The organism is Clostridium sardiniense, from assembly GCF_050584765.1.
Taxonomy (GTDB): Bacteria; Bacillota; Clostridia; order Clostridiales; family Clostridiaceae; genus Clostridium; species Clostridium sardiniense_A.
On the sequence record NZ_JBNOOR010000004.1, the window covers coordinates 1 to 57,671 of the forward strand.

The 57,671-nt window shown below is 29.8% G+C and carries 51 protein-coding genes, 3 tRNA genes, 1 riboswitch and 1 other annotated feature (1 of these 56 running past the window's edge); of the genes, 9 read left to right on the forward strand and 45 right to left on the reverse strand.

Annotated elements, in window-relative coordinates; translation table 11 throughout:
* Nucleotide 1 precedes the first annotated feature (1 nt).
* From ACQPUW_RS14840 to rph, 6 genes are all read right to left on the reverse strand, one after another.
* A tRNA-Arg gene (locus tag ACQPUW_RS14840) sits at nt 2-75 on the reverse strand.
* A gap of 77 nt (nt 76-152) precedes the next feature.
* A tRNA-Gly gene (locus ACQPUW_RS14845) sits at nt 153-226 on the reverse strand.
* A gap of 116 nt (nt 227-342) precedes the next feature.
* A tRNA-Pro gene (locus ACQPUW_RS14850) sits at nt 343-418 on the reverse strand.
* Between the two features lie 215 nt (nt 419-633).
* A complete protein-coding gene (locus ACQPUW_RS14855; protein WP_430838276.1) occupies nt 634-1,110 on the reverse strand; it encodes a YfcE family phosphodiesterase in 477 nt (158 codons plus the stop codon).
* A 12-nt stretch (nt 1,111-1,122) separates the two neighbouring features.
* Nucleotides 1,123-1,734: an XTP/dITP diphosphatase gene (locus ACQPUW_RS14860; protein ID WP_430838277.1), complete on the reverse strand. Its 612-nt coding sequence runs from the start codon at nt 1,732-1,734 to the stop codon at nt 1,123-1,125.
* Nucleotides 1,735-2,481, reverse strand: coding sequence for a ribonuclease PH (rph, locus tag ACQPUW_RS14865; protein WP_430838278.1), 747 nt, complete (start codon nt 2,479-2,481; stop codon nt 1,735-1,737).
* 164 nt (nt 2,482-2,645) lie between these two features.
* On the opposite strand from rph, the gene ACQPUW_RS14870 reads away from it, so the two are divergent.
* A complete protein-coding gene (locus tag ACQPUW_RS14870; RefSeq protein ID WP_430838279.1) occupies nt 2,646-4,262 on the forward strand; it encodes a hypothetical protein in 1,617 nt (538 codons plus the stop codon).
* 37 nt (nt 4,263-4,299) lie between these two features.
* Here the strand turns inward: ACQPUW_RS14870 and ACQPUW_RS14875 are convergent, their stop codons facing one another.
* Entirely contained in the window at nt 4,300-5,790 is a 1,491-nt protein-coding gene (locus tag ACQPUW_RS14875; protein ID WP_430838280.1) for an ABC transporter substrate-binding protein, read from the reverse strand.
* Between the two features lie 147 nt (nt 5,791-5,937).
* Here ACQPUW_RS14875 and ACQPUW_RS14880 point away from each other — a divergent pair, with 147 nt between their 5' ends.
* On the forward strand, nt 5,938-6,216 hold the full coding sequence (locus ACQPUW_RS14880) for a hypothetical protein (protein ID WP_430838281.1): 279 nt from the start codon (nt 5,938-5,940) through the stop codon (nt 6,214-6,216).
* Between the two features lie 47 nt (nt 6,217-6,263).
* Here ACQPUW_RS14880 and ACQPUW_RS14885 read toward each other — a convergent pair whose 3' ends face one another.
* From ACQPUW_RS14885 to pcrA, 3 genes are read right to left on the reverse strand one after another with little or no spacing between them, the layout of a single operon-like run.
* Complete coding sequence (locus ACQPUW_RS14885) at nt 6,264-6,536, reverse strand: hypothetical protein (protein ID WP_430838282.1); 273 nt, start codon at nt 6,534-6,536, stop codon at nt 6,264-6,266.
* 5 nt (nt 6,537-6,541) lie between these two features.
* Entirely contained in the window at nt 6,542-8,533 is a 1,992-nt protein-coding gene (gene ligA, locus ACQPUW_RS14890; RefSeq protein WP_430838283.1) for an NAD-dependent DNA ligase LigA, read from the reverse strand.
* A gap of 22 nt (nt 8,534-8,555) precedes the next feature.
* A complete protein-coding gene (gene pcrA, locus ACQPUW_RS14895) occupies nt 8,556-10,823 on the reverse strand; it encodes a DNA helicase PcrA (RefSeq protein ID WP_430838284.1) in 2,268 nt (755 codons plus the stop codon).
* 136 nt (nt 10,824-10,959) lie between these two features.
* On the opposite strand from pcrA, the gene ACQPUW_RS14900 reads away from it, so the two are divergent.
* Nucleotides 10,960-11,412: a hypothetical protein gene (locus tag ACQPUW_RS14900; RefSeq protein ID WP_430838285.1), complete on the forward strand. Its 453-nt coding sequence runs from the start codon at nt 10,960-10,962 to the stop codon at nt 11,410-11,412.
* A 116-nt stretch (nt 11,413-11,528) separates the two neighbouring features.
* On the opposite strand, the gene ACQPUW_RS14905 is transcribed toward ACQPUW_RS14900, so the two are convergent.
* From ACQPUW_RS14905 to ACQPUW_RS14920, 4 genes are all read right to left on the reverse strand, one after another.
* Entirely contained in the window at nt 11,529-12,014 is a 486-nt protein-coding gene (locus ACQPUW_RS14905) for an HdeD family acid-resistance protein (protein WP_430838286.1), read from the reverse strand.
* A 241-nt stretch (nt 12,015-12,255) separates the two neighbouring features.
* Complete coding sequence (locus ACQPUW_RS14910; protein ID WP_430838287.1) at nt 12,256-13,068, reverse strand: aminoglycoside N(3)-acetyltransferase; 813 nt, start codon at nt 13,066-13,068, stop codon at nt 12,256-12,258.
* A gap of 22 nt (nt 13,069-13,090) precedes the next feature.
* Nucleotides 13,091-13,672: a pentapeptide repeat-containing protein gene (locus tag ACQPUW_RS14915; RefSeq protein ID WP_430838288.1), complete on the reverse strand. Its 582-nt coding sequence runs from the start codon at nt 13,670-13,672 to the stop codon at nt 13,091-13,093.
* A 36-nt stretch (nt 13,673-13,708) separates the two neighbouring features.
* On the reverse strand, nt 13,709-15,601 hold the full coding sequence (locus ACQPUW_RS14920) for an endonuclease MutS2 (protein ID WP_430838289.1): 1,893 nt from the start codon (nt 15,599-15,601) through the stop codon (nt 13,709-13,711).
* A gap of 442 nt (nt 15,602-16,043) precedes the next feature.
* On the opposite strand from ACQPUW_RS14920, the gene ACQPUW_RS14925 reads away from it, so the two are divergent.
* Both ACQPUW_RS14925 and ACQPUW_RS14930 read left to right on the forward strand, forming a co-directional pair.
* Complete coding sequence (locus ACQPUW_RS14925) at nt 16,044-16,940, forward strand: radical SAM protein (protein WP_430838434.1); 897 nt, start codon at nt 16,044-16,046, stop codon at nt 16,938-16,940.
* A 126-nt stretch (nt 16,941-17,066) separates the two neighbouring features.
* On the forward strand, nt 17,067-17,684 hold the full coding sequence (locus tag ACQPUW_RS14930; protein WP_430838290.1) for a superoxide dismutase: 618 nt from the start codon (nt 17,067-17,069) through the stop codon (nt 17,682-17,684).
* Nucleotides 17,685-17,755: 71 nt separating this feature from the next.
* On the opposite strand, the gene ACQPUW_RS14935 is transcribed toward ACQPUW_RS14930, so the two are convergent.
* Nucleotides 17,756-18,637: a polysaccharide deacetylase family protein gene (locus ACQPUW_RS14935; protein ID WP_430838291.1), complete on the reverse strand. Its 882-nt coding sequence runs from the start codon at nt 18,635-18,637 to the stop codon at nt 17,756-17,758.
* A 204-nt stretch (nt 18,638-18,841) separates the two neighbouring features.
* Here ACQPUW_RS14935 and ACQPUW_RS14940 point away from each other — a divergent pair, with 204 nt between their 5' ends.
* Nucleotides 18,842-20,500, forward strand: coding sequence for a glutamine--tRNA ligase/YqeY domain fusion protein (locus tag ACQPUW_RS14940; RefSeq protein WP_430838292.1), 1,659 nt, complete (start codon nt 18,842-18,844; stop codon nt 20,498-20,500).
* Between the two features lie 66 nt (nt 20,501-20,566).
* Here ACQPUW_RS14940 and gltX read toward each other — a convergent pair whose 3' ends face one another.
* The 5 genes from gltX to ACQPUW_RS14965 form a co-directional block, all read right to left on the reverse strand.
* Complete coding sequence (gene gltX, locus ACQPUW_RS14945) at nt 20,567-22,225, reverse strand: glutamate--tRNA ligase (RefSeq protein ID WP_430838293.1); 1,659 nt, start codon at nt 22,223-22,225, stop codon at nt 20,567-20,569.
* Between the two features lie 52 nt (nt 22,226-22,277).
* Nucleotides 22,278-22,509, reverse strand: a binding site (T-box leader).
* A gap of 441 nt (nt 22,510-22,950) precedes the next feature.
* Entirely contained in the window at nt 22,951-23,667 is a 717-nt protein-coding gene (locus ACQPUW_RS14950; protein ID WP_430838294.1) for a pseudouridine synthase, read from the reverse strand.
* Nucleotides 23,668-23,861: 194 nt separating this feature from the next.
* On the reverse strand, nt 23,862-25,862 hold the full coding sequence (locus ACQPUW_RS14955) for a triple tyrosine motif-containing protein (RefSeq protein ID WP_430838295.1): 2,001 nt from the start codon (nt 25,860-25,862) through the stop codon (nt 23,862-23,864).
* 252 nt (nt 25,863-26,114) lie between these two features.
* A complete protein-coding gene (locus tag ACQPUW_RS14960; protein ID WP_430838296.1) occupies nt 26,115-26,558 on the reverse strand; it encodes a YaiI/YqxD family protein in 444 nt (147 codons plus the stop codon).
* 7 nt (nt 26,559-26,565) lie between these two features.
* The gene (locus tag ACQPUW_RS14965) at nt 26,566-27,918 is read right to left on the reverse strand and encodes a glucose-6-phosphate isomerase (protein ID WP_430838297.1); all 1,353 of its coding nucleotides are present in this window, start codon (nt 27,916-27,918) and stop codon (nt 26,566-26,568) included.
* 398 nt (nt 27,919-28,316) lie between these two features.
* Here ACQPUW_RS14965 and ACQPUW_RS14970 point away from each other — a divergent pair, with 398 nt between their 5' ends.
* On the forward strand, nt 28,317-29,180 hold the full coding sequence (locus tag ACQPUW_RS14970) for a 5'-nucleotidase, lipoprotein e(P4) family (protein ID WP_430838298.1): 864 nt from the start codon (nt 28,317-28,319) through the stop codon (nt 29,178-29,180).
* 110 nt (nt 29,181-29,290) lie between these two features.
* Here the strand turns inward: ACQPUW_RS14970 and ACQPUW_RS14975 are convergent, their stop codons facing one another.
* The 9 genes from ACQPUW_RS14975 to ACQPUW_RS15015 all read right to left on the reverse strand — a co-directional run bounded on the left by ACQPUW_RS14975 (nt 29,291) and on the right by ACQPUW_RS15015 (nt 40,344).
* A complete protein-coding gene (locus ACQPUW_RS14975) occupies nt 29,291-30,367 on the reverse strand; it encodes an NAD(P)H-dependent amine dehydrogenase family protein (RefSeq protein ID WP_430838299.1) in 1,077 nt (358 codons plus the stop codon).
* A 78-nt stretch (nt 30,368-30,445) separates the two neighbouring features.
* Nucleotides 30,446-31,279 carry a MerR family transcriptional regulator gene (locus ACQPUW_RS14980; protein WP_430838300.1) on the reverse strand — a complete coding sequence of 278 codons (834 nt, stop codon included), beginning with the start codon at nt 31,277-31,279 and terminating at the stop codon, nt 30,446-30,448.
* A 152-nt stretch (nt 31,280-31,431) separates the two neighbouring features.
* Nucleotides 31,432-32,964 (reverse strand): glutamine-hydrolyzing GMP synthase, encoded by a 1,533-nt coding sequence (gene guaA / locus ACQPUW_RS14985; protein ID WP_221859328.1) that lies wholly within the window; start codon nt 32,962-32,964, stop codon nt 31,432-31,434.
* 238 nt (nt 32,965-33,202) lie between these two features.
* Nucleotides 33,203-34,657 carry an IMP dehydrogenase gene (gene guaB / locus ACQPUW_RS14990; RefSeq protein ID WP_430838301.1) on the reverse strand — a complete coding sequence of 485 codons (1,455 nt, stop codon included), beginning with the start codon at nt 34,655-34,657 and terminating at the stop codon, nt 33,203-33,205.
* Nucleotides 34,658-34,819: 162 nt separating this feature from the next.
* Nucleotides 34,820-34,917: riboswitch (purine riboswitch) on the reverse strand.
* A 323-nt stretch (nt 34,918-35,240) separates the two neighbouring features.
* Nucleotides 35,241-36,005 (reverse strand): prepilin peptidase, encoded by a 765-nt coding sequence (locus tag ACQPUW_RS14995; RefSeq protein WP_430838302.1) that lies wholly within the window; start codon nt 36,003-36,005, stop codon nt 35,241-35,243.
* Nucleotides 36,006-36,113: 108 nt separating this feature from the next.
* A complete protein-coding gene (locus tag ACQPUW_RS15000; protein WP_430838303.1) occupies nt 36,114-36,563 on the reverse strand; it encodes a type II secretion system protein in 450 nt (149 codons plus the stop codon).
* Nucleotides 36,564-36,707: 144 nt separating this feature from the next.
* Nucleotides 36,708-38,333 carry a chaperonin GroEL gene (gene groL, locus ACQPUW_RS15005; RefSeq protein WP_430838304.1) on the reverse strand — a complete coding sequence of 542 codons (1,626 nt, stop codon included), beginning with the start codon at nt 38,331-38,333 and terminating at the stop codon, nt 36,708-36,710.
* A 13-nt stretch (nt 38,334-38,346) separates the two neighbouring features.
* Entirely contained in the window at nt 38,347-38,631 is a 285-nt protein-coding gene (gene groES, locus ACQPUW_RS15010; protein ID WP_204595756.1) for a co-chaperone GroES, read from the reverse strand.
* Between the two features lie 219 nt (nt 38,632-38,850).
* Nucleotides 38,851-40,344: a 4Fe-4S dicluster domain-containing protein gene (locus ACQPUW_RS15015; protein ID WP_430838305.1), complete on the reverse strand. Its 1,494-nt coding sequence runs from the start codon at nt 40,342-40,344 to the stop codon at nt 38,851-38,853.
* Nucleotides 40,345-40,500: 156 nt separating this feature from the next.
* Between ACQPUW_RS15015 and ACQPUW_RS15020 the strand changes: the two genes are divergently transcribed.
* Nucleotides 40,501-40,797, forward strand: a complete 297-nt coding sequence (locus tag ACQPUW_RS15020; RefSeq protein ID WP_430838306.1) for an HNH endonuclease — start codon at nt 40,501-40,503, stop codon at nt 40,795-40,797.
* Between the two features lie 225 nt (nt 40,798-41,022).
* Here ACQPUW_RS15020 and ACQPUW_RS15025 read toward each other — a convergent pair whose 3' ends face one another.
* The 9 genes from ACQPUW_RS15025 to ACQPUW_RS15065 all read right to left on the reverse strand — a co-directional run bounded on the left by ACQPUW_RS15025 (nt 41,023) and on the right by ACQPUW_RS15065 (nt 49,575).
* A complete protein-coding gene (locus ACQPUW_RS15025) occupies nt 41,023-41,922 on the reverse strand; it encodes a DNA-3-methyladenine glycosylase family protein (protein WP_430838307.1) in 900 nt (299 codons plus the stop codon).
* A gap of 17 nt (nt 41,923-41,939) precedes the next feature.
* On the reverse strand, nt 41,940-42,353 hold the full coding sequence (locus ACQPUW_RS15030; RefSeq protein ID WP_430838308.1) for a C-GCAxxG-C-C family (seleno)protein: 414 nt from the start codon (nt 42,351-42,353) through the stop codon (nt 41,940-41,942).
* Between the two features lie 280 nt (nt 42,354-42,633).
* Nucleotides 42,634-43,827, reverse strand: coding sequence for a phospholipase C (locus ACQPUW_RS15035; protein ID WP_430838309.1), 1,194 nt, complete (start codon nt 43,825-43,827; stop codon nt 42,634-42,636).
* 147 nt (nt 43,828-43,974) lie between these two features.
* Complete coding sequence (locus tag ACQPUW_RS15040) at nt 43,975-44,823, reverse strand: 3-hydroxybutyryl-CoA dehydrogenase (RefSeq protein ID WP_430838310.1); 849 nt, start codon at nt 44,821-44,823, stop codon at nt 43,975-43,977.
* Between the two features lie 33 nt (nt 44,824-44,856).
* On the reverse strand, nt 44,857-45,855 hold the full coding sequence (locus ACQPUW_RS15045; protein ID WP_430838311.1) for an electron transfer flavoprotein subunit alpha/FixB family protein: 999 nt from the start codon (nt 45,853-45,855) through the stop codon (nt 44,857-44,859).
* A 19-nt stretch (nt 45,856-45,874) separates the two neighbouring features.
* Nucleotides 45,875-46,657: an electron transfer flavoprotein subunit beta/FixA family protein gene (locus ACQPUW_RS15050; protein WP_204595764.1), complete on the reverse strand. Its 783-nt coding sequence runs from the start codon at nt 46,655-46,657 to the stop codon at nt 45,875-45,877.
* Between the two features lie 16 nt (nt 46,658-46,673).
* The gene (locus ACQPUW_RS15055) at nt 46,674-47,813 is read right to left on the reverse strand and encodes an acyl-CoA dehydrogenase (RefSeq protein ID WP_204595765.1); all 1,140 of its coding nucleotides are present in this window, start codon (nt 47,811-47,813) and stop codon (nt 46,674-46,676) included.
* Nucleotides 47,814-47,877: 64 nt separating this feature from the next.
* Complete coding sequence (locus ACQPUW_RS15060; RefSeq protein WP_430838312.1) at nt 47,878-48,660, reverse strand: short-chain-enoyl-CoA hydratase; 783 nt, start codon at nt 48,658-48,660, stop codon at nt 47,878-47,880.
* A gap of 270 nt (nt 48,661-48,930) precedes the next feature.
* Nucleotides 48,931-49,575, reverse strand: a complete 645-nt coding sequence (locus ACQPUW_RS15065) for a redox-sensing transcriptional repressor Rex (RefSeq protein ID WP_430838313.1) — start codon at nt 49,573-49,575, stop codon at nt 48,931-48,933.
* Nucleotides 49,576-49,972: 397 nt separating this feature from the next.
* Here ACQPUW_RS15065 and ACQPUW_RS15070 point away from each other — a divergent pair, with 397 nt between their 5' ends.
* On the forward strand, nt 49,973-50,818 hold the full coding sequence (locus ACQPUW_RS15070) for a phosphatase PAP2 family protein (RefSeq protein ID WP_430838314.1): 846 nt from the start codon (nt 49,973-49,975) through the stop codon (nt 50,816-50,818).
* Nucleotides 50,819-50,903: 85 nt separating this feature from the next.
* Here the strand turns inward: ACQPUW_RS15070 and ACQPUW_RS15075 are convergent, their stop codons facing one another.
* The 7 genes from ACQPUW_RS15075 to ACQPUW_RS15105 form a co-directional block, all read right to left on the reverse strand.
* A complete protein-coding gene (locus ACQPUW_RS15075; protein ID WP_430838315.1) occupies nt 50,904-53,117 on the reverse strand; it encodes a heavy metal translocating P-type ATPase in 2,214 nt (737 codons plus the stop codon).
* Between the two features lie 15 nt (nt 53,118-53,132).
* Entirely contained in the window at nt 53,133-53,492 is a 360-nt protein-coding gene (locus ACQPUW_RS15080) for an ArsR/SmtB family transcription factor (RefSeq protein ID WP_430838316.1), read from the reverse strand.
* 114 nt (nt 53,493-53,606) lie between these two features.
* The gene (locus ACQPUW_RS15085; RefSeq protein WP_430838317.1) at nt 53,607-53,786 is read right to left on the reverse strand and encodes a hypothetical protein; all 180 of its coding nucleotides are present in this window, start codon (nt 53,784-53,786) and stop codon (nt 53,607-53,609) included.
* A 173-nt stretch (nt 53,787-53,959) separates the two neighbouring features.
* On the reverse strand, nt 53,960-54,520 hold the full coding sequence (locus tag ACQPUW_RS15090) for a zinc dependent phospholipase C family protein (protein WP_430838318.1): 561 nt from the start codon (nt 54,518-54,520) through the stop codon (nt 53,960-53,962).
* 428 nt (nt 54,521-54,948) lie between these two features.
* A complete protein-coding gene (locus ACQPUW_RS15095; RefSeq protein WP_430838319.1) occupies nt 54,949-55,689 on the reverse strand; it encodes a M15 family metallopeptidase in 741 nt (246 codons plus the stop codon).
* Between the two features lie 223 nt (nt 55,690-55,912).
* Nucleotides 55,913-56,980 carry a mannose-1-phosphate guanylyltransferase gene (locus tag ACQPUW_RS15100; protein ID WP_430838320.1) on the reverse strand — a complete coding sequence of 356 codons (1,068 nt, stop codon included), beginning with the start codon at nt 56,978-56,980 and terminating at the stop codon, nt 55,913-55,915.
* 482 nt (nt 56,981-57,462) lie between these two features.
* Nucleotides 57,463-57,671, reverse strand: partial view of a D-serine ammonia-lyase gene (locus ACQPUW_RS15105; RefSeq protein ID WP_430838321.1) — the end only. 1,117 nt of this gene lie beyond the right edge of the window; only the last 209 of its 1,326 coding nucleotides appear in the window; the start codon falls outside the window, past its right edge; the stop codon is at nt 57,463-57,465.

Consider the following 57,671-nt stretch of genomic DNA (forward strand, 5'->3'; position numbering starts at 1 on the left):
GTGCGTCTTAAGAGATTCGAACTCCTGGCCCACGCCTTAGAAGGGCGTTGCTCTATCCAGCTGAGCTAAAGACGCATTTCAGAACGTTTATTATTGTAAACCATTCCGTTTATTTTGTCAAGAACTTTTTTTGAAGAAGTTCTTTGTCAAAGTGGAGCGGGTGAAGGGAATCGAACCCTCGTGGCTAGCTTGGAAGGCTAGAGCTTTACCATTAAGCAACACCCGCATGTTATACTTGTTACTTGTGTCTCTCGGACTTAGTAAGTTGAACAAGCAACCTGCCTTATTAGTTATACAGGTTTTTGAGAATTTTGTCAAGCTTTAATTTGACAAAATTTTAAGTGGTCGGGGTGACAGGTCTCGAACCTGCGACCTCATGGTCCCAAACCATGCGCGCTACCATCTGCGCCACACCCCGAAGAGTCATATATCGTCTTTCGAGAACATTTCGCTCACCGCGTTGTCTCTCAACGACAATGACTATTCTACATGATGATTACTAATCCGTCAATACTTTTTTTAAAGAATATATTATAAAATTCAATACTTTTTAATTTAAAAGCAAAATGCTTGTTTCATAAACATTTTATTAACGCTTTTAAGCTTTCATTAGCAATTTATCATCATATCTATCTATTCTATACGTTCTAAATATACACTTGGTTCTTCTTCAGCCTTAATTTCTATAAATCCAATATACCTACCCTTTCCTCTTGGTAGTGAAACGCTCCCTGGATTCATAATCGTAATTCCATTCTCTCTTATAATTAACTCTTGATGGGTATGCCCAAATAAAGCTATATTAGCTCCAACTTCTTGTGCTCTATAATATAAATTATGCAATCCACACTTAACATTATATGCGTGTCCATGAGTTGCTAGTATCTTAACTCCATCTAATTCTATTATTCTTTCTATAGGATATTCCTTGGAGTAATCACAATTACCAGCTACAGCGTATACTTCCCCCTCAAAACCATCTGAAAGCTCTTCTACATCATCTACGTTGTCTCCTAAATGTATAAGAACATCAGCGTCTATAATTCTCTCTCTAACAGCTTCTATATATCTTTGCATTCTATGAGTATCACTTACTACTGCTATTAACATACTGACCGCCTCCTATAGAACCTTATAAATTTTTTCTTTTAATTCTTTTAACGCTACCCCTCTATGACTAATACTATTTTTTTCTTCAGGTGTAGCTTCTCCAAATGTCTTATTAAATTCTTCATAATAGAATAAAGGATCGTAACCAAATCCACCTTCTCCGTTTAGCTTCTCTATTATCCTACCCTTAACTTCTCCTCTTATATCTAATGATTTGCCTTCATAATTTATAAGAGTTAGATGACAAACAAATTTAGCTCCTCTTTTTTCAGCTTTAACACCTTGTAAGTTTTTTAGTAATTTTTCATTGTTTTTGGCATCATCACCATGTTCACCTGCATACCTAGCTGAATATACTCCTGGCTCTCCATTTAAATACTCAACTTCTAATCCTGAATCATCAGCCATAACAAGGAAATTTTCTTCTCCTCTGTTTATTAAATAGTCTCTTATTTCTCTTGCCTTTTTATTGGCATTCTCCATAAAAGTTATTCCATCTTCAACTACATCAATATCTATATTTTCATCTTTTAAAGATCTAACTTCCAAATCCATATCTTCTAGAATATGTTTTATCTCTTTAATCTTCTTCTGATTATTGCTAGCTAATATAAGTTTTCTCATCTATTTTCCTCCTGTTCCAATCCATAAAGCATCCATCTTTAATGAATTCTTTTGAATTGATACCATTTGTTTTAATCCCTTTTCACCTAAATCTAATAATTCATTAAGTTCACTTCTTGTCATTGGAGATTCTTCCCCCGTACCTTGGACCTCAACAAATTCTCCTTCTTCTGTTCCAATTATATTCATATCAACTTTAGCATTTGAATCCTCTTCGTAACATAAGTCTATTACTTTCTCACCATTTACTATCCCTACACTTGTCGCAGCAACAAAACTTCTTATTGGATACACTTTAAATGGCTTTTCTTTATGAAGTTTATTCACTGCATCAACCATCGCTATAAATGCTCCTGTTATTGATGTGGTTCTAGTCCCTCCATCTGCTTGAATAACATCACAATCTATCCATAATGTTTTTTCACCTAAAGCTTTTAAATCAACAACAGATCTTAATGCTCTTCCTATTAACCTTTGGATTTCCATAGTTCTTCCATCTATTTTTAATCTGGCTATATCTCTAATCTTTCTAGTACCTGTTGATCTAGGTAGCATATTATATTCTGCTGTTATCCACCCTTCTCCACTTCCTTTTAAAAATGGTGGCACCTTATCTTCTATTGATACATTACAAAGTACTTTTGTATCTCCTACCTCTATATAAACTGATCCTTCAGCATATTTTGTATAGTTTCTAGTTACCTTTGTTTGTCTAACTTGATCATTTTTTCTTCCGTCACACCTCATATTAGTCGCCTCCTTCATTAATAATCTATTATTTCTAATTTTTATATACTAATTTAAATGTTTTTTTAGTTTTTTGCACTATTTTAAAAATTTACTCATATTAATTATTATAAGAATTATATATGAGGTGAAATATTTTGAGATATATTGGGCCATTTTTTCGTATGAATAGCTTATCACAGGATGAAGTATGTGGTCAGCTTTTTCATCTATCAAAAGAAGCCGTTAAAATACTTACTTTAAACTCTAAGTGCGGATGTACCTTCTCTTCAAGGAATTCCAAAAAAAATACATCTACAAAAGATATTAGCATATTAAGTAAATTTTCACCAGTATTGTGCTTATATAAAAAATCATCGCCAATATTTATGCACAATAAGACTTCTCATGGGTTTGACTCATCATCCTTTAAAAGAGAAGTAAACCCATCAACTAATGCTTTAATGACTATGTCGTTATTAGAGCTTAGTGACTACTACTCTCATTTTAATAAGAAGGCTTCTAAGGATTCACTTAAAGATGCTTATAGATACCTTGCACATGAACAACTTGATTTTTATTATGAGAATCTTAGAAATTCAGAAGGTATATTTATTACTAAAAAGAGTTTATTTGAAAGTGAATCTAAAGATGGTAATTTAATTGAGAAGGACAGAAAGTTTATATTTAGTGATCAAGCCTTTATGATGAATGCTTACTATCTATACTCTATTTATGCAAAAGATGAAGAAGCTAAGGAAGAGTATAAAGAATTCTCATCACAAATTCTTCAGATGTTCCTAGATTATAAAGAAGCTTTATATAATCTCTCCTTCGATGAAGGGCTTAAAACATTATTAGCTTTTAACATCTATTATGAATATTCTAATGATAATGAAATAGTGAGCCTTATAACCGATCTAAGTGAGTTTTTAATTAATAAATTTGATGAAAAAGATTATTATATAGAATCGTTAGACTTATGTGCTCTTTTTGCTATAAATTTGATGTACTCATATGAACATACTGGTTTAATTACCTTCAAGGAAAAATATACTGAAACAATGGAGAGATTATTATCCTTATATGATGAAGATAATAATATAATTCAAAAGCTTACTGATAAAAAAGAAATTAAGTATACTTCTTTTGATCTTTGTTTTTATTTGATTTCAGTTATAATGTTTGCTAATAAATCAGATTTATTAAGAGAATATACTCCAATGATATCTAAAATATATAAAAAATACTTCTTAAACTCAAATTTAATTACAAGTTGGCCTGATGCACCAGATTTAGATAATGTAGAAAGGTATAAGCACTTTAGTATGTTATCTAAAGATATGCTAGATGAAACATTCTTTAGAATGCCAAGTTTACCTACATTAACTAGCACAGGGTTATCACCAATATTTTTAAAAAATATAACTTACTCAAGAAAGAAAGATATATTTACTACTTCATCTAGCAAATCATTTGATAGTTATAAAAACATGTTTATATTCTTTATGTTTATCCATGTATTTAAGGATAATTTCTTTGAAAAATTAGAACTTAAAGAACCAAACTTTGAATTTAGAAATTCATCATCAAATGAAACTACGAGTACTAACGTGGATATTGTAACTAATACTGTTGATGATACTGCGGCTAATATTAGTGATGATATTACAATTAATAAAAATGATGAATCTCAAGCTTCTGTAGAACCCTCAGTAAATGAGAGAGAAGTTAAAGATGAAACCACTATTGATGGTACCTCTGAAAATACAGATGTGATTTCTAAAACTTATGATAATTAAGTTTTATTATTAAAATAAGGTTGCATAAACAGCAACCTTATTTTAATGTTTTGAAATTTATGTTTCCATACCAGTCAAATTCTATATTTTTTACATCTTTAGATACAGCAACATTTTTCTTTTCAAATAATAACGGAAGTATACTATAACTATTAAATAAAGTGTCTTCTAATCCATTAAAGTTTTTATTTGTTGTTTTAATTATTTCTTCATACATAGATAGCTCTTTTTCAGTATAGTAGCTTTTTAACTTTAAATAAAACTCTTCTTTATTATTTGAATTCGCAGTTTCATCTATTATTACAGCATCATATCTATTTCTTAATTCTAGATTTTTAAACTCCTCTTCCGTTACAAGAGTATATCTAACTGTACTCTCCGTATTATCCTTAAACCAACTTTGTATATGCTTTAAAATAGCTCTGTTCTCATTATTATCCTTAGCCATAATAGTTATAACTTCTGGAATTTTCCCGCTCTGTTGAGTAGTCATAACTTTTCTTGATTGAAGTTTATCTAAATTTTCTTTATCATCTCTAAAATAACTACTTTCAGCAAGTTCTAAGTAATTATTATTCTCTTCCTGATAAGAGGCCATTGCTAAATTTATATTAAAGTACAGCGTCTTTCTTACTGATAACGGTAAACTTTCATCTTCTGAGTTTAACGAAATATACTTTCCATTATCTGATGGAAATGTCTTAAGTCTTCCCTCACTTTGCAATCTGTTTAACTGCGTATTAGGTGGATTAACCACTACGTCTCTTTGACCTATCTCAAAGGCGGCCATTGCTAATTCTTCATTATCATCTTCAACTATATTTATAGTTTCTACTGATACATCCTTGCTACTATTACTATTCTTTTTAAGTTCAATACCTTCATCAGTTACCTTGCTGATGTAATATTCTCCAGAATAAACTATAGTTTTATAATTATTTTCTATATCATCCCACATCATTAGATATTTTCTAACTCTATATTGAGTCTTAGTTAACTCTTCTAAGAATTTATCATTCTTTTTGTTTAAACGAATAGTAAGAACTTCTTCCTTTGAATTTATAGCTACTCCATTCTCAAAAGTTACATTACCTTTTCTAAATTCCCTTGCTCCATATACATCTAAGAAAGGTTCTATATTTTCATCTTTCTCTTCTTTTAATAATTCTTTAAAAAAGTTAGCTATGTCTTCTGCAGTGATTCTATTACCATCACTCCAGTATGCATCCTCTCTTATCTTAAATTCATACTCTATCCCATCTTCTTTTACATTAACTTCTGTTGCTAATGATGGAACTATCTTACCTTCACTATCCTTCTCAACAAGCCCCTTACTTGTGGCACAAATTATATCCTCTTCTCTTACTGTAAGCTTACTTACATCTTTTAGTTCATTAGGTATAGTATTAACGGCATATAAAAGTGATTCAGTTCCGTTAGAATCATCTAACTTTTCTATCTCTATAAAGCTTAGAGTAAATACTAGCAATAGGGCTATAAAAATACATGGTATTAAAAATTTCTTCATACCTATACCTCTCCTTTTCATTAACCTATCATAATTATTGTCAATGTCCATTTATTCTAAACAATTTGAGCGAATATTTTTTTCTACTTTGGTTAACTTTATAAAATAATATGCTATAATTAACCTATATTTTGAGGAGGCGTTAAGATGGCATTTTTAGTTGTTTTAGTATCCGTTATAGGCATACTTTTTATGTTAACTTTTATGTTTATTGGCATTTGGCTTTTCATTATAGCCTTAAAAGCTTATAACCAACTTCGTTATAAAAATTACATTCTTGAAAAAATGAGTCAGAAGTTAGATACTCTCTGTATAAATAATCAAGGATATTCTTATGAAGACTTTTTAAATGATGAAACTCCGGATGGGTTTAACATTTCAGACTTGGATAATGTTAAAGATTTCGAAAAAAGAGATCATAAATAAAAAATACTTCTATGTACATCATAGAAGTATTTTTTATTTATATTTTATTATCTTACAGTTACAAAAATAAAGAAAATTAATGAAACTGCTATCGCTAAGCTAACAAATGTATGCAATAATCTTTTTCTTCCATATTCATTCATCCAAAACCTTACAGCCCATAATAACATAGTTATTGCTACAGTAACTTGAACTGCTAAATATGAATCAAACATCTGTCCTAAATAAACAAACTGATAAGAAGTTATAAAAGTACAAATTATAACTACACAGGCTATAATACTAGAAGCAATGCTTAACATATTTATTGCTTTTTTCAAAATACCTAACCTCCTATCATTTGTTCAAAGTCATCTTCTGTAATAACCTTGACCCCTAATTCCTCCGCTTTAGTAAGCTTTGAACCAGCTTCCGCTCCAGCTATAACATAATCTGTCTTTTTACTTACGCTACCAGAAACCTTAGCTCCAAGAGTTTCTAGCTTTTCTTTTATATCCTTTCTTGAGTATTTTTCCATAGTTCCTGTTACAACTACAGTTTTTCCTTCAAATACGCTCTCTAAAATTTCTTTTTTTTCGAATACTGGATTAACTCCAAGTTCTAAAAGCTCATTTATTGTCTCTATTACCTTTTCTTCATCAAAGAATTCAACAATACAGTTAGCAACTATATCTCCTACATCAGGAACTTCCACTAATTCTTCAAATGTAGCCTTTTTAAGTCCTTCAATAGATTTAAATCTATTTACTATATCTTTTGCAGTCTTTGCACCTACATTTTTAATTCCTAATGCATAAATAAATGCTTCAAGCTTACAGTTCTTACTATTTTCTATTGAATCTAATAGGTTTTGAGCCTTCTTAGGTCCAAACTTTTCTAGCTTTTCTAAGTCTTCTTTATTTAGTTTATATAAATCTCCAATTGATTTTATATTTAATTTCTCAAATAATTGTTCTGCTGTTCTTTCTGAGAATCCTGTTATATTCATAGCTTCTCTTGATCCATAATGGACTATAGTTTTAACAAGCTGTGGTTTACATGAAAGAGTATTTTCACAGAATATATGAGCTCCTTCTTCAACTAAGTGACTACCACAAGCTGGACATATAGTTGGTGGTATTATGTCTTCTGAACCCTCTAAACTTTCAGGTACAACTCCCATAATTTCAGGAATAACATCGTTACTTCTTCTTACAAAGACTTCTGCTCCAATCTTTACTCCTTTTCTTTTTATATCATCCATATTATTTAAGGTAGCTCTCTTTACTGTAACTCCAGCAAGTTCAACTGGTTCTAGAATAGCAGTTGGTGATACTCTACCACTTCTACCTACATTCCACTCAATCTCTAAGAGTTTAGTTGTAGCTTCTTGTGCTTCAAATTTATATGCAATGGCCCATTTAGGGAATTTTACTGTATATCCTAGAAGTTCTCTAGTTCTCATATCATCAATTGCAAGTACAAGTCCATCAATGTCATAGTTTAAATCAAATCTTATATCTCTGATATAATCTATTTCTTTTTGAATATCTTCTATTGTATGACATTCCTTTATGTAATCATCTACTGGGAATCCCATATTTTTTATAAAATTCATCATTTCAGTGTAAGTTTTAAAAGGCTTGCCTTCCTTATACCCTACATCATAGAAAAATGCTGAAAGATTTCTTCTAGCTGTTTCACGTACATTTAAATTTCTAAGTGCACCTGCTGCTCCATTTCTTAAATTCTTTAGTGGAACATCCGCTTCTGAATTATACTTTTCAAATGCCTCTGTAGTCATTATTGCTTCTCCATGAACTTCAAATACATCACTGCAATCAACTTTAAGAGGTATGCTCTTTATAGTTTTTACTTGTGCCGTTACATCTTCTCCAACTGTTCCTGTACCTCTAGTTGCACCAACCACAAGAACCCCATTTTCATCATATGTTAAGTTTACTGTTAATCCATCAAACTTTTTAGTTGCTATATATTTAAGAGGTGGCAATTCTTCTCCTCTTTCATTCATTTCATTTACAAATTTAACATTTCTATTATGCCATTCAATTATTTCTTCAATACTTTGAGCTTTTCCTAAACTCCAAAGTCTACCTTTATGAGTATATTTCTTAAAACCTTCAAGAACCACATCACCAACTCTAACCGTTGGTGAATATGGTAACACTTCATTAAGTTCTTTTTCTAAAGCTACAAGCTCATCATATTTCTTATCATAATCCTTATCACTAACTGAAGGATTATCTAAAGCGTAATATTCATATGCATATCTATTTAACTCCTCAACAAGAGTCTTCATTCTTTCTCTTTTATCCATAAGCTTACACTTCCTCCTGGTATTATAAAAGTTGTAAATTAGCCATTGATAATAGTAGTACCTTTACTCCCTGCTTATCAAATGCTATTGTAAGTTTCTTATCATTTCCCACTGGCATAACTGATACTACTGTACCTTCTCCAAACTTATCATGTTTTACTTTTCTTCCAAGACTAATTTCTGCTGGACTTGCAGATGCTTTAGCGCTACTTGGTGAAGTATGTGATACTCCAGCTGGAGATACAGCTCTATTTTGAGTATTTGATCCCATAGAATTTCTTAAACTATGTGGATTATTAAAGTTTGGCTTTCCAGGTGTAGTAACCATTCCTTCTCTAGCTGCACCATTAGTACTTCTTTCATTTACATACTCCTTTAGATCGCTTCTTACCTCTCCAATGAAATCTGATTGGCTATAAGACACTGTTCTACCAAAGACTCTTCTAACTTCAGCTGAAGTCATATGAAGTGTCTCTTTAGCTCTTGTTATACCAACATAACAAAGTCTTCTTGCTTCTTCCATCTGATCTTCTTTATCAAAATCACTCATACTTGGGAAAAGACCATTTTCCATTCCAACCATAAATACATGAGGGAATTCTAACCCCTTAGCACTATGAAGTGTCATTAATACTACAGCATTATCCTCTTCACCTTCTGCATCTTCAACATCTTGAACTAGTGATACTTTTTCTAAGTAAGCAATTAAGCTTTTATCTTCACTACTCTTTTCAAACTCAACAGCATCAGATACTAATTCTTGTAAGTTTTCAATTCTACTCTTATCTTCTATTTCATTAGATTTCTTAAGCTCTTCTAAGTATCCAGTATCTTTTAATATAGCCTCAATAAGCATAGAAACTGGCATAGTTTCTGCCATTATAATAAAGTTATCCATAAGCTCTGTGAACTTTTCAAGTGAAGCACAATTTCTTGGAGTAAGAGTTGGTATAGTTCTTACTTCTTGAAGTGCATCCCAAAGATTTAATTCATACATATCTGCAAATTCTTGTACTTTATTAACAGTTGCATCCCCTATACTTCTTTTTGGGACATTTATAATTCTCTTTATACTTATATCATCTTGAGGATTTATAAGAACTTTAAGATAAGCTAACATATCTTTAATTTCTTTTCTATCATAGAACTTTGTTCCACCTACTATTTTATAAGCAATACCTCTTCTTCTGAATGTTTCTTCGAAAATACGTGACTGTGCATTTGTTCTGTAAAGAACTGCAAAATCTTTATTTTCACATCCCTCTTTAGCTTTTGTATCAAGTATTTGTCTTGCTACAAAGTCTCCCTCTTCTTTATCAGAGTACGCTCTATATACTTTTATTTTACTTCCAGGCTCTTGCTCTGTTCTAAGTGCCTTACTCTTTCTTCTTGAGTTATTTACTATAACAACATTTGCAGCATCTAATATATTACCCTTTGATCTATAGTTTTGCTCAAGTTTTATAACCTTACAATTTGGATAATCTTTTTCAAAATCAAGAATATTAGTTACATCTGCACCTCTCCATGCATATATACATTGGTCATCATCACCAACAACACATATATTCTTGTATTTCATAGCTAAAAGCTTAACAAATTCATATTGAGCACCATTAGTATCTTGATACTCATCTACCATTATATATTTAAACTTATTTTGATAAAATTCTAAAACATCATCATTTGATCTAAATAATTCTACTGTTTTAAATATAAGATCATCAAAGTCTAAAGCATTATTTTCTTTAAGTCTTTTTTGATACATTTCATAAACATCTGCGATCTTCTTTTCTCTAAAGTTATCTTCAAATTCTCTCATGAAGCTTGCAGGACTTTGCATATTATCCTTAGCTCTTCCTATCTTACCCATAATTTCTTGAATAGTAATATCTTTATCATTTATATTTAAAGTTTTCATGCATTCTTTTAAAAGTGTCTTTTGATCTGAAGTATCATATATAGTAAAGCTTGATTTATAACCAAGTTTTTCAATTTCTCTTCTAAGTATTCTTACACAAGTTGAGTGGAAAGTAGATATCCACATTTCATTAGCTTTTTCACCAACAAGTGATTCAACTCTTTCTCTCATCTCTTTTGCAGCTTTGTTAGTGAACGTTATTGCAAGTATGCTCCATGGTTTAATTCCTAGATCTTCTATCATATGAGCCATTCTATATGTTAGAACTCTTGTCTTACCTGAACCTGCACCTGCTAATATTAGGACTTGACCGTCAACAGTAACTGCACCTTCATACTGTTCTTTATTTAATAATGATTTTAAATCCAAATCATCATCCTCCCTTCCTAGTATTAAAATATTATATCATACATCATGTTTTTATTGTTGCCCTAAAGTCCGATTATTAGTAAAACTGTGGTATAATTTTCTTAATGTTTTTTACTTTTAAAATGGAGGTTTTTATATGAAGCTTAAAAAGTTTCTACTAGTTATACTAGGAACTATTTTTACTATATCTTTAGTGGCTTGTTCATCAAATTATGATGCATCTAATATAAGAGAATACTCAGATAATATAACAAAAAATATATTAATTTCAATGAGTGATTTAAATTATGACGACTTTAGGAAAGATTTTGATGAATCTATGGATGAAATGTTTCCTGATAAAGCCGCCTTTATTAAATTAGTTATGCCAATTCAAGAAGCTATTGGTACCTATGAAGAAGGATCCTTAGAATTTATACAAGCTAAAAAAGATAAAGATTCTGTAAGTCTACTTTATAAAAGCAAATTTACCAAAGAAGACAAGCCTGTAAATATATCAATATCCTTTAAAGAAGTTGATTCTAAATATAAAGTATGTGGATTATATTTCAGCTCACCTAAGATACAAGAACTATCTAAAAAAAGTTAAAATAACTAACTTTTATTAAGAAGTTTCATTATATAAGCAATAAAAAAGAGTCTATGTTATCATAGACTCTTTCAATTTATTATCTAATACATACTATTTTGTATTCTAACTAAATATTAAATCTCAAAACATAAATATATTTCAAATATAGCTATTAAAATTAAATATACTCCAATTATAACTGGTGTAAATGTTAATGCTATTATTGGATAAAGAATTACTAATATACTTAGTAAAATTATTAGTATTGTATATATTGTTCTTATATTAAATCCCGCTGTCTTATATTTAAATTCACCACATAATAGGGATATACCTCTTATTAATCCCCATACTCCAAAGAATATTACTAATACTTCTGATGAATATATTGGTGAAAACCAAAGTGTTAAACCAAATAATATATCTATTATACCATTAAATATAAACATCCCTTTTCTATCTGCTTTAAATGCTTTTATTATTGATATAATACCTGCTACAAAAACAAATATTCCACAAATCATTGTAAGGTTTATTAATGCTTGCATTGGATAAATAAAGAATATTACACCTATAATAGCTAATAAAATTCCTTGTAATATAAATAACCATTTGCTCATTACAAATTCCTCCCTTTTGTATAAATCTTTTATAACTAAATTATACAAATAAAGGAGCTTTTGCTTTGAAGTTTTTTTCTTATATTTTATAATATTCATCTATATTTTTTTAAATTAACTATTGAGTCAATATTTATATGCTATTTTCTTTTATTTATCTTTAATATATCTAAATATCTCGATTTTGTTAAATATTGCAATTTCAAAACTGTAAATTTTTTTTATCAAATTTAAACACAAGCTAATATAAAGTACATTCCTTAAAATATTTAACTCCAAAGTCCACGCAATCTCTTTGGCTAAATAGCTTTACATCTGCATTACCTATCCTGTCTAAAATAATATTGTAATTTTCCTCAAAACCTTCTCCAGCAAACATAAATAACTCTGTTTTAAATTCTATATCTTCATAAGATTTAAATACTCTCTCTCCATTTTCTATAACTGGCGATGCGCTAATAGTAGTACTATAGTTTCCAGCTCTATACTCTGATAAGTGGAATGATGTGTTGCTATCATAGTCAACTCCAAGCAATAGGACTCTACCATCTAACTCATAAAATCTAGCTAATGGTGAATTTTCCCCAAGGGAATATTCTAAGCTGTGTTTTTTTGTAATAAACTCAGCATGTTTTCCAAATGCAGCGAAGGATACGGTAGGATGATAACTTCTTTTTACACCTTTTATATTTCTAAAGCACTCTACTATTCTTCCCATTCCAAATGTAGGCGTTACATCTGGATTAAAGGCAGGCATTTCATTTCTTATCTCTTCAAACCATTCATTCGGTACAGGTGGATTTCCCCAGAATATTGGATCTACATAATCACCACTATGAGTTGGCATAACTATTGTTCCATCTTCACCTACAACTTCAATAAGTGCTTCTACAACTGTAACTTCTCCACCGCATACAAATCCAAGTTTGCTTAATGAAGAATGTACCATTAAACAATCTCCTTCTTTTATTCCAATTCTTCTTAACTGATCTTTTAGATAACTTTTTGTTATTAACTTTTTAGTGTTATTTACTATACATTCTAAATCGCTCATACTTAACTCCTCTTAAAACTTACTATTTTATAACTATATCAAAATCTTCTAAAAGTCCTAATACATCTGGCATACTAAACTTAGCTTTCTTTATATTATTATTTTGAGGGTTTATTCTATATTTTATGGAATCTTTAAAGTTTGCTTTTGAAAGATTTGTATTTTCAAATATAGTATCTTCTAGACTTGACTTTGAGAAATTACATTCTATTAAATCTGCATCTATAAAATCGCTTGATGCTAAGTTACATTCTATAAATTTAGTCTTTGGGATTTTAAGCCCTGCAAAACTACAACTTTGTATAAGAGATTTATTAAATTCAAAATCCATAATAAATCTATCACATTTAGTAAAGTCTACTCCAACAATTTTACAATCAATAAACTTAACTCCTCTAATCTTTGAATGATAGAATTTAGTTAAAGATAAATTACATTCATTAAATGTACAATCTTCAAATGATGACTCTAGAAAGTTTACACCTGTAAAATCACATCTATTAAATGTACATCCATCAAAATTTTTATCTCTTATTTCAACATTCCTAATTTGAATTCTATCAAATACTTCCCCTTCATAATCCCACTCTAAAAATTCATCCATAATTTTAAATCTCTCCTTTAGCCTTTTAAAATTTATCTACTTCATTGACTTTTTAATTTCTCTAAGAGCCTTCTTAGATCCTCTTTCTATGTCATGTTCAAGCTTTCTTTCACAGTATTCTATAAAAATTGAATTTAAATCATATCCTTCTGGATAAAGTTCTTCTGCTGTTATACTAATCTTAATCCTTCTTTCATTAACCTTTATAAACTCATTTTTATAAAACACTTCTATATTATTAAACTCGTCTTTCTCTTTGTATATAATACCATAATCATTATAATCTAATAAAAGAACCTTATCTCCAATAGAGTAATTATATATATTCTTTATTTCTTCCTCTTCATTAATAATATCTTTAGAAATCTTACTTTCTTTAACTTTTTCAAGACTATAATTTTTATCTTCCATATATCTCTTAGCTTTATTTAATATTCTATCATCAATTCCCATCTTCTTTGATATCCAAAGTGCATTACTATCACCTGATTTCCCAATTTGAAGTCTATAAAGCGGCTCTAGAGTGTCTTTCTTAAACATCATGGCTGCATTTTCAAAGTCCTCATGTTTTTGTGAGAAATTCTTTATCTCTCCATAGTGAGTTGTAGCAATGGTTATGCATCCTTTAAGATATAACTCCTCTAATATAGCTATAGCAAGGGCCGCTCCTTCATTTGGTTCTGTACCACTTCCTATCTCATCAAATAATAGTAATGTTGATTTACCACTTTCTCTAATTATTGCTGATAAATTTTTTACGTGAGATGAAAATGTACTAAGTGCATTTTCAATACTTTGATTATCTCCAATATCTACATATATCTTATTAAATACTGAAATCTCACTTCCTTCTTTAGCACTTATATGAAGTCCAGATTGAACTGCTAAAGTCAAAAGACCTACAGTTTTTAATACTACAGTTTTTCCGCCTGCATTTGGTCCTGTAATTATTAAACTTCTATAATCTCTCCCAACTTCAAAGTTTAAAGGAACTATACTTCCTTCTAATAAAGGATGTTTTCCATTTTCTATTTTTATAAATCCACTTGTGTTTAATTTTGGCGATATACCATCTATTTCTCTACTATATTTACCCTTTGCAAATATAAAATCATATTCTCTTATTATATCTAGATTTATTTTTATCTCTCTTAAATTGATATATATAAGCTCTGTTAAATTAGAGAGAACTTTATATTCTTCAATAGCCTCTTCAGATTTTAACCCTACAAGTTCTACTGTAAATTTGCTTATAGTACTCGGCTCAATAAAAACTGTAGAACCCTTACTACTTACTTCAACTATACTTCCATTAACAACATTTTTATAAGCTGCTTTTATCGGTATAGTAAATCTGTCATTTCTTTTGCTTATAAAAAATTCTTGAATAAACTTTTTATTCTCAGTATTTTTAAGGAATTTATTTAGCTTTTCCTCTATCTTCCCTTCACATATATCAATTGCTTTTCTAATCTTTTTAAGCTCTTTTGTAGCATTTGAATCAACTCTATTTCCTTTTATTGAGTAATTTATGTCTTCCTCAATCCACAAAAATTCTCCTATATTACTTGAATATGAATTTAATATAGGTGCATATCCTTCTTTATCTTTCATATACTCTTTAACTTTTCTACAGCCTCTTAAAAAGTCTGATATTGTTATAAGCTCCTCACCTGTTAAAACAATACCTTTCTCTATACTATCAAGTAACATATTTACATTATGAATTCCTTGAAGAGGAACATATCCTGTTATATCTAAAAGCGTTCTTGCTTCTTTTGTTTCTTCAAGCCTTCTTTTTACTACTTTTATATTGCTTGATGGTTCTAATTTATCTATTAATTCTCTTCCAAGTCCACTTACACAGTAGCTTTTAAGCTTTTCTTTTAATTCATTATATTGTAATTTTTCAAATGTTTCTTTATTCATTTTTAATTCTCCTTTAAATATAAATTATTTAATGAAGATACAAAAAAGTCGTAGAGAAAGATACTCTACGACTTAAATATTACGCACTTATTTTAGGGCATAATTATTCCTCGTATAGATTTTAGTATCTTCAAAGATTTAAATAACTCCATGACAAATAAAGGGTAACTACCCATTCAAAATTTCTGGATTTATTTAATTAAAAATCTTATTTAGATACTCCTACACTCATAATTCACCTCTAAGTTATACTTTTCATTATATTTTTTAGTTAATATATATTTTATAGTTATCATATATCATTTGTCAATATTTATTATATATTGAAAATATTTAATATGTGTTACAACAAATAAGTTCTTAGTATAATTGATTAACTACCTTTGTAGTAATATAATCTTTATATATTATTTAAGAGGTGATTTTATTGGATTATACTGCTATGCTTAAAAACTGCAACCTTTGTGCAAGAAAATGTAATGTAGATAGATTAAACGGAAAACTTGGTGCTTGTAATTCATCAGATAAAATAAAGGCAGCTCGTGCAGAGCTTCACATGTGGGAAGAACCTCCGATATCATTAGATACTGGTTCTGGAACAGTATTTTTCTCTAACTGTAATTTTAGATGTGTATTTTGTCAAAACCATGAGATAAGTCAAGAGGATAAAGGCGCTTTTATAAGTATAGAAGAACTATCCAATATATTCTTAAGACTTCAAGATAAAGGAGCTAATAACATAAACTTAGTTACACCAACTCACTATGTTCCTCAAATAATTGAAGCTTTAAAGATTGCTAAAAATAATGGATTAACCCTTCCTATTCTTTATAACACAAATGGATATGACTCTTTAGACACAATTAAAGCACTAAATGGATATATTGATGTGTACCTTCCTGATTTTAAATATTTTGATGATAAATATGCTATTAAATATTCTAAAGCACCTGGATATAGGGATAATGTTATATCTATTTTAAAAGAAATGTATTCTCAAGTAGGTCCAAATAAGTTTGATGAAAAAGGACGAATGATTAAAGGATTGATAATAAGACACCTTATGCTTCCTACTCTACTATTTGATTCAAAGAAAGTAATAGATAAAATATATAACCTTTTTGGTGATAATGTATATATTAGTATAATGAATCAATATACTCCTATGTTTAATGCTTTTGATTATAAAGAGTTATCAAAACCATTAAACCCTAAGCTTTACGATAGTTTAATAAACTACGCAGCTGAAATTGGAGTTAAAAATGCATTCATACAAGAATGTGGAAGTAATACTACTGATTTTGTTCCATCATTTAACTTAGAAGGAATATTCACATAAATTCCATATCCTTACTTGTAATAATATTCTATAATCAAATTATATAAATATAATAAAGGTATTGATTAAGATTATTACGTATTTTTAAATACGCATATATAAATAATAATTTAGAGGTGATTTAATATGGAAAAAAGATTTACTTTAAAACCACTACCTTATTCATATGATGCTTTAGAGCCAGTTATAGATGAAAGAACTGTAATGATACATCATGATAAGCATCAACAAACATATGTTGATAATCTAAATAAGGCTATTGAAAAGTATCCAAAGTTTTTTAATTTTTCAGTAGAAGAAATACTTAAAAACCTTGATGAAATTCCTGAAGATATAAGACAAGCTGTTATAAACAATGCAGGTGGCGTGTATAATCATGAATTTTATTGGGATGGAATTGGTCCTAATAAAGGAGGAGTTCCTACTGGTGATTTAAAAATGGCTATCGATAAAACATTTGGTTCATATGCAAACTTTGTAGCTAAATTAAAGGCTGCTGCTTTGGGTCAATTTGGCTCAGGTTGGGCTTGGCTTGTACTAAACGAAAATAAAGAACTTGGAATAATATCAACTCCAAACCAAATCTGTCCAATATCAACAGATCAAACACCATTACTAACAATAGATGTTTGGGAACATGCTTATTACTTAAAATATCAAAATAGACGTGCTGATTACGCAACTAATTTCTTTGAACTTATAAATTGGGATGTAGTTAGTGATAGATTTAATAAAGCAAAATAATTATATATTGAAATAAGAGGGTGCTCTAAAATTAGCTGAATCAGTTAATTTTACAGCAGCCCTTTATTTTTTTAAATATAATCTTCTATCTTTTTAAATGAATATCCAGATTTCTTTAAGTTTTCTATTACAACTTTAACCCCTTCAAAGGTCTCTCCCTTAGGTTTGTTCATATGGTAGATTAATATAGAACCATTCTTTGCATTCTTTCCTTGCTTTATTATTTGTTCTTTTGAAAATGTTGCTCCTGCATCTCCTAAAACATCAAATCCTCCAATTTCATATCCTATATCCTTAGCTATCTTTACTGATATATCATCATAATATGCAGTTCCTGATCTAAATAATTTTGGTTTTTTACCTGTTAATTCTTTTATTTTAGCATCATTTCCACTAATTTCATCATAGACTTCCTTAATTGAATTAGTACCTTTTATATTATAAACTTCTCTTCCACTTACGCTTAGAGGCCTATGCAGTGTTCCATGATTTTGAATAGAAAAAAGATCGTTTTTAGCTAAATCATTAAATATATCCTTATTACTATCTATCCATCTACTATTTATAAATAATGTAGCCTCTATTCCTTCTTTTTTTAGATACTCTATAATCTCTTTATCATAGTCATTTCCATGCTTTCCTCCACAAGCATCAAATGTTAAAAACACTACCTTATCATTGGTATTTATATGATTTAGTACTCCAGTAGTCTTCTCCCCCCACTCTTTAGGAGCTCTCCCATTATACTTTTCTTCAATTTCTTTTAAAGTCATTACATCTTCTTTATCTCCCTTTTCTTCTTTATCTCCCTTTTCTTCTTTTACATTGTTATCCACATTCTCTTCTTTATTATCCACTTTAATATCAACATCTTTATTTTCAGTGCATCCTATTCCAATAACACTAATAGATATAATAATAAAAACTACTACTATACTCTTTGAAATCTTCATATTTACCCCCCTAGAATCATAATATAAGTAAATTCTACAACATTTATCCAGTATTATCTATTTTAAACTGGATAAATAAAGTTATACTTTATTTTTTTACTATATTAGATTAAAATTAAAGGTAAATGTATAATATATAGACATAGATTAGAGGTTGTTTTTAATAGCCCTATTTGAAATATAATTATAGGAGGGGTAATATTTATGTCAAACGATATGAATTCATCTAACTTCATAAGAAATATAATTATTGAAGACTTAGATAACGGAAAGCATGATAGCATAATAACTAGATTTCCACCAGAACCAAATGGATATCTACATATAGGTCATGCTAAATCAATTCTTTTAAATTTTGGTCTTGGTGCCGAATTTAAAGGAAGAACAAACTTAAGATTTGATGATACAAATCCAGTTAAGGAAGATACTGAATATGTTCAATCAATTGAAGAGGATGTAAAATGGCTTGGATGCCAGTGGAATGAACTTCACTTTGCATCAAACTATTTTGATGAAATGTATAATAGAGCAATCCTTTTAATAAAGAAGGGGTTAGCATATGTTTGTGATTTAACTCCAGATGAGGCGAAAGAGTTTAGAGGAACTCTAACTGAACCTGGAAAAGATAGTCCTTATAGAAATAGAACTATTGAAGAAAACCTAGATTTATTTGAAAAAATGAGAAAAGGTGAATTCAAAGATGGTGAGAAAGTTTTAAGAGCAAAAATAGATATGGCTTCTCCTAATATGAATATGAGAGATCCTATAATATACAGAATTGCTCATGCTACACATCACAATACTGGTGATAAGTGGTGCATATATCCTATGTATGACTTTGCTCATCCAATTGAAGATGCAATTGAAGGAATCACTCATTCAATTTGTACTTTAGAATTTGCAGATCACAGACCTTTATACGATTGGATCGTTAAAGAATGTGAAATGGAAAATGTACCAAGACAAATTGAATTTGCAAGACTTAACATGACTAATACTGTTATGAGTAAGAGAAAACTTAAACAATTAGTTGATGAAAAGATAGTTGATGGATGGGATGACCCTAGAATGCCAACTATCTCAGGTCTTAGAAGAAGAGGGTATACTCCTGAATCTATAAGAAACTTCTGCACAGCTATTGGTGTTGCGAAGAATAATTCAGTGGTTGACTCTCAAATGCTTGATTACTTCTTAAGAGAAGATCTTCAAACTAAGGCTCCTACTGCTATGGCTGTTATGAATCCACTTAAGGTTATCATAACAAACTATCCAGAAGGAAAAACTGAAATGTTACCAGTTTCTAATAATCCAAAGAATGAAGAACTTGGAACAAGAGAAGTTCCTTTCTCAAGAGAAATCTATGTTGAAAGAGATGACTTCATGGAAGTACCAGTTAAAAAGTACTTTAGATTATTCCCTGGCAACGAAGTTAGACTTATGGGAGCATACTTTATTAAGTGTAATGATGTAATAAAAGATCCTGAAGGAAATGTTATAGAGCTTCACTGTACTTATGACCCAGAAACTAAGAGTGGTTCTGGATTTACAGGAAGAAAAGTTAAAGGAACAATTCACTGGGTTGATGCAAAAAATGCTGTACCTGCTGAATTTAGATTATACGAACCTTTAATATTAGATGTTGAAGATGGAAATGTTGATAAGAATTTCTTAGAACAAATAAATCCAAACTCAATGCAAGTTCTTAACGGATTCATTGAACCAATTGCAATTAATGGAGCAAAATCATTAGATAAATTCCAAATGGTTAGAAACGGATTCTTCTCAGTGGATAATCACACTAAAGATGGTAAGTTAATCTTTAATAGAATAGTTCCACTTAAGAGCTCATTTAAATTAAAATAATATTTATACAAAATATAAAGGACATACTACTCAATGTAGTATGTCCTTCTATTTATAACTAATACTTTATAAGTTAATGAATTTATTAAATCTTTCTCTTACCTTTTCTTCACCCATAATTTGCATTATTGTATAAAGATCTGGTGTATTTGTTCTATGAGTAAGAGCTGCTCTTACTGCACCTGCAACATCTGAAACCATTCCTTTAAAGTTTTCTGGGTTCTTTTTGTATTCTTTTCTGTTTGTCGCATATCCAAGTTCTACAGCTAAAGCTTTAAGCTCTTCAAACCAAGTTTCTTGATCAGTATTAAAGTTGTATGCTTTAGCATAGCTTTCAATTACGCTCTTAGCATCTTCTAAATTTAAAGTCTTTGGAAGTTCTACATCTTCTGCTTTTTCTAAATCAAATAATTCATCAAAGAAGTAGAATATTTTTTCACGTACTTCATTCCATTTACCGAAGTCTTTTCTTGGCTTTGGACCTTCTTTGTCTATGTTGAATACTTCTTTCATCATAGCTTCATCTTTAGTTACAAATTCAAACATTTCTTTATCAAAATCTTTTGCCCAAGTTGTATAGTAATCATATACTACTTCAGGTTTCATTTTACATATAACATTCTTACTTACATCATGTAATTTAACTATATCAAATAAAGCACCTGATTTACTCATCTTATCTAAAGCTACAGGGAATTCATGATAATCTGCATCTGGATTTTCTGCTCTCCAATCTTCAAAGCTTGAGTTTATAATATTTAAAAGATATTCAATAACAGAAACTGCTGGATATCCTTCTTCTCTATAGTAACTTACAGCACTTTCTGGATCTTTTCTCTTTGAAAGTTTTCTCTTTGATCCATTTTCTGATTTCATTATTGTTGGAACGTGAGCATAGTTTGGTCTCTTAAATCCTAAAACATCAAATAATTGAAGATGTATTGGAAGTGATGATAACCATTCTTCTCCTCTTATTACATCTGTAGTGTGCATTAATGCATCATCTATAGCATGTGCAAAGTGATATGTTGGAAGTCCATCTGACTTAATTATAACTATATCTTGAACATTTTCTGGGAATGAAACATCTCCCTTTATTAAATCATGGCATTCTACTCTATTTTCTTCTTTTCCTGGTGATTTTAATCTTAAGATATATTCTTCACCATTTTCAATTTTCTTTATAGCTTCTTCTACTGGAAGATTTCTATAAACAGCATATTCTCCATAGTATCCTGGAGTAATTTTTTCTGCCATTTGCTTTTCTCTTATTTCATTTAATTCTTCTGGAGTACAGAAGCATGGATAAGCTAATCCTTTTTCAACTAATTGTTTAGCAAATGTATGGTATATTTCTTTTCTTTGACTTTGTCTGTATGGACCATACTCTCCTTTTGAAGTTTCTTCTCCTGTCATACCTTCGTCAAAATTCATTCCAAAGTTATGCATAGTAGCTATTGTATCTTCTATAGCACCTTCAACTTCTCTTTTTTGGTCTGTATCTTCAATTCTTAAATAGAAAATCCCTTCACTTTGATGTGCAAGTCTTTCATTTATAAGAGCTGCATAAACTCCTCCAATATGTTGGAATCCAGTTGGACTTGGTGCATATCTTACAACTCTAGCCCCTTCTTTTAAGTTTCTTTCAGGATATTTCTCTAAATAATATTCTGGAGTCTTTAATTCATTTTTAAATATTAAATTTGCTAATGTTTCTCTACTCATTACTTCATCACCTTTCTAAACTTCATATAAAAAAAGCCCTCTCCTCCTAAACACTTAGGACGAAAAGACTAAAACTTTACGCGGTACCACCTAAATTAGCCAAAAAATACATTTTTTTAAGCTCACTTAATTCTCTATAAGGGGAGAAATCCCAGTTATCTACTTTTAAATTTCGACACTATGCTCCAAAGCTTCTTTCTATGATTTTATTTACAAAGTTCTCACCAATACTTCGCTCTCTTTAAAATAAAGATTCATATACTCTTCTTCTTCACTGCATTACTTTTTTATTTATCTAACGTATTTAATTATACATTTATTAAATATCATTGTAAATATCTCTTTTAAATCATGCAAAATTATAGAATTTGATAGATTTTAATCTTTCATGACTTATTATGTATGAATTAAATATTTCATTTTTTGTAGTTTTTGATTTTTTTCATTCAAATTCTTCACTTAATTATTTCATATGTTTAGTATAACTCATCATCAATGTAAATATTTACAGAAATTATATTTTTGCACACGAAAAAACGCAACCCTTGGGGCCAGGTTGCGCTTTAGCAATAAGCAATAAATAAAAAGGGGGCTATTTATTCCTTTTATTTATCCTTGCAATAGTATTATATGTTAATGGATTATAAAATGCAAGTAATTTTAAAAACTTTATTCATTTTATGGAAATTAATGAATAATTCTCTTGCAAGTTTTCCCATCATTCGTTAAAAGCTTTTTAGATGCATTATTTCTTCTTCTGTTAATTCCCTATATTCGCCTTCTTCAAGCTCCTCATCTAAAGGCAATCCGCCAAACTCTATTCTTTGAAGATATACTACATTTTTTCCTACAGCTTCAAACATTCTCTTAACTTGATGGAACTTACCTTCTTGTATTGTTACATTAATTTCTGATCCCTCATCTGTTGCTTCTATAATTTCAAGAATTGCTTCTTTACAAACATATCCGTCATCTAAAGTAATTCCATTTTTGAATGCTTCAATATCTTCTTCAGTAACTTTTTTATCTATTTTGGCATAATAAACTTTATCTACTTTCCATTTAGGAGCTATTAATCTATGGTTTAACTCTCCATCATTAGTTAATAATAGTAATCCTACTGTATCTTTATCTAATCTTCCAACTGGAAATGGTTCAAATGCTTGATGATCTACTTCTAGAAGATCAACAACTGTTTCTTCTCTTGAATCAGATGTCGCTGATATTACTCCATCTGGTTTATTCATCATAAGATATATAAATTCTCTATAAAATATTTGCTCTCCGTTTATTTTTATAACTGATTTATCAGGATCTACAAGTTTACCACTATCTTTTTCTACTACTCCATCAACTTCTATAAATCCTTTTCTTGCTAATACCTTAATTTCTTTTCTACTTCCATATCCTAAATTTGAAATTATCTTATCTAATCTTTGCAATTTACTAAACACCTCTTATCTTTATTTTGTTATTTATCTAAATATTTTTATCTAACTTAAGTTTCATCTTATTGTATTATTAATCTCCCCAAAAATCAATTAATGAATCCTTGCTGTAAATATAAAATTATTGCTAAATTAAAAAAGCCCTTTCGGACTTTTTTAATCTACGCTACATAACTCTATAATAAATTTTATACAGTAAATTCTATCTCACAGTAATCCTCATAATTAACTCTTTTATAAAAACTCTTTGCAAGTACCATTACTCTATATTTACCTTTTGAAAATGGTATAAATGTATAATATCTTTTCTTGCTATAGCTTTGAGCTTTTACCCAGTTGCCTTTTTCCATTAAATAAAATTCATAACAAACATCTTTTCCTCCAACACTTTCAGCCCAGAAGTTTACTTCAGTGTTGATTTTAATTGGTTCTTTATCTATTTTTATTTTAGTTCCTGTAACTGGAATTGCCTCATGTACATATATATTTATATCTCTTTTTGTATCAAATTCCCCTTCACACTTTACGTTTTTTGCATAAACTTCGAAGGTGTATTTTCCTGCACATTTAGGTTTAACAACAATCTTCTTATTCTTCATAAATCCTGTTTCTTCAACTTCATGTCCATTTATTTTAGTTACAAAATTAATTAATATATTTTTTGTATTTTGAACTACAGCTTCTACTTCTATTTCATCACCAACTAAGAATAATTCTCTACAAGGTAATAGAATATAATCTATATTTCCCGGTAAATAGTCTTTTACCTTTAAAAACACACTTGAATCGACATCATAATCCTCTAGAGAGTATTTATCCTTAACTCTTATACTGATTTCATACTCTCCTTTTTCTTTTGGAGTATAGTTTAGCCAATTTGTTCTACTATAATCTATCCTATCGATTTCTTTTCCATCTCTAAAAATTATAAATGAATATAAAAGTATAGTTCCACCTTCAGCAATTGCTCTAACATTTATAGGTCTATTAACTAGAACTTCTTTTCTTTGATCTGAGATAACATCAACTATTCTAATTGGCTTATCCCCTTTTTTGTCTATATCAAATAATATTGTCTTCTTATCTTCATAATCTCCATTATAAGATATATCTTTTACATATAAAGTTATCTTATAAGATCCCCTCTCTCTAGGATTCCAATAAAATTCCTTACTTCTTGTATAGCATGAATCTTCTGCAATTGGACCATCTACAATATATCTATATACTAATTCTCTTCCGCCATAAGCATCTGCTTTAAATGTAATATCTGTTCCTGATACTTGTGGTGTCTTAACATCAGCCTTAAAGCTATTAATTCTTACAGCATTATATGGTCTAACTTCATATAACATAACAGCTCTATCATCGTACTCCTTATTTGAGAATATATCTTTCATAAGACATAGAAGTTTATATTCCCCTTCCTCATTCTCTTGGAAGCTTACAATTCTTCTTGATGAGAAATCCTGTATACATACTGATCTTCCGTACTTGTCCACTCTTACAAATTTAAATAGTAATGGACGTGCATCATCACAGGAAGCTTTAACTTTAAATACTAGTTCTTCATTTAATAACAATTCATCTGTTAAGCATTTAAAATCTGTTATTTCAACTTTATTTTTTTCTTTAACTTTGAATTTTACAGTCTTATATTCATCAACATTTTCTTTAGAATTTGTTTTTTTGCATTCTATTAGGACCTCTTCAGTTCCCTCACGTACAGCAGCATAGGATAATTTATTGTCAGTTGAATAATCCCTTACAGGTTCCCAACCATTATCTCCTCTTCTCCAAAATCTATATAATAGAACTTCTTTACTTGAAACGACTTCTATATTAACTTTTTCACCAGTAAAACACTCTTCTTTATCTAATAAAATTTCCTTAATCAATTTCTCTTCACCCAAGCTCTTTCCTATTATGTATTCTTCTTTTGCTAAAAATTCAAAAGGCTTCTTAGAGCCCTTCCTTTTCCCTTGTACCATTACTATGTATTCGCCCTCATTTTTTGGAGTCCAAACACATGATTTTTTATTATTAAAGTTTTTTATTGTGTTCCAAATCCCATCATTTCCGATTAAAACTTTAAAATCTATCTCTTCCTCAAATTCAACACCTATCTCTATATTCTCCTTAGGTTCTTGAGGACTCTTCTTCCCAAATAAAATATTCATATCACCCATATATTTCACCCCGTATTAACCATTGCTATTCTCTTATTATACTACAATCCCAATTATTGTAAATAAAATTCCATAATTCTCTTATTTTATTATACAACATTCTTCTTAATGTACAATGTACATTTCCTAATTGACACCTTAATGGTTACAAAAAATATCATAATAATGTATTGTTATAAATATATTGAGCCTATAGTACATATACACTCATAAAAAAAGAGCTATATAAAATACAGGTATTTTATATAGCTCTTAGCTTCTAATACTATGTTCAATTATAGATCTTAAATTGTTTATTAATCTCTCTTCATCTTCTGAGGTTCTCTTTTTAGGTCCTTTAAACCTTCCACCAGATTTTCTAATCTTTTGTGATATATGTCTTTGTTCTAATAATAAATCAATATTTTTTTCTGTGTATATACTTCCCTTAGGACTTATGACATTAACACCTCTAGGTAAACACATTGCTGCAACTCCATAATCTTGAGTAACTACTATATCTCCATTCTGAGAGTTATTTACTACATACATATCTACACTTTGAAAACCACTATCTACAATTACAACTTTTGAATAATCACTTTGAATAAAATGATGTATATCAACAAAAATATTTACTTCTATTGCATATTCTTTTGCTAAATTTTCAATTTTGGAGATGCTTGGACAAGCATCTCCATCAATAATAATTTTCATATATATCTTATTTTAATTTAGCTTCTAATTCAGCTTTTAAATCTTCAAATCCTGGTTTTCCAAGTAAAGCAAACATATTCTTTTTGTATGCTTCAACACCTGGTTGGTTGAATGGATTTACACCTAAAAGGTATCCACTGATTCCACATGCTTTTTCAAAGAAGTAAACTAATTGTCCAAAGTAGTATGGAGTTAATTCTGGTACATTAACTACCATGTTTGGAACTCCACCATCGTTATGTGCTAATAAAGTTCCTTGGAAAGCTTTTTGATTTACAAAGTTCATATCTTTTCCAGCTAGGAAGTTTAATCCATCTATATTATCTTCTGTAGCTTCTATTATAACTGATTCTTCAGCTTTCTCTACATTTATAACAGTTTCAAAAAGATCTCTTCTTCCTTCTTGGATGTATTGTCCCATTGAGTGAAGGTCAGTTGAGAAATCAACAGCTGCTGGGAATATTCCCTTATTGTCTTTTCCTTCTGATTCTCCGTATAATTGCTTCCACCATTCGTTGAAATAGTGAAGTGATGGTTCGTAGTTTACTAAGATTTCTATAGTCTTTCCTTTGTTATATAAAGCATTTCTTACTGCTGCATATTTGTAACAATCATTTTCTTTAACTGAAGGATTTGAGTAAGCTTCTCTTGCATCTGCTGCACCCTTCATCATTTCTTCTATATTAACTCCAGCTGCTGCTATTGGAAGTAATCCAACTGCTGTTAAAACTGAGAATCTTCCTCCAACATCATCAGGAATTACGTAAGTTTCGTATCCTTCTGCATCTGCTGATGTCTTAAGAGCTCCCTTTGAAGCATCAGTTGTTGCGTATATTCTCTTTTTAGCTTCTTCTTTTCCATATTTCTTTTCAAGAAGATCTTTAAATATTCTAAATGCTATTGCAGGTTCAGTTGTAGTACCTGATTTTGATATTACGTTAACTGAAATATCCTTTCCTTCTATAGCCTTTAATAATTGGTTCATATATGTTGCACTTATGTTATTACCTACGTAGAATATTTGTGGAGCTTTTCTATCTTCTTTTGATAATACATTATAGAAGTTATTTGTAAGCATTTCTATAGCTGCTCTAGCTCCTAAGTATGATCCACCTATTCCTATTACTATAAGAACATCTGAAGTTTCTTGGATTCTCTTTGCTGCTTCTTGGATTCTTGCAAACTCTACTTTATCATAATTTACAGGTAGGTCAATCCAACCTAAGAAGTCATTTCCTGCACCAGTTCCTTCATGTAATTTTTTATGTGCTGATTGTACTAAATCCCCCATAAAATCAATTTCATCCATGTTTAGATATGGAGCTACTTTAGATAAGTCTAATGATAGTCCTTTAGTCATAATCGCGTCCTCCTTAATTTTGTGTAATTATTCTTAACATAACTTTATATTATGCGCTACACACTATATTTATAACCGATAGCTCATTTTCATTAAAAAAATATCCAAACTTCATTAATGAAAATGATATCCTTCTTTATTTTACTACATATCGTTTTCTTATAAAAGCGGAATATTAACAATTTGTTTTATGAAAACCTTTAAATATTTTATATAATTTTAGTTAATATTATACTTATATTGAAGTTGTTTTATTATATATAACTCAATGCTTATATCATTCATTTAATTGTAAAATTTTGTTCATATCCTGTTAATTGATTTAATTACAAATAACAAATAAACTGTAATTGTTTGCAATAATATTTAATTACTTTACAAAAGAGAGGAAGTTTTACATGAATAGAACAAAAATACAAGGGATAATCCTATCATTAATCATTGGAATTGGTGTAGGTACTGGGGGGACTCTAATCTATGAAAACGAAAAACATTCTAATAAAATAGCACAAGTTGAAGCAAAGTACGAAAATAATGATACTAAAGCATTAGTTCAACAAAATGTTCTAGCTACTCTATGGCAACAAAACTCTGGAGAAGTAAAAGCACTAAGATACGAGGCTTATAATTCTGGCATGGACTATGTGGATAAATTAGTCAAAGAAAAGACTGATAAGCCTTATGCTGTTACTCTAGATATAGATGAAACTATTATAGATAATTCTCCTCATGCAGGATATGAAATAAAACATAATGAAGCATACTCAAAAGAAAATTTTGGTGAATGGGTCCAAAAGGCAGATGCAAAAGCTATTGATGGCGCAAAAGAATTTACTGACTACGCTAAAAGTAAAGGCTTTGAAGTATTCTACGTATCAAATAGAAGTGAAGAAAAGGAGCTTGATGCCACAATAAAGAATATGAAAGATTTAGGCTTTGTAAATTCTGATAAAGAACATATACTTCTAAAGACAGATACTAGCAATAAAGACGCTAGATGGAATAAAATCAAAGAAAAATATAATCTTGCAATATATTGTGGAGATAATTTAGGTGATTTCCCTAATGGATATGATAATAAAAGTAACGAAGAAAGACGTAACATAGTAGAAAAAGAAAAGAAATTCTTTGGAACTAAATACATAGTACTTCCAAATCCAACTTATGGTGACTTTGAAAATGCAGTATACAATTATGATTTTAAAATGTCTCCAAGTGATAAAATGGAAGCTAGATTAAAGACTATTAATTCATTTAAATAGTTAATATAAAATTTTATACCTTATAAAACTTAAAATTATTATCTATTATAATAAGCCTAAGAAAGCCACTTACAATATAAAATACTATAAGTGGCTTTTTTTAAACCTATTTATTTTACATATTCATTTAATGCTTTACTTCTATAGATTGCTCTTGGCATTTTTTCTGTAGTTGTAAATCCATAAGGTGCATTAATAACATCTGGTATTCTATTTACTATAGTTGCACAAGTTAATTCTACTGTACAAGGATTTTGGATAACCATCTTTGTATCTGGCTCTCCATAGATTGTCCATTCATTTGAATCAATATCTTCTTCTGAATATACCTTTCCTATGCATTCTGATTCTATTGTTATTCCCTCAACTGTCTCTGTGATTACTAAAGCTGACATACCTGTTGCATATCCTTCTTTTATATTCATATTAAGAGTTGTTGAATTTAAATCTTTATTACATGTTTGAGGTATGCATTTTTGAATTTGTTTTTTTACTGTTAATCCTAACTGAGAAGCAATCCAACCATTCATACTCCACATATATGATGGCATAAATTCACCTTTTTTTATTATTTCAAGTCTTTCTTCTTCAGTTATATTATCAGTTGCTGCAATTTCTTTTTCAAATTCTTCTAAGCTTAATCCAGCTCCATGCGCCTGTGCTAATGCAATTCCATAATCCTCGACATTATAGCTTGATTTTCCTTTTATTTTATTAATTTTATGAGTTGCTCCTGCAAGTGTAGTAATTAAATTACCCCAAAATACATCTTGATATCCTGAACCACAAATAGTACATTTATTTTTCTTAGCCTCTTCATGTATTTTTTCAGTAATTGTAATTGCTGAATTCCAAGGGTATATAGCCTCCTCACAAGTAGTTATGGCATTTATACCATTTTTAGCGCAAATCATAAGTATGTCTTCTAAGTCCTTCATTAAACTCATAGTAGTTATTATTACACAATCTGGCTTAACTTTAGCTAACACCTCTTCAGCACTTTTAGCATCTTGTATTAGTACACCTTTATTATCATTATTTAATATGTCTCCTACATCTTTTCCTATAATATTAGGGTTAACATCAAAAGCAGCTACAATTTCAGCTCCTTTTTCATAAACATATCTCATAGTATAAAGTGACATCTTACCACAACCATATTGTGCTATCCTTAATTTTCTCTCCATAAAAACCCTCCCTAATGCTAAATTAATAAATTAATTTATATCTTAATTTTATTCTTTATAGTTACTATAAAGTCAACATTATATTTTTATTGGTATTTGCAATTTTATAAACATATTTCTTTCATTGTTGTTTAGCATAGGGAGCTCTACAACTACTTCACATATATAATCTCCAATTATTTTATAATCTTTATCTTTAATTTCATACATAAGCTTTTTTAAATAATCTAGCTCTTTTGAAAAACTATCACAATATATAGTTAAATATGTGCTTGCTTGTATTTGCTCTATATTTTCATTATCATTAAATTCTTCACTATCTACAAATATAAATATTTCATTTGATACTAAATTTTTATTTAGTAAGTTTTCTTTCCTTATAAAAGATCCTACATTACAAAAATACAATAAAGGAATCTTTTTTGAATTTATATGCCTTTTAAAATTCCTAAGCATATATTCATAACACTCTATTCCATTATCATATATATTCATATTGCCCTTATAACGATATACAGTCCTTTTAGGTATATATTCTAATAGAACTATTCCCTCTTTAGGTGCTGAATTATATCTTTCGATATTTTCTATAGCTCTGTCTATTGCACTTTTAACTTCATTTAATTCCATAATTTTTTTATCTATAGTATTTCTTTTTTTATTCAATATATCTTTTATTGTTGAAAGATCATTTTTATCTAAGTTATTATTTATTTCTTTTAATGACATACCTAAAGATTTCATGTTTTGTATTATATCTAAAGTAGCTGATTGATATATAGAATAATATCTATACCCATTATTTTTATCTATATATTTTGGCTTTAATATATCTAACTTATCATATAACCTTAGTGTTTGCGTTGATACATTATTAAGTTCACTCATTTCCCCAATAGTTAATCTTTTCATAATAAACTCACAACCTTATACCATAAATAATGTTTTTACTTATATTTTATCACTTTAAATATACACAACAATATTATATGTAATATAAAAAGGTAGCTATAAAATTATAGCTACCTTATTTTAGAGGTTATAAATTAACCAATCTATATATTTTATTCCCATTCAATAGTTGCTGGTGGTTTTGAAGTTATATCATAAACAATTCTGTTTACTCCTGGAACTTCATTTACTATTCTTCTTGATACTAAATCTAATAAGTCATATGGAATTCTTGCCCATTCTGAAGTCATAGCATCACTTGAAGTAACAGCTCTAAGTGCTATTGTATGACAGTAAGTTCTTTCATCTCCCATAACTCCAACTGACTTTATGTTTGGAAGACAAGCGAAGTATTGCCATATAGTTTCATCAAGATTTGCATTAGCTATTTCTTCTCTGAAAATTGCATCTGCTTCTCTAACTATTTCAAGCTTTTCTTCTGTTATATCTCCAAGTACTCTTATTGCAAGTCCTGGACCTGGAAACGGTTGTCTCCATACTAATTTATGAGGTATTCCAAGCTCTTCTCCAACAGCTCTAACTTCATCTTTAAATAATTCTCTTAAAGGTTCTATTAAATCGAATTCCATATCTTCTGGAAGTCCTCCAACGTTGTGGTGAGACTTAATAACAGCTGATGTATCAGTTCCACTTTCAACGATATCTGGATAGATTGTTCCTTGAACTAAGTAATCTATATCTCCAACCTTTTTAGCTTCTTCTTCAAATACTCTTATGAATTCTTCTCCAATGATCTTTCTCTTAGTTTCTGGATCTGAAACTCCTTTAAGTTTTCCTAAGAATCTGTCTTGAGCATTAACTCTTATAATGTTCATATCAAATTCTTTCTTAAATACTCTTTCAACAGTATCTCCTTCATCTTTTCTTAAAAGACCGTGGTCTACGAAGATACAAGTTAAGTTATGTCCTATAGCTTTATGAACTATCATAGCAGCAACTGATGAATCAACACCACCTGATAATGCACATAAAACTTTTCTATCTCCAACTAATTCTTTAATTTCTTTTATCTTATCTTCTGCAAATGAAGCCATTGTCCAAAGACTTTCTAATCCACATATTTCATGTAAGAAATTTTGAATCATCTTTTGTCCAAATGGAGTATGTTCTACTTCTGGATGGAATTGAACTCCATAAAGATTTCTTTCTTCATTTTCCATTGCAGCTACTGGACATACTTCAGTATGTGCAATTATTTTGAAGCCTTCTGGTGCTTCACTTATGTAATCTGTATGACTCATCCAACAGATATCTTTTGAGTCTATTCCCTTAAATAATCTTGATGAATTATCTAAGTTTATTTCAGTTTTTCCATATTCTCTAACTGGAGCTGTAGCAACTTTTCCTCCTAAAGTGTGAGCCATAAGTTGGTCTCCATAACAAATTCCAAGTACAGGAATTCCTAAATTGAATACCTCTTCGTTCACTCTTGGTGCACCTTCACCATATACGCTGTTTGGTCCACCTGTAAATATTATTCCCTTAGGATTCTTTTCTTTTATTTTTTCTATTGTATAGCTGTATGGAATTATTTCACAATAAACTCCACATTCTCTTACTCTTCTTGCTATAAGTTGATTATATTGTCCACCGAAGTCAACAACTAAAACTAAATCTTTCTTCATGTGCTCCTCCTAGATATATCAAATTAAAATATTACTATTTTTACATTTTATTGATAACTAATTATAACATATTAGGAGAGAAAAATCTCTCCTAATACGAATGTTTTTCATATATTTATATTCATTTTTCGTTTTATTGTAATTTTATGTGCTTTATCTTCAAAATTCCGTATTATTTATTTTATACATGGTTATAGTTTACTTATTTTATTATTTCAATACTCAAATTATAATAATACTATTTCATTACGCTATAATTTGGTGCTTCTTTTGTCATATTAATATCATGAGGATGACTTTCTCTAAGTCCTGCTGATGTTTGAACAACAAATGTTGCTGTGTTGTATAAAGTATCTAAGTCTTGTGATCCTAAGTATCCCATTCCAGCTCTAATTCCTCCAAGCATTTGGAATATTGTATCTGAAACTGATCCTTTATAAGCTATTCTTCCTTCAATACCTTCTGGAACTAATTTCTTATTTCCATCTTGGAAATATCTATCTTTTGATCCACAAGCCATAGCCCCTAAAGATCCCATTCCTCTGTAAACTTTGTAGCTTCTACCTTGGAATATTTCAACTTCTCCTGGAGCTTCTTCACATCCTGCAAATAATGATCCCATCATTGCTGCACATGCACCAGCTGCTAATGCTTTAACAACGTCTCCTGAGTACTTGATTCCTCCATCTGCAATTACAGGAATTCCATATTTCTTACCAATTTCAACGCAATCCATAACTGCTGTAAGTTGAGGTACTCCAACCCCTGCAACAACTCTTGTTGTACAGATTGATCCAGGTCCTATACCAACTTTAACACAATCTGCTCCAGCTTTTATTAAATCTTCTGTAGCTTCTGCTGTTGCAATATTACCTGCTATTATTTGAAGTTCTGGGTACTTTTCTTTAACTTTCTTAACGCCCTCTAAAACTCCTTTTGAATGTCCGTGTGCAGTATCTATCGTTATGATATCAACTTTAGCTTTAACTAAAGCATCAACTCTCTCCATCATATCTTTAGTTACTCCAACTGCTGCTCCACATAATAATCTACCTTTACTATCTTTAGCTGCATTTGGGAATATCTTAGTTTTTTCTATATCTTTTATTGTTATAAGTCCTTTTAACATTCCATTTTCATCTACTAAAGGAAGCTTTTCTATTTTATGCTTCTTTAAAAGTTTTTTTGCTTCATCTATAGTAGTTCCTTCTGGCGCTGTTATTAAATTTTCACTTGTCATTACTTCTGAGATCTTTCTTGAGTAATCTTCTTCAAAAGTTACATCTCTGTTTGTAAGTATTCCAACTAGCTTTCCGTCAACTGTTATTGGAACACCTGATATTCTATATTGTCCCATTAATTCTTCTGCATCTTGTAGAGTATTCTCTGGTGATAAGAATATCGGATCTGTAATTACTCCATTTTCTTGTCTCTTTACCTTATCAACTTCCTTAGCTTGTGCTTCTATGCTCATATTCTTATGGATTATTCCAAGACCGCCTTCTCTAGCCATTGCTATTGCCATCTTTGATTCAGTTACTGTATCCATACTAGCACTTATTAAAGGTATATTTAACGCAATCTTCTTTGTTACATTTGTCTTTAATGATACCTGATTTGGTAATACCTCTGATTTATTTGGAACTAATAATACATCATCAAAAGTGTATGCTTGTTTTAAAATTCTAGCCATTTTATATCCTCCCTATTTTACCTAATACTTTCATAACAAAATAATTTTTGCAAGATAACTTGCATTTTCCACCTAAATTTATGTATAAAAAAAGCACATTAACTTCCTAAGTGAAGTTAATATGCCATATGCTTTCATGCAATAAGGGCTAGTCTAACCCCTTGGTATATTAAATCCACTCATAGTCGGAAATTTAAGGTTCCCGGTAGATACTCCCTGCCATATTCAGGGGATATACGAGTTTTAAATGTGCATTTCGTTTTTAAAATTAAACTAATTATAAATTACATCTTAATTAAAGTCAATATGTTTTTTGAATGAATTATTGCAATTATTAATAAAATGAAACACCAACATATCTTTACACTAACTTTATTATATATGAAATAAACCTTTCATAACTAAAATATCTAATACACCATAATTTCTTCTTGATTTTATTTAAAATTAAAAAGAAATGACTTAAAATCTTATAATTAAGTCATTTCTTTTTTTAATATTATCTAGCTTTTTTTATTATGGTTTATTAACTCATGTCTGAAATTATTAAAGTCTTCCAGAATATCTAATCTAATACTTACTACTAAAAAAATCTTCCTAAATACCAATCTAAAATTTGATTTCCACATATAAAAGTTATAAATGTAGCAGCTACAATATATGGTCCAAAAGCTATGGCTTCTTTTCCATTCCTTTTCTTAAAGATAATTAAGTAAATTGCATATACACCACCTAAAATTATGGAGATAAATAAATTTAACAAATTTAGTTTTAACCCTAAAAATATACCGATCATAAATATAATCTCTACGTCTCCCCATCCCATACCATTAGTCGTCCAAACAATTATTGCTAATATCACCGCCGGTATAAGTGCACCTATAGCTGCATTTATTAAATTTAACTTTTCACCTGTAATAAGAGTTATTGTTAAAAATATAATACCCAAAATTATTCCTGTCATTATTACTGAAGAGTATACATATTGAGTTTTATAATCTATAATTCCAATTACTAAAAGGACTGATGTTAAGGTTACAAATTTAAAAAAGTCTATACTTAATCCAAACTTTAAATACACAATTACAAAAAGAATTCCAGTTGCTACCTCTATTAATGGATATTGAACAGATACCTTATCATCACAATACCTACACTTTCCTTTTAAAGCTAAAAAGCTTATTATAGGTACTAGATCTTTTCCTTTAAGTCTCGTATTACAACTTCCACAATGTGATGCTGGAAATACTATTGATTCTTCTTTTGGGATTCTAAATATACATACATTTAAAAAGCTTCCTATTATTGATCCAAATAAGAATATTATTAACCACATAATTAAGTTCATTACACTCCTCTACCCTCTAAGTAAAGCCCTATTACTTTTTTAAATGAGGTTCTATCTCTTTGTTTTCACTCATTTAAATTCTCATCAATATTATTGATCTTCTAACTACTAATCTTCTGATTCATTTAATATTGAATCAAATATATCCTTTTTACCACTTTTATCATCATTCTTTAATGTGAAATCTTTTCTCTCTTCAACAATTGCTTTACACTCTTCTAATTTCATATCTGATGGTATTTTATCTAGTGTACTTGATAAAATAGTAGCTTTATCTTTACCTGGGTCAATAAACTCTATAATTGAAGCTTTACTAAGTGCAGTATCAACAGTATTTATATTGTTAATATCAATAGGTTTATCATTTTTCATATTATAAGTTTCTACTGCTAATAAAACCTTTCTTGATTGATCAATAACCTTTGTTTTTTTAGCCTCTTGCATATAACCATTAATCTTTGGTACTAAAACACCAGCTAATATTCCTATAATAGCTATAACAGCTATTAGCTCTATTAATGTAAACCCTTTTTTCTTCTTTTTCGATATTTCTTTCATAAATCAAACTCCTTAGAATTACTGTAAAGCAGCATATTAGCTACTTCCATCTTAATCATTGCCTTTTTCTTACAAAATTATATCATAAAGAACAATAAAAAAAGAAGTCTAAATGATTTAGACCTCTTTTTATTACTTCTAAGTTTAGTACATTCCCTCCATGCCCATTCCACCTGAAGCTGCCATTGGTTCTTCTTTCTTAGGAATATCAACAACTGCAGCTTCTGTAGTTAAGAATGTTGATGCAACTGATGCTGCATTTTGAAGCGCTGATCTTGTAACCTTTGTTGGATCTACAATACCAGCTTTTATCATATTCTTGTATTCTCCTCTTAAGGCATCATATCCTACACCATCTTCGCTATGTCTTACTTTTTCTATTATTACAGAACCTTCAACACCAGCATTTGTTGCTATTTGTCTCATTGGTTCTTCAAGCGCTCTAACTATTATATCAATACCAACTTTAGTATCATATACATCTGATGTTAAATCTGCTACTTTGTTTAGAACATTAACATAAGCAGTTCCACCACCTGGTACTATACCTTCTTCTACTGCAGCCTTTGTTGCAGCTAAAGCATCTTCAATTCTAAGCTTTCTTTCTCTAAGCTCTGTTTCAGTTGCAGCACCAACTCTAATTACAGCTACTCCACCTGATAATTTAGCAAGTCTTTCTTGTAATTTTTCTTTATCAAATTCTGAAGATGTTTCCTCAAGTTGAATTTTTATTTGACCTATTCTAGCTTGAATTTCATCTGAGCTTCCTTTTCCGTTTACTATAGTTGTACTTTCTTTTGTTACCTTTATGCTTTCAGCTTCTCCAAGCATGTCTAATGTTACTTCTTTAAGATCTCTTCCAAGTTCTTCTGAAATAACTTCTCCACCTGTAAGAATTGCTATATCTTGAAGCATTTCTTTTCTTCTATCTCCAAAGCCCGGAGCCTTAACTCCTACGCAAGTAAATGTTCCTCTTAGCTTATTAACAACTAATGTTGCTACAGCTTCACCTTCTATATCATCAGCTATTATTAAAAGCTTTCTTCCTGTTTGAACTATTTGCTCTAATATAGGAAGTATTTCTTGTATGTTAGTAATCTTCTTATCTGTAATTAATACATATGGATTTTCAAGAACTGCTTCCATCTTTTCTGTATCTGTTACCATATAAGCTGATACATATCCTCTATCAAATTGCATACCTTCAACTACATTAAGTTCTGTACCCATTGATTTTGATTCTTCAACAGTTATAACTCCTTCATTGCCTACCTTTTCCATAGCATCTGCAATAAGCTTACCTATTGTTTCATCAGATGCTGAAATTGAAGCAACTCTTGCTATATCTTCTTTTCCGTTTACAGGCTTTGATATATCTTTTATTTCTCCTACAGCTTTTTCAACTGCCATATTTATTCCTTGTCTAATTAACATTGGGTTTGCACCAGCAGTTACATTTTTAAGTCCTTCTCTTATAATTGCTTGTGCTAAAAGAGTCGCTGTTGTTGTACCATCTCCTGCAACATCATTAGTCTTTGTAGCAACCTCTTTTACAAGTTGTGCTCCCATATTTTCATATGGATCTTCAAATTCTATTTCTCTTGCGATTGAAACACCATCGTTAGTTATAAGAGGTGATCCAAATTTTTTATCTAAAACTACGTTTCTTCCTTTAGGTCCAAGAGTAACCTTTACTGTATCTGCTAACTTATCAACACCTATTTGCATTGATCTTCTTGAATCTTCACCAAATTTAATCATTTTAGCCATAATAAAAAACCTCCTACTCCACTATTGCAAGTATATCTTCTTGCTTTAATATCATATATTCTTCTCCGTCTACTTTAACTTCTGTTCCTGCATATTTTGAGTAAAGGACTTTATCCCCTACCTTAACTTCCATATCTATTCTCTTTCCGTCTGAAATAGCTCCAGGTCCAACTGCTATTACTTCCGCTTCTTGTGGCTTTTCTTTAGCTGATCCTGCTAAAAGTATTCCACTTTTAGTCTTTTCTTCTGCTTCTAAATTTTTAATGACAACTCTGTCTCCTAATGGTTTAATAGCCATTTTAAAACCCCTCCTTAAAATATGTCTATTTAAAACTCTTTTTATTAGCACTCTCATCAACCGAGTGCTAATTCTAATATAATAATATCTTTTCTATCCAATAAATTCAAATACTTATTAAAATATTTTTGCCCAAAATATATTATTTATAACAAATTAGAGTAATATATTTCTATATTACTCTAATTCTCTTTAATTTATAACTATTTTCTTCGTATTTTATTTTCTCTCTAAATTAATATCTTCAAATTCTTCAAGAGTTTCATTTTCAGATATTAATTTCTTCTCTCCTAGATTATTTATTTTATTAAATGTAGCTTTAGCTCTAAGTGCTGGCACTATAGTTCCTGCACCATTAATGCAACCACCTTCACACATCATTCCTTCAATAAAATTACCATTAAGTCTTCCTATTTTAGCCATGGCCATAGTCTTTTTGATTTCATTTCCACCTGATACTTTAACCGGCTTAAATTCTGTATCAATATTATTTTCTCTAATAAAACTCTCAATAGACGCAGTTAATCCTCCATGGGCACCAAATCCTCTTCCAAAGATTGAGGCATCATTAACCACTTCATCATCACATTCCCATGGATTAATATTAAAAGCTTCAAGAAGTGCTGTTAATTCTTCAAATGTAACTACATAATCAATTGCATCACTTATCCCTTTCTTTACAGCTTCACTCTTTTTAGCTGTACAAGGTCCTATAAATACAACTTTTGCATCAGGCTCTCTCTTTTTAATTAGTCTTCCTGTTGCAATCATTGGAGATACTGTATTTGATATATTCCTTACTTGATCTCCATATAGATTTTCTATATATGTTAAAAATGCTGGACAACAGGAGTTAGTCATATATTTATCTCCATTATCCATTCTTTCTTTAAATTCCTTGCATTCATGTATTGTTACTCCATCAGCACCACATGCAGCTTCAACCATATCTACAAATCCTAGCTTTTTAATTGCATTTTTTATCTTTCCATAAGTAATTTTCATTCCAAATTGTCCTGTTATTGCAGGGGCAACTACTGCATACATCTTTCTCTTTCTAGCCAATCTTTTTGCAACTGGAACTATTAAACTTTTATCTGATATTGCACCGAAAGGACATGCAAGCATACATGCTCCACAGTTAACACAAGTCTCCTTTTTTATAACAGCTCTTCTATCTTCAGTTCCAAATTCTATAGCTCCAGTAGGACATACTCTCCTGCAAGGTCTCATTACTTCTGATATAGCATCATATGGGCATGCTTTTTTGCACATACCACACTCTTTACACATCTCTTGATTTATATATGCCCTTCCACCTATATTAGTAATTGCTCCGAAATTACAAGCTTCTTGACATTTATGTGCAATACAATTCCTACACGAATCTGTTACTGTATATTTGTTTATTGGACATCTATCACAAGCAGCTTCAATTACATATATAATCTGCTCATCTGGTCTTATATCTATAAGATCATCTTCTTCTAAATCTCCATTTGAAAGAAAACCTGATGCAAGTTTTGCTCTTTCATGAACTATTGCTCTTTCCTTATATACACAACATCTGTAAAGTGCTTTGTCACCTTTTATAATTTTATAAGGTATCTTTTCAATTTCCTCTTTAGTTAATTTATCTTCTTTTGCTAGTTTTGCAACCTCTGTTAAAACCTCATGTTTTAATTTATTTAGCTGAGTTTCAAATTGAAACATAATCCCTCCTAAACATTAATTGTTCCTCTATAAATTTTACATTTAATTCCTATTAATTATGTGTATAAATTGTGTTTTCTTCTAATTTATTCTTTTGATTATGAATATATTTATTGATATAATACTATTGTAAATTTCTTAAAAGGGGGAATTTATTTGACAGAGAAACACATATGCCAATTGTGTAATAGACAAGTTCCTGAAATAACTGAACACCATCTTATACCTAAAGAAAAGGGTGGAAAACATTACTCAACTGCTATGCTATGTAGAATGTGTCATACTCAAATCCATGCTCTTTATACTAACAAAGAACTTGCAGCAAGATTATTTTCGATTGCAAGACTTAAGAATGATGATAATATAAAGAAGTATCTGAATTTTATAGTAAAAATGCCTGGAGAAACTATAATCCCCATAAAAAAGGCCAAAAATAGAAAAAAGAGAAGATAATAGATTTTTAACTAGCTATATAGATCAAATAAATTTATCTATATAGCTGTAATTTTATCCTCTAATCTAAAACTTAAATTATTCTCATATTAATTATCATCTCTGTTTAATAGATATTCTACAATCTCTTTTAGATTATAGATTTAACTATATTTATTTAATTAAAAAGAGCCTAATTCAAGTAAATTTTCCCTACTTAAATTAAGCTTATTCTACTATATGTTATTAATCTATCTTTATACTATTTTCTCTAGCATAATAGAAAAGATATTGTTGTGCAAAACCTGATAAATCTTTAAACTCATTTCTAGCAAATATTCTTATCTTATTTAGTGAACCTTCTTCAGCATTATAGAAATGCATCATAGCTCTCTTTACCCATACATCAACTGGGAATGCTGAATACTTACTCATTGAGAATAACATTATACAATCTGCAACTTTAGCACCTACCCCTTTAAATTCTTGGAGTGCTGTATGACACTCATCATCAGTTAAAGAAGTTATTCTTTCAAGGTTATATACGCCTTCTAAATTGTCTAAATCGTTATTTATGTTAGCTACTGTATCTACAATATATTTACTTCTAAATGAAGCTCCTGTTTCTCTTATCTCATCTTCAGTAGCATCCTTTAGCATTTCTGGAGTTGGGAAAGTATAGAACTTCTCACCTTTGTACTCTATTTCAGTTCCCCATCTTTCACTAATCTTTTTGATTGTCTTTTTAATTGAAGGTATACTATTTCTTGCTGATACTATGAAACTTATAACAAGCTCAAATGGTTCTTGGTTTAATATTCTTATTCCATATCCATAATCAACAGACTTTTTTAGTATCTCATCTTTTGAAAGCTCTTCTTTAATTTTTGAATAGTCTCTTTCTAAATCAAAGTATTCAAACCATATGTTCTTAAAATCTTCTTCGTTTGAATTTAAAATTGTAACTTTATCATCTTCTTGCACTACTTCGATTACTCTTCCATATGCAATTACTATGTAATCAAGCTCTGCTTTCTTTTCCCATCTAAAGCATTGCCCACACTCTAATATTTGTTTTATATTGAAGTTCTTAACACCTTCTAATATAACTTTATTATCTTCATATATAGCCTTTTTGTAATCCATATATCTCCTCACCTTTTCTACTGTTTATTATTTCTTTCTCTCTCTATTATTTCGCCTAATACTGAAGCTGCAGTTTTAATCATAGTAGTGCACCTTCTATCAGTATCGTTAAACTTTTCCTTAAGCTCACTACAGTTTAAAGTTTCTAATTCTTCATCAAACCTTCTAAGAAATTCTGATGACAACTCTCTAACTATTGGACTTTCATGACCTCTTTCATTTGTGAACATTACTCCTATTACAGCTAATGAACCTGTTGCTGCACCACATGTTCCTTCTATACTCATTCCCCCACCAAATGATGCCATTATTTTTAGAGCATCCTTTGAAAGATTTAAATCATATTCATCATTTGCAGCATACAAAATACATTCTGCACAGTTTAAATCATATTTCTTATCCCAAAATTTTATTGCATTATCAATTAACATTTTTCCACCTACTAATTATTATCAATTAATTACTTTTGTTAATTATATCATATTTTTAAGATTTATCATTCCTTTTATCTTTTCCTAGTTGTTAATATTCTATTTCTTTTTTTCAATTTCTAACTATTATAAAAATAAATTTTTTCTATTTTCTTTTTCTAATCCTTACACTCATACTTACCTTACATTAAATACATATCTTAATGATTTAATCATTTTATTAGAATATATAAAAAGAGATAACACCTACTGTTATCTCTTCCTATTATTTAAAATATTTTTAGTTTAAAGAATATGTTGTATCACCTGAAACCCATTCATTGATATTTTTTTCAAGTCTAACCTTATCACCAGCTATAACTTTCACATAACTTGGTTTCCAGCCGTCTGGGACAGAGAACTTCTCATCTCTTATCCACATATTCTTTATATCACTATACTTAATATTCTTATTTTTCAATTTTAATGTGTATGTACCCTCTTGGTTTCTTGTAAAATCATCACCTGGGTTATCTAAAGCCCATTCTTCTTTTACTCCATCTTTTGTTTCAATTCCGAAATAAATATAATTATCAGTTCCAGCATCCTGTACATCAGCTGTCTTTATCATAACTACTATTTCGTTAAGAGCATAATCTTTATCTACTGCATCTTTATTGGATACATCATTTAAGAATCTGTATAAATATCCTGCAACACCTTTTTGTGCGTTTCCAACTCCATGAGAGGCTGCATATTCCCAATCATCCCAACTATTACTCATAGTTGCATGGCTGTAATATAAATCTTTAGCTTGCTTTGCCCAATACTTACAATATCCTTTTGACCATTCATTAAAGTTATCATTTTTTAATGTATCTTTATAGAATGCATCATCTGTATTATATCCTGTTGTATCTAATCTGTATGTATCTTTTCTTTCTTCTGCATATGTTTCAAACTTAACATGACCTGGGCTATCAACTGCTGTTACGTTAGCTGCATGATATGGAGTATTTAAATCACCAAAATAGTGCATGCCTTGTCCAAGATACCAAACGGCTTTTTCGTAATTACCTTTAGCCCATTCATTCTTTGCAAGTGCTGCAAACTTTCTAGTTTGTGATTCTGCATTATCTGGTACAGCATATGAAAGATACCATTTATTATCCTGAGTAAAATTATGGTCAGTATCTGGATCCCAGAAATGGTCTTGATATAAGCTATAAGCATTTGGATCATAATCTGGGAATGTTGATCCTAATTGAAACTTATGTAAGTTTTCCTCTAAAATACTTAAATTATTCCTTATAGCTTCTGGTTCATCCTTTGCTAAATCATGTTTAAGCACTTCAATAGCTTGGGTAACGATTACAGAATGAGTCCCTGTTCCATCCTCTTTTCCATCCCAAGCATAGGCCTTAGTTGTATATCCAATACATATAAGTCCCGTCAGTAAAGTACAAGATAAAATCTTTAAAATCTTTTTATTCATTTGTAGTCCCCCTGTTTTTTATCTTTTGTGTAAAGCATTTATCATAATAATTATAATATATAAATATATAGAAAAAAAGTGACTTTTTTACAATTCATAAAAAAGTCACTTTTATTATATTGGTGTAGTGTAGTTTAGTAATTTCTCTTATTTGCTATAATCAAAGAATCCTTTTCCAGTCTTTCTTCCAAGCCATCCAGCTCTTACATACTTTCTTAAGATATTTGATGCTCTATACTTAGTATCTCCTGTTTCAGTATATAAAACATCCATGATTGCTAAGCAAACATCTAATCCTATTAAATCTCCTAAAGCTAAAGGTCCCATTGGGTGGTTTGCACCATATTTCATAGCTGTATCTATGTCTTCTGGTGAAGCTATTCCTTCTTGAAGAATAAATGATGCTTCATTTATCATTGGGATTAATATTCTGTTTACTACAAATCCTGGAGCTTCTGCAACTTCTACAGGTTCTTTTCCGATTTCTATTGATAACTCTTTAACAGCATCAAAAGTTTCTTGGCTTGTAGCTATTCCTCTAATAATTTCAACTAGCTTCATTACTGGAGCTGGGTTGAAGAAGTGCATTCCGATAACTTTATCTGGTCTCTTTGTAGCTGATGCAACTTCTGTTATTGATAATGATGAAGTGTTTGAAGCTAAGATTGTTTCTGGTTTACAGATTTCATCTAACTCAGCGAAGATTTCTTTTTTGATTTTCATGTTTTCTATAGCAGCTTCTACAACTAAGTCGCAATCTGCAGCTAAAGTCATGTCAGTTGTTCCTGAAATTCTTCCTAAGATTTCTTCTTTAACTTCTTCTGTCATTTTTCCTTTAGTAACTAATCTTGTAAGACCTTTGTTGATTCCTGCGATTCCTCTTTCAACAAATTCATCTTTAATATCTCTAACTATTACTTCGTGACCTTTTTGTGCGAAAGCTTGAACGATTCCAGCTCCCATAGTTCCTGCACCTAAAACAAATATCTTTTTCATATTAATACCCTCCTAAAATTCAAGTTGAAAATCTTATTTTGCTTCTTTGAATTGAGCGATAAGTTCTGGTAAAACCTTATTTACATCTCCAACGATAGCATAGTCAGCCATCTTCATGATTGGAGCTGTTTCATCCTTATTGATAGCGATGATCATATCTGAATCTTGCATACCAGCAGCATGTTGAATTGCTCCTGAGATACCACATGCAATGTATATGCTAGGTCTTACAGTTTTTCCTGTTTGACCAACTTGATAATCTCTTTCTATCCATCCTTTATCAATAGCACCTCTTGAAGCTGCAACTGATCCTTCTACAACTTCTGCTAATTCATAAAGTTTATCAAAGTTTTCTTTACTTCCAAGTCCTCTACCACCAGCTATTATGAAGTTAGCTTCGCTTATATCTTCTACTTCTTTAGCTTCTTTTACTATTTCAACAACTTTAGTTCTTATATCTGAACTAGTTAAGTTAACTTCTACTTCTTCTATTTCAAAGTTAGTGTTCTTTTCTTCAACCTTTGCGAAAACTCCAGGTCTTACTGTAGCCATTTGAGGTCTATGATCTGGACAAGCAATTGTTGCCATTAAGTTACCACCAAATGCAGGTCTTGTAGCTAAAAGGTCTCCGTTTTCAACTACAACATCTAATTGAGTACAGTCAGCTGTTAATCCTGTTGATAATCTAGCTGCAACTCTTGGTCCTAAATCTCTTCCTATGAAAGTAGCTCCTATGAATAATATTCCTGGCTTTCTTTCTGAAGCTAAGTCACAAATAACCTTTGTGTAACCATCAGTTGTGTAATGTTCTAATTCATCATGATCTGCAACGATAACTTCATCAGCACCATTTTCTCCTAATGTATTAGCTAATCCTTTTATATCTTTACCTAGTAATAAAGCTGTAAGCTTAACTCCTAGTTTATCTGCAATTTTTCTACCTTCGCCTAATAATTCTAATGATACTTTTTGTAATTCGCCTTCTCTTTGTTCAGCAAATACCCATACGCCATTGTAATCTGCTATATTCATTTTCAATTACCTCCCAAATTTAGATGTAGTGTTTTTCTTTTAATTTTCCGATAACATATTTAACTGAGTCTTTAGGTCCTTCTTTTACTAATTCTCCAGCACCCTTAACTTCTTTAGTCATTGACTTCTTAACCTTTGTAGGTGAACCCTTAAGTCCTAGTTCAGCCTTATCTACATCTATATCATCTGCTGACCATATAGTTATTTCTTTATCAACTGTATCGAAGATTAATCCAACATTCATATATCTTGGATGATTTAATTCTTCAATTGCAGTTAAAAGACATGGTGTTTGAACCTTTATTAATTCATATCCATCTTCTAATGCTCTGTTTACTAATAATTCTTTATCTCCTTCAACTGTAACTCCTTGAACGTAAGTTACTTGAGGGATATTTAAATGTTCTGCTATTTCTGGTCCAACTTGAGCTGTATCTCCATCGATAGCTTGTCTTCCAGCGAATATAATATCATATTCTAATTTCTTAATTGCTCCAGCTAATGCTTTTGAAGTAGCAAGTGTATCTGCTCCAGCAAATGCTCTATCTGTTATAAGAACTGCTTCATCAGCTCCCATACATAATGCTTCTCTTAAAGCACTTTGAGCTTGAGGAGGTCCCATACTAATTACAGTAACCTTTGCCCCTGATTTATCTTTTATTTGAAGTGCAGCTTCTAAAGCATGCTTATCTTCTGGGTTTATGATTGATGGTACTCCATCTCTTATAAGTGTACCTGTCTTAGGATCTATTTTAACCGCTGTTGTATCTGGAACTTGTTTTAAACAAACTAATATATTCATTCTTAAAAGGCCTCCCCTATCTTAACTTGCTTCCTGCGATAACCATCTTTTGAACTTCTGAAGTTCCTTCATAGATTTCTGTTATCTTAGCATCTCTCATCATTCTTTCTACTGGATATTCTTTAGTGTATCCATATCCACCGAAGATTTGTACTGCCTTAGTTGTAACTTCCATTGCAACGTCTGCAGCAAATAATTTTGCTCTTGCAGCTTCAACTGAATATGGAAGTCCAGCTTGCTTTAAGCATGCTGCCTTATATACTAAATGTCTTGCAGCTTCAACTTTTGTATCCATTTCAGCTATCATCCATTGTAATCCTTGGAATGCTGAAAGTGGTCTACCGAATTGTTTTCTTTCTTTCATGTAGTTAACAGCTTCGTCTAAAGCGCCACCTGCAATACCTAATGCTTGAGCAGCTATACCAATTCTACCACCATCTAGAGTTTTCATAGCTATTCCGAATCCTTTACCTTCTTGTCCAATTAAGTTTTCCTTTGGAACAATACAGTTTTCCATGATTAACTCAGTAGTTGATGATGCTCTAATTCCCATCTTATCTTCAAGCTTACCAATTGAGAATCCTGGGAAGTCTTTTTCAACTATAAATGCTGATATTCCCTTTGTACCCTTGCTCTTATCTGTCATAGCAAATATTATGAAAGTTTCAGCAACTCCACCATTTGTTATGAATATCTTTGAACCATTTAAGATGTAGTTATCTCCATCTAAAACTGCAGTAGTTTGTTGTCCTGCTGCATCTGTTCCTGCTCCTGGTTCAGTTAAACCAAATGCTCCGATTTTTTCTCCCTTTGCAAGTGGAACTAAATATTTTTCTTTTTGTGCTGGCTTACCAAATTCATTTATTAATGAAGCACAAAGTGAAGTGTGAGCTGAAAGTATAACTCCAGTTGTTCCACATACTTTTGATAATTCTTCAACTGCTAGTATGTATGAAAGTACATCTCCACCAGCTCCGCCTAATTCTTTAGCAAAAGGTATTCCCATCATACCTATCTTAGCCATTTTTTCTACGTTTTCCATTGGGAATCTTTCTGTTTCGTCGATTTCAGCTGCAATCGGTTTTACTTCGTTTATAGCGAATTCTCTAACCATTTGTCTTACTAATTCTTGTTCTCTAGTTAATTGGAAATTCATTTAAATTACCCTCCTAATCAATACACCTTGATTCTTTTTAGTGATTTATAATTATTATTTAAATTTATTTATTTTGGAAGTTCTTTTCTCTTCTTTCCATGAAAGCAGTCATTCCTTCAACTTGGTCTTCTGTGCTAAAACATTTACCAAAATCTTCTGCTTCTATCATGATTGCTTCATCTATATCAACTTGCATTCCTCTTCCTATTGCATCTTTACATAACTTAACAGCAATTGGTGCATTAGCCATAATCTTAGTTGCCATAGCTCTTGCCTCTTCCATTAAGTTTTCTAGAGGAACTACTTTATTTACTAATCCAATTCTTAACGCTTCATCAGCTTTAATGATGTCACATGTATAAATAAGTTCTTTTGCTTTTCCTTCTCCAACTATTCTTGATAGTCTTTGAGTTCCACCAAATCCAGGAGTTATTCCAAGACCTGCTTCTGGTTGACCAAACTTAGCTTTTTCTGAAGCTATTCTTATATCACATGCCATTGAAAGTTCACATCCACCACCTAGTGCAAATCCTGAGATTGCAGCTATAACTGGCTTATCTAATTTTTCTAATCTTCTGAATACTTTGTTTCCTAAAACTCCGAATTCTCTTCCTTGCTCTTCATTTAAATCTTTCATTTCTGAAATATCTGCTCCTGCAACAAAAGATTTTTCTCCTGCTCCAGTTAGGATAACGCATGTTATGTTATTGTCTTTTTCTAGATCAGTAACTACATTATCAAGATCCTTTAAAGTTTCTGAGTTTAGAGCATTTAATGCCTTTGGTCTATTAATTGTTACGATAGCTAAATTTCCTTCTTTTTCAAGAAGCACATTTTTTAATTCCATTAATAAAGCCCTCCCTTTATAATTACGTTATTTATATTTTCATAATTAAATTAAACTTCATGATACAAACGATATCCTATACCATCAATTTCATTTGTCAAAACTTAATAAAATCATCAAAAAATTTGATGTTTGTTAATATTATAACAAATGATGTTAAAAAATAATTGAAGCCTTTCAACTTCAATTACAATTATAATACTTTGTTAAATTTTTTGCAATATAATTCTGTGAATTGATGAAAAATTTTTAACAAAATCCTTTTATTTACTATTTCGTTTTGTCATTTTTATCATGTAATAGATATATTAATGTTAATAAACTCTCACTAAGATGTACATTTTCTACAGTTACTTCATCTGGTACTGCAAGATCAACTGGCGCAAAATTCCATACTCCTTTCACACCACCATGTACTAAAGTATCACAAACTTTTTGTGCATTTATTCTAGGTACACATATAACACCTACATCTATACTATTATTACTTAAGAAGCTTTCTAAATTATCTATATCCTGTATTTCAACATCTCTTATTCTCATTCCTAGAAGCTTAGGATTTGCATCGAATATAGCCTTTAAATTGAAGCTCATCTTCCCAAATCTAGTGTAATTAGCAATCGCCTGACCTATGTTACCAGCACCTATAATTATTGCATTATACTCTTTATCTAATCCAAGTATAGTACTTATTTGATTTGTAAGTTCTCTTACATTATAGCCGTATCCTTGCTGCCCAAAATCACCAAAACAATTTAAGTCCTGACGTATTTGTGAAGCAGTGAAGCCTATCTTTTCTCCAAGTTCCTTTGAAGATATTCTATCAACGTCGTTATTTAATAACTCATTTAAATATCTATGATATTTAGGCAATCTCTTGATAACAGCCATAGAAATATTTTTCTTTTTTTCCATACTGTATTCTCCTTAATTAATCTTTTTTTTAACAATGTTCATATATATTATTAACAACTTTTCTTTAAAAACTCTAAATCTAGAGTAAATTTTTTTAACTAACATTATTATATTATCATAAAAACAATAAAAATAATCTATTTTTCGTTATAAAAAATAAAGTTTATATATAAGTATCAACTTATATATAAACTTTGCTTCAGATATAAAGTCTATATATGACTTTATAACAGGATTACTCATCCTGTATGCTACCCATCTGTTCTGCCTGAAAGATTTACCGTAGTAAATTATACTTAGCTTTAAATCCTTTGTCAATGGAATTACTTGTATTATAAGGCTTTCATAGGATATAATTATATTTATTTTAAAATTTACAATAGTAAGGAGTTATCTTATGGAAGTAATACAATACATTCAAGGATTCGCCAATCCTTTTCTTGACTTTTTTTTCAGTACCATAACTCATATTGGAGGTTCAACAATAGGTATCCTTTTCTCTATACTATTATTTTGGTGTGTTAATAAAAGATTAGGCTATAAATTTCTATATGCAGTAATCTTCTCTTTTTCCCTTAATAATCTTATTAAAGGATTTTTCAATTCGCCAAGACCAATAGGACAACCTGGAATACTTAGTAGTGACATTGCAACTGCAACGGGAAGTTCTTTCCCATCTGGTCACTCTCAAGCAAGTGCAACAACATTTACATTCTTAATAAGTCAATATAGAAATATATATATATGGATAATTGGAATCTTCATGATGATTATGGTTCCTTTATCTAGACTTTATTTAGGTGTTCATTGGCCAAAAGATGTAATAGCTGGGACAATAATAGGAATCATATCTGTTTTTATTTCAAATAAAATATTTGAATCATCCTTTGACAAATCATCATCATTTATTATTTATTCCTTAATACTATTTCTAACAATAGGTATTTTTGTTCCAAGCAACGATTTAAGTAAATCTCTTGGAGCATTTATAGGACTTGTTGTTTCATTAATAATAGAAAAGAAATTTATTAACTTTGATCCTAATGGAAGCTTTATAAATCATTTAATTAAATGTCTTATAGGTGTAATTGGCGCTTTAATTATTTATCTTGTTTTTTCAAAGTTCTTACCATCATCTAATTTCTTTTCATCATTAAAATACTTTTTAATAGTTATGTGGGCTGTTTCAATATCTCCATATATATTTATTAAGTTTAAGTTATGCAATAAAGCTTCAATTTAATGTAAAATAATATATTATGATAAAGTAAAAAAGCCACAAATACTTGTGGCTTTTTTACATTAATATATATCTTAAATCATATCTATTAATTTTTAAGTGCTCTCATTGAATTTAAAACAGCAATCAATGTAACTCCTACATCTGCAAATACCGCTTCCCACATATTTGCATCTCCTATAGTAGCTAGTATTAATACTAATACCTTTATTCCTAATGAGAATATTATATTTTGCCATAATATCTTATTAGTTCTTCTTCCTATCTTAATAGCATCTACTAATGCAGATGGCTCATCTTTCATTAATACAACATCTGCCGCTTCTATTGCTGCATCTGATCCTATTCCACCCATTGCAACACCAACATCTGCTCTTGCAAGCACTGGGGCATCATTTATACCATCTCCAACAAAAGCAAGCTTACCATCTCTTTCTTGGCTTAAAAGTTCTTCTACTTTTTCTACCTTATTATTTGGTAACAGCTCTGAATAAATGTTGTCTATTCCAATTTCTTTACCAACTGATTCTGCAACCTTTTTACTATCTCCAGTTAGCATTACTATATTTTTAACGCCAATTTCTTTTAATTCCCTAATTGCATCTTTTGTATCATTTTTGATTTGGTCAGATATTATTATATTTCCTTTATATTCATTATCAACAGCTATATATACTATAGTTCCAACATTATCTTCCTTAGGAACTTCTATATTGTTAGCTTTCATTAATTTTTCATTTCCTGCAAGTATTACATGTCCTAAAGCTTTAGCTACAACACCTTTTCCTGATATTTCTTCATTACTATCAATTACTATATCGCTTAAATCTTTATTAGTTGAAACTTTATATTCTTCAACTATTGATTTTGCAATTGGGTGATTAGAATAACTTTCACAAATAGCTGCGTATTTTAAAAGTTCACTTTTTGAAATATCTATATTATTTATCTTATTAACCTTAAATACACCCTTAGTTAGTGTTCCTGTTTTATCAAATACTACTGTATCGATATCTTTTAAAGACTCTAAATAGTTTCCGCCTTTAACTAATATACCTTTCTTAGATGCTCCTCCAATTCCAGCAAATAGACCTAAAGGAACTGATACTACTAATGCACATGGACAAGAAACAACTAAGAAAATTAATGCTCTATATATCCATTCACTAAAGTTACCATCCCCTGTTACTAAAGGAGGTAATACTGCTAATGCTAATGCACATATTACTACAATTGGTGTATAGTATCTTGCAAATTTAGTTATAAACTTTTCTGTTGAAGCTTTTTTGCTACTTGCATTTTGTACCAATTCTAAAATTCTAGCAACTGTTGAATTTTCAAATTCACTTGTCACTTTAACTTTTATAGTGCTAGTACTATTTATGCATCCAGCTAATATTTCATCTCCACTCACCTTACTTACTGGCATTGATTCTCCAGTAAGTGCTGATGAATCTATTGAAGTATTACCTGATATTATTATTCCGTCTAGTGGTACTCTTTCACCTGGTTTTATTATGATTATATCGTCTATTTTAACTTCCTCTGGTGAAACCTTAATTATTTTATTATCTTTTTCTAGATTTGCATATTCAGCTTTTATATCCATAAGCTCTGATATTGAATTTCTTGATCTATTTACAGCATATCCTTGGAATAGTTCTCCTATTTCATAAAATAGCATAACTGCTACTCCTTCTGGATATTGACCAATTGCTATAGCTCCAATAGTTGCTATACTCATAAGGAAATTCTCATCAAATACTTTTCCTTTAAGTATATTTCTTAAAGCACTTAGAAGTACTTCTCCTCCAACAAAGAAGTATGAAATTATTAATATTATTGCATTCTCATTTAGTATCATTCCTACTATAAATAGTATAATACCAACGATAAGTCTGATGTTTTCCTTTATAAAACTAATAAACTTACTATCATTACTTTGATTATTTTCTTTAACTTTATTAGCATGTCCATGTTCATGATGGTTATGTCCATCATGATCGTGTCCAGTACAAACTCCACCACTACAATGTGATTCGCTATTCTTTACAGGTTTTGATGCTAATGAATATTTTTCTACCTCAACATCAGGTTCTAAATCCTTAACTACCTTAGTAACTTTATCGATCATATCTTTCTCATCAATATTTGCATCATATTTGACTATTAAAAGTTTAAATGAAAAATTTAAAGTTACTTCTTCAGCCTCTGGAAATTTACTAACAATGCTTTCAATCTTACTCGCACAGTTAGCACAATCTAATCCATTTAATGATAGTTTTAACTTCTTGCTTTCCATAAAATTTTCCTCCTTTTATTCATTTACGTGATTTAATCCTTCATTAAATATTCTCATAATATGCTCATCATCTAATGAATAATAAACAACTTTTCCTTGTCTTCTAAACTTAACTAATCTTGCATTTTTTAATGTTCTTAATTGGTGAGATACCGCTGATTGAGTCATGTTTAGAAGAGCTGCTATATCACATACACACATTTCACTTTCATAAAGCGCACATATTATTTTTATTCTTGTTGTGTCACCAAATACTTTAAATAATTCTGCTAAATCATATAAAGTTTCCTCTTCTGGTAATCTACCTTTTGCATAGTCAACTCTATCTTGATGTATTATATTACAATTACACTTGTCTATTGAATTATTACTCATAAAAATCTTCCTCTCATATGAATGATTGCTCATATGTTCATTATATGCTTTCCTACTAAAAAGGTCAACATTAAAAAATAAAAAAAGCATAAAATAGTAAAAACTATTTTATGCTTATACACTTTCACGCTTTTCTAAATTTTCAATAATAAGACTTAGTGCTAACATAACTGCAGTTATGATGATTTGCCAAATTACCTTTTTTTCATTATTTACAAGCAAAGGAATGGTTATAAATAAAACTGCCCATACTAGAAGTAGTATATCATTCAGATACTTTGCTTCTAACTTCATTACATCACTCCACTCATCCTCCAAATATATTTAAATTATATCATAATTCTATAATTTAAAATTGTGAATCGTTTTGCAATTTAACCCTCAATTTGACCTATTTTTTATATTTCATTCCTTATTACAAGTAAATTTTCAATATAACTAAATATTCTCTAGATATATTAAAACCCTTATATAGCCACTCTATTTTCTTTTTCATTTGCAACTATTGATTCAATAATCATATTAAAAACATTACTACATACATAGTAAGCAAAATTCAAATCATTTGTAAAGCCTTCTTCTAATTGATATAACTCTAAAGTCTTATCTATAAATTCTCTTACATTATCTATTTGCACTCTATTATTCTTTATAACATTTATCTTGTAATTTTTTGCAGCTTTTGAAAGTTCTCTTTCATAAAGAACATGAGGTTTTATTGCATTTTTAAATTCCCATCTTTGGAAATGTGGCAAGCAATAATAGTCAGTCAAGAAGTGACAGATGACCCCTAGCTCTCCACTAAACTTTCCTATACTACTTTCGTTATTTATTTCAGTTATAGAAAGAGATGATAATCTATCTATCATATCAACTATCATATCTATACTTTCTGTATAATAATGCTTTTTAAATTTATATCTTGAAGCACAATCTGGCTTTATGTTTCCCCATATGAATCTTTTTCTATTTATTAAATGTGATCTATCTTCTCTAAGATTGTCTAATATATAATCGGCTATCATCATGTGAGTGTTCATCATCATTTAAACATCACTTCCTTATCAAATTTAAACCTTAATTTCATCTTACTATAATCATCATATAAAATATATGTTATACTTCTGGACAAGTTGCTAATTATTTCAGAAAAGGTTTTACTATTTCAATATAAGGTAATTATTTCTTTAATTAATTTTATTTTAAAGTTACCTTAGTCCACTTTTTATTGTACCACTTTTAAATTTTTTTATTACAAAAAATTGAAATAGTAATCTAAAATTAATATATTTGAGCTATATATATTAACAATATTTATATATAATTCTTACAAATAATAGCATTACTAATTATATACAAAAATAAATGAAGGTATTTCTTATATACCTTCATTTACTATGACTATCTCCTTACCCCTTACGTTTATTTGGTTTAATCTTTAAATAATTATATATTTTTATTTTTTCATAAATTCCTCTAGGGTTAATCCTGTTTCCTGTATTTTTTTTGCAACATCTTTCCCTACATATCTTATATGCCATGGTTCATACTTATAGCCTGTTATATTCTCTTTTCCTTTTGGATATCTAAGTATAAACCCATAATCATGCATATTTTTCTGTAACCATATAAATGCATTAGTATTCTCAAAATTATCTGTTAATGTTGTATCTTCAGGAGATCCAACATCTATAGCTAGACCTGTTTGATGCTCACTGTAACCTGGAACTGCAACATACCTTTTTGTATACTCCATCCCTTGACTTTTTACACTTTGATCAAATACATTCTTCTGATAGTCATAAGTTCTATATGCTGAAACTGGTACTAATTCAATTCCATCATTTTCTGCTGCTTTAAACATTTCTTGTAACTTTTCCGCTGCATCTTTTTTCATAAGTATTTTCTGATTTGTTTTAGTATTTACATTCACTAAGTTATCTGGCTCATACTCTGATTCTAATCCATTCTCTTTATTTACAAGTAAAATTTGACTTTTATATACATTTGCTATTGTCTCAGTTTTTTCATCTTTTACACCTGACTTTATATATTTTTCATCAGATTTTATATCAGCATTAATACTTTTTACACATACAAAAAATATTAATGGCAATATAATTAACATAGAAATAACTATTATAGCTCTATATCTTTTCCTCTCCATTTTTCTTCTTTCTTTATTATAAAATTTCATATTAAAGTTCTCCCTTCTATAACCTTAATGTAACTTAATCAGTTCCATTAGTTATAAACTTATCGCTTCAAAGTTGTAAGTTAATATAGTACTTAAATAACATATTGTTAATAAGATTTTGTCTGTCTTATAAAAACTATAATTTGATATGTATATTTGAAAGTATATCCAATTATAAAAAAATTAAAGCAAGCTTAATTAAAATTAAGCTTGCTTTTTATAACTACAAATATTCCTTATAATCATTTGCTCTATCCAAATCATTTAATAGATGCTTTATTTCCTGATCTTTATCTCTATCCATTACAAGAAGTACATCTCCTGCATCTACTATTACTAGATCCTTAACTCCTAAACCTATTATAAGATTTTTTCCTCCAAATACTGAACAGTTTTCACACTCTTCTAAATAAACATTTTTAGATACTGCATTACTTCTACTAGCATCTAAGAATCTACTAAGTGCATTAAAGCTTCCAATATCATCCCAGGAGAAATCACATTTAATAACATACGCTTTTCTGGTTTTTTGCATTACTCCAAAATCTATAGATATTCCATCTATTAATTTATATTGTTCCTCTATTACTTTCTCTTCATCATCTCCGCCTATATGCTTATATATCTCCATAAGTGGCTTGTGCATTAATGGAAGATATTTTTCAATTTCTCTTAGTATTACATCTGCTCTAAATACAAACATGCCTGAATTCCATAAATAAGTACCTTTATAAATGAAATCTTTTGCTACTTCAAGATTAGGTTTTTCAGTAAATCTTGCTACCCTATAAGCTGGTCTATTTCCGCTAATCCTGTCGCCCATCTCAATATATCCATAACCAGTTTCTGGTCTTGTAGGATCTATCCCTAAGGTTACTATACATCTTCTCCTATTTGCCAATTCTACGGCTTGGGCCAGAGTTTCTATATATTCTTTTTCATTTTCTATATAGTGATCTGATGGTAGCACTATCATTACTGCATCTCTATCTTTCTTTAAAAGTCTAACTGCTGAAAGACCTATGCATGTTGCAGTTTCTTTATTCATAGGTTCTGTAATAATATTATCCTTTTCGATATCACTAAGTTCTTCTTCTATCTTTTCTCTATAATTTTGGTTTGTAACTACGTAGATGTTTTTCTTGTCTATTAAAGGAGCTATTCTGTCTACAGTATTTACTAAAAAACTTTTATCATTAATGATTTTTAGAAATTGCTTAGGTTTTTCTGCTCTAGACAAAGGATACAATCTACTTCCTTTACCACCAGCTAAAATAAGCCCGTATATCACATCTTTTCAACTCCATGTAATACTTTAGTGTATTCTATGTTATTTTTTAAGACTTTGTGCAATAAAAACCCTACCTATTTATGATACAACTTTAAACTTTATCTAGAATAAAACATCTATAAAATAATAATATATACGACTCCTATTAATTTTTTTACGTAATATCACAATATATTTTATCTATAATCATATCATTATTTTGAGCATTAGCTTTTATTTTGGTTTATTTATCATCAAATTCTTTATTTACTTTCCATAAAAAAACACCCTATTAAATAGATTTTCACAGATTTTTATCTGTATCTATTTAACAGGGGAAATATTAAAAAGAGATATATACGTTCTTTTTCCAAAATATAATTAATTTTATTTTAAAACTAAATTTATTTATTTAAATACTAGATAAATTGACTTTCAATAAGTAAATTTATCTTATTATTAGTTTTCTTCTAAGTATACTTTTTATCAAAATAATATAAAAATTACTCTTCTAAACAAGTATTTAAGTATGTTTTTATCATTTCATCTGGAACTAAATTTCCACCAGTTGCCCAAGCAATATGAGTCGCATCTTTCATATAATCTTCTAAATTATTTCTATGAACATATTCTTTAAATTCATTTGGCTTAATAAAAGTTGCAAAGGCAGCACAAGCTGATGGTTCTATAAATACATCTTCTGTTTTTAATA

Bases quoted from the DNA above. Each gene is read 5' to 3' on its own strand.
- groES (WP_204595756.1), bottom strand. From the start codon at position 38,631: ATGGCTATTAAACCATTAGGAGACAGAGTTGTCATTAAAAATTTAGAA.
- ACQPUW_RS14930 (WP_430838290.1), top strand. From the start codon at position 17,067: ATGGAAAAAAGATTTACTTTAAAACCACTACCTTATTCATATGATGCT.
- ACQPUW_RS14925 (WP_430838434.1), top strand. From the start codon at position 16,044: ATGCTTAAAAACTGCAACCTTTGTGCAAGAAAATGTAATGTAGATAGA.
- ACQPUW_RS15045 (WP_430838311.1), bottom strand. From the start codon at position 45,855: ATGAATATAGCAGATTACAATGGCGTATGGGTATTTGCTGAACAAAGA.
- gltX (WP_430838293.1), bottom strand. From the start codon at position 22,225: ATGAGTAGAGAAACATTAGCAAATTTAATATTTAAAAATGAATTAAAG.
- ligA (WP_430838283.1), bottom strand. From the start codon at position 8,533: ATGGATAAAAGAGAAAGAATGAAGACTCTTGTTGAGGAGTTAAATAGA.
- ACQPUW_RS15095 (WP_430838319.1), bottom strand. From the start codon at position 55,689: ATGAAATTTTATAATAAAGAAAGAAGAAAAATGGAGAGGAAAAGATAT.
- ACQPUW_RS15035 (WP_430838309.1), bottom strand. From the start codon at position 43,827: ATGAATAAAAAGATTTTAAAGATTTTATCTTGTACTTTACTGACGGGA.
- groL (WP_430838304.1), bottom strand. From the start codon at position 38,333: ATGGCTAAAATGATTAAATTTGGTGAAGATTCAAGAAGATCAATGCAA.
- ACQPUW_RS15015 (WP_430838305.1), bottom strand. From the start codon at position 40,344: ATGTTTCAATTTGAAACTCAGCTAAATAAATTAAAACATGAGGTTTTA.
- ACQPUW_RS15030 (WP_430838308.1), bottom strand. From the start codon at position 42,353: ATGTTAATTGATAATGCAATAAAATTTTGGGATAAGAAATATGATTTA.
- ACQPUW_RS14980 (WP_430838300.1), bottom strand. From the start codon at position 31,279: ATGAAAAGATTAACTATTGGGGAAATGAGTGAACTTAATAATGTATCA.
- ACQPUW_RS14940 (WP_430838292.1), top strand. From the start codon at position 18,842: ATGTCAAACGATATGAATTCATCTAACTTCATAAGAAATATAATTATT.
- ACQPUW_RS14875 (WP_430838280.1), bottom strand. From the start codon at position 5,790: ATGAAGAAATTTTTAATACCATGTATTTTTATAGCCCTATTGCTAGTA.
- ACQPUW_RS14935 (WP_430838291.1), bottom strand. From the start codon at position 18,637: ATGAAGATTTCAAAGAGTATAGTAGTAGTTTTTATTATTATATCTATT.
- ACQPUW_RS14880 (WP_430838281.1), top strand. From the start codon at position 5,938: ATGGCATTTTTAGTTGTTTTAGTATCCGTTATAGGCATACTTTTTATG.
- ACQPUW_RS15085 (WP_430838317.1), bottom strand. From the start codon at position 53,786: ATGAAGTTAGAAGCAAAGTATCTGAATGATATACTACTTCTAGTATGG.
- ACQPUW_RS14915 (WP_430838288.1), bottom strand. From the start codon at position 13,672: ATGGATGAATTTTTAGAGTGGGATTATGAAGGGGAAGTATTTGATAGA.
- ACQPUW_RS15060 (WP_430838312.1), bottom strand. From the start codon at position 48,660: ATGGAATTAAAAAATGTGCTTCTTGAAAAAGAAGGAAATTTAGCTATC.
- ACQPUW_RS15075 (WP_430838315.1), bottom strand. From the start codon at position 53,117: ATGGAAAGCAAGAAGTTAAAACTATCATTAAATGGATTAGATTGTGCT.
- ACQPUW_RS14995 (WP_430838302.1), bottom strand. From the start codon at position 36,005: ATGAACTTAATTATGTGGTTAATAATATTCTTATTTGGATCAATAATA.
- ACQPUW_RS15055 (WP_204595765.1), bottom strand. From the start codon at position 47,813: ATGAATTTCCAATTAACTAGAGAACAAGAATTAGTAAGACAAATGGTT.
- rph (WP_430838278.1), bottom strand. From the start codon at position 2,481: ATGAGGTGTGACGGAAGAAAAAATGATCAAGTTAGACAAACAAAGGTA.
- ACQPUW_RS14920 (WP_430838289.1), bottom strand. From the start codon at position 15,601: ATGAATAAAGAAACATTTGAAAAATTACAATATAATGAATTAAAAGAA.
- ACQPUW_RS14905 (WP_430838286.1), bottom strand. From the start codon at position 12,014: ATGAGCAAATGGTTATTTATATTACAAGGAATTTTATTAGCTATTATA.
- guaB (WP_430838301.1), bottom strand. From the start codon at position 34,657: ATGGCTAGAATTTTAAAACAAGCATACACTTTTGATGATGTATTATTA.
- ACQPUW_RS14975 (WP_430838299.1), bottom strand. From the start codon at position 30,367: ATGGAGAGAAAATTAAGGATAGCACAATATGGTTGTGGTAAGATGTCA.
- ACQPUW_RS14960 (WP_430838296.1), bottom strand. From the start codon at position 26,558: ATGAAAATTATTATTGATGGAGATGCTTGTCCAAGCATCTCCAAAATT.
- ACQPUW_RS15000 (WP_430838303.1), bottom strand. From the start codon at position 36,563: ATGAAAGAAATATCGAAAAAGAAGAAAAAAGGGTTTACATTAATAGAG.
- ACQPUW_RS14910 (WP_430838287.1), bottom strand. From the start codon at position 13,068: ATGAGCGATTTAGAATGTATAGTAAATAACACTAAAAAGTTAATAACA.
- guaA (WP_221859328.1), bottom strand. From the start codon at position 32,964: ATGAAGAAAGATTTAGTTTTAGTTGTTGACTTCGGTGGACAATATAAT.
- ACQPUW_RS14965 (WP_430838297.1), bottom strand. From the start codon at position 27,918: ATGACTAAAGGACTATCATTAGACTTATCTAAAGTAGCTCCATATCTA.
- ACQPUW_RS15025 (WP_430838307.1), bottom strand. From the start codon at position 41,922: ATGGATTACAAAAAGGCTATATATGAAGATAATAAAGTTATATTAGAA.
- ACQPUW_RS15090 (WP_430838318.1), bottom strand. From the start codon at position 54,520: ATGATGATAGCCGATTATATATTAGACAATCTTAGAGAAGATAGATCA.
- ACQPUW_RS14900 (WP_430838285.1), top strand. From the start codon at position 10,960: ATGAAGCTTAAAAAGTTTCTACTAGTTATACTAGGAACTATTTTTACT.
- ACQPUW_RS15070 (WP_430838314.1), top strand. From the start codon at position 49,973: ATGGAAGTAATACAATACATTCAAGGATTCGCCAATCCTTTTCTTGAC.
- ACQPUW_RS15080 (WP_430838316.1), bottom strand. From the start codon at position 53,492: ATGAGTAATAATTCAATAGACAAGTGTAATTGTAATATAATACATCAA.
- ACQPUW_RS15040 (WP_430838310.1), bottom strand. From the start codon at position 44,823: ATGAAAAAGATATTTGTTTTAGGTGCAGGAACTATGGGAGCTGGAATC.
- ACQPUW_RS15050 (WP_204595764.1), bottom strand. From the start codon at position 46,657: ATGAATATATTAGTTTGTTTAAAACAAGTTCCAGATACAACAGCGGTT.
- ACQPUW_RS14970 (WP_430838298.1), top strand. From the start codon at position 28,317: ATGAATAGAACAAAAATACAAGGGATAATCCTATCATTAATCATTGGA.
- ACQPUW_RS14870 (WP_430838279.1), top strand. From the start codon at position 2,646: ATGAATAGCTTATCACAGGATGAAGTATGTGGTCAGCTTTTTCATCTA.
- ACQPUW_RS14955 (WP_430838295.1), bottom strand. From the start codon at position 25,862: ATGGGTGATATGAATATTTTATTTGGGAAGAAGAGTCCTCAAGAACCT.
- ACQPUW_RS14860 (WP_430838277.1), bottom strand. From the start codon at position 1,734: ATGAGAAAACTTATATTAGCTAGCAATAATCAGAAGAAGATTAAAGAG.
- ACQPUW_RS14855 (WP_430838276.1), bottom strand. From the start codon at position 1,110: ATGTTAATAGCAGTAGTAAGTGATACTCATAGAATGCAAAGATATATA.
- ACQPUW_RS15065 (WP_430838313.1), bottom strand. From the start codon at position 49,575: ATGGAAAAAAAGAAAAATATTTCTATGGCTGTTATCAAGAGATTGCCT.